The sequence below is a fragment of the Zoogloea dura genome (genome assembly GCF_012927165.1).
Lineage (GTDB): Bacteria > Pseudomonadota > Gammaproteobacteria > Burkholderiales > Rhodocyclaceae > Zoogloea > Zoogloea dura.
Map to the genome: position 1 here is coordinate 172,585 of NZ_JABBGA010000003.1, position 57,671 is coordinate 230,255.

Sequence of the window (57,671 nt, forward strand, 5' to 3'; positions counted from 1 at the left end):
CGAGCTACGCGGCAAGATCCTGCTGGTCGGCGCCACCGCCACCGGCATGGGCGACGCGGTGCCCACGCCTACTTCCGGCCTGTCTCGCCCGATGCCGGGCATAGAGGTCCAGGCGAACGTATTTGACGCCCTGCGCCACAATGCCGGCGTCCATCCTCTGTCGCCGTGGATCGCCGCCGCCGTGGCCTCCACGCTGGTAGTGGTGCTGATGCTCACCCTGCTCTACGCAGAGGCGCGCACCGGACTGGTGGCGACCTTCGTGCTCGCCAGCACGGCCCTGGTCGTGGCCGCCATCGGCCTGCTGTGGGGCAGTGTCTGGTTCGGTCCGGCCCCCGCCGTGCTCGGCTGCATGCTGGCTTACCCACTATGGAGCTGGCGCCGTCTCGAATCCGCCCAGCGCTATCTCGATGCGGAGCTGCTTGCCCTGGGCCGCGAGGGCACCCCCCTGGGCCTGCCGATCGACGAATTCGGGCGACGCACTGCCGACCCCCTGGAGCAGCGCATCCGCATCGTGCGTCAGGCTGCCCAGCACCAGCGCGACGTCCGCCGCTTCATTTCCGACACCCTTGAACACCTGCCCATCGGCGTGGTGGTGATCGACCAGCTCGACCGGGTGATCCTGCACAACGAACGTGCCCGACACCTTCTTCGCGCCTTCCGCAGCGACGCACTTCTGGCCGCCCTGCGCGGCCTGCCCTGGCCCAGCTACCTGCCGATGCGCGACGGCCTGCCGGACCTGAGCGGGTTCTCCGGCACCCGCCAGTTCGAGCTGTCGCCGGACAAGAAGCGCTATCTGCTGGTGTCGGTGGCCGACCTCTTCTCGGAGTCCAGCGGCAAGCCGGGCCGCGTCATCGGCCTTGCCGACGTGACCGCCATGCACGAAGCCCAGCGCAGCCGTGAGGACACCATGCACTTCCTGTCCCACGACCTGCGCGCTCCGCTGGCCTCCATCCTCACCCTGATCGATGGCTACCGGGACGAACCGGCCCTGCAGGCTGAGCAGATCCCGCGGATAGCCCGCTATGCCCGTTCGGCCCTCGATCTCGCCGACGGCCTGTTCCGCCTGGTGCGCGCCGAAGGCTCCGACCCGAAGGACTTCGTCGAGCTCGACCTGGCCGGCCTGGTGGATTCGGCCGCCGACGAAGTCTGGCCACAGGCTCACGCCCGGGGCATCCGCATCTCCGTCGATACCCACGACGCGGAGCGGGAGGAAGCGATCGTCAGGGGTGACTTCTCGCTGCTGCGCCGGGCGGTGATCAACCTGATGACCAATGCCATCAAGTATGGCGATGCCAACAGCAATGTCGGCGTCAGCCTGGCGGCCGAAGGGCCCGACTGGGTCATCCGGGTCCGTGACCAGGGCGCCGGCATACCCGCCGATGCCCTGCCGCGGCTGTTCCGGCGCTTCAGCCGGATCGTCGGTGAGGGGCGTGACCGCCCCAGCGGAGTCGGCCTCGGCCTGGTGATCGTCAAGACCGTGGCCGAACGCCATGGCGGCAATGTCGTCGTCAACAGCGAACCCGGCGTCGGCAGCACCTTTGAATTGCGCCTGCCCCTGCGCAACCACCTGAGCCCCCCGACCGTCGCCTGACGCCACTGCGGTAAAATCCGCCCATCGGTCTCGGGTTTGCCAGACATGCGCCTCAACTACCTCCGGATCCTCGCCTTTGCCCTGGGCGGGCTGAGCACGGTGATCGCCGCCGGAGCCCTGTACCTTTACGCCACCTTCGACGGCCTGCGCCTGGCCACGGAGCTGTCCCAGTTCGTCCGTCAGCGCTACCAGCGGGTACTGCGCATCGACGGCCCGGTCGAGCTCTCCATGTTCCCGTGGCCGGCCTTGCGTCTGCCGGCCACCTCGCTGTCCTCCCGCAATTCGACCGGCGAGTTCATGGCGGTCGAACAGGCATCGGTCGGCGTCCGCCTCCTCCCCCTGCTCGCCCGCCGGGTCGTGGTGGACCAGCTCGAGCTGGATGGCCTTCGGCTGGCCCTGCTGCGCGACAAGAACGGGCGCCTGAACGCCGACGACCTGCTCGCCGCAACGGACAAGGACGCCGAGCCCATCACCAGCCCGCTGGAGATGGACCTCGGCGCACTGCACATCCACCACAGCGCCCTGACCTGGACCGACGAGGCCGCCGGCCGCCAGCTGGCCCTGTCCGATCTGTCCCTGGAAAGCGGCCAGCTCGGTCGCAACGCCGAAGGCCGGCTTGCACTCACCGCGCGCCTGACCCGCGCGGCACCGACCACCGACCTGCAACTCGAGATCCAGACCGCCTACCGTCTCGACGAACACACCTGGCCCCAGCGCCTGCGGCAGCTCCATGCCACCGCCCGGGGCGACGTGGACGGCCGGCAGGGCCTGGTCGGAGAGATCGCCGCCACCGAGATCCTGAGCACCGAAGACCAGCCCATGCAAGTGCAGGGCGGCAGCCTGCAGGCCCGCCTCAAGACCTCTGCCGGCACCCTGGAGCTCAAGGGCAGCAGCCCGCGCCTCCAACTCGACCCCCACGGCCCCCAGGCGGAGCAGCTGGATGGGTCGCTGAACCTTGCAGGCAGCCCGCACAGCGGCAAGCTGCAGCTGCGCCTCAGCGGCCTGACAGCCAGCGCGAAGGGGCTCGAGGCGCAGCAGCTCGAAGCGGACATCGAGCTGCGCACACCCGCGCTGCAGCTCACCGGCACGCTGGCAGGGCCGCTGCGCTGGCCCACCGGCAGCCCGGGGCCGGAGCTGCCCACGCTGCTTGGCCGCCTCGATCTCACCCCGGCCGGCCCGGAAGCCCGCCCCCGCCACATCGACACCGAAGCCAGCCTGCAGCTTGATCCGGCCCGCGGCAGTGCCACCGGCGGACTCTCCCTGCGCATGGACGGCAGCCACCTCCGCGGCAAGTGGTCCGTGGCGTCGAGCGCGTCTCCCACCCTCGGTTTCGATCTGGACGTGGATCACCTCGACCTCGCAACGCTTAGCAGCCAGAAGCCGGCCGCCAAGCCGCGCAGCAACACCGCCGAAGCCGCCGGATCACCCCTCGACCTGACTTCGCTGCTGGGGCTCGACCTCGAAGGCACCTTGCGTGTCGACCAGTTGAAAGCCGCCGGCCTGCACCTGGAAAAGCTGCGCCTGCCGCTGCGTGTCCGTGACGGCAGACTCGTCTCCACGGGACACAGCATGTCGCTCTACGGCGGCAGCCTGGAGGGCAGCCTGAGCATCGACGCAGCCAGCCGGCAGATGGCCTACCGGAGCTACCTCCAGGGTGCCAGCCTGGGGCCGCTGCTGCGCGACCTGAACGGCACCGAGACACTCACCGGCACCACCAACTTCTTTATGGATGTGAGCAGCGCTGGAAGCACACGGGATGCGCTCCTCGATGCGCTGCACGGTGTGGCCCGCCTGCGTATCCGCAACAGCACGGTGCCGGGCATAGACCTCAGCCAGGCCTTCAGGGAATGGCGCAACCAGATCGGCACCCGCCAGGGCGCCCGGCGCGGCTTTCATGACAAGGAGTCCACGGCCATCGGCGAACTCACCGCGAGCTTCCAGGTGGACAAGGGGATTGCCACCAGCACGGACCTGCTGGCCAAGGGCGGCACGCTCAAGGTGACCGGCGAGGGGCAGGTCGATCTGGCCCGGCAGTCCATCGACTATCTGTCGCATGTCACCCTGCTTGCCGTGCCGGCAGGCATCGACACCAGCCTCCGGGGCACCACCGTGCCGATCCGCATCAAGGGGCCGGCAGGGCGCCCCGACTGGCACCTGGAAGCAGGCACAGGCCTGCCTGCCGCAGCCGCCGCGGCCAGTCGCAAGGTGGTCCGGCAAAGTTCCCGGATCACTCCGGCCAAGGCCGTCGACAAACCCGGGAACAAGGCTCAGCCTGTACCGGCTCCCGCGGCCGGCAACACCGAATAGTCCGCCGGCTGTCTCCCTGCAGGCATGCTAGATTCGCCCTGCAGCACCTACAACAATATCCACGGAGACAGCATCCATGACCCTTCCCGTCGCCTTTCGCGGCTGCATGCGGCTACCCGCCATCGCCGCCCCCATGTTCCTCGTGTCCGGCCCAGAGCTTGTATCCGAGACCTGCAAGGCCGGCGTTGCCGGCAGCTTCCCGGCGCTCAATGCGCGCACCAGCGAAGAGCTGGAGGCCTGGCTGACCGACATCGACAGCGCGCTGGAGGCCGCACGCACGGCGGCCCCCACCAGCCCGGTCGCCCCCTACGGGATCAACCTGATCCTGCACGCCTCCAACCCCCGGGTGGCGCCCGACCTGGACCTGATCTGCAAGCACCGGGTGCCCTTCGTCATCACCAGCCTGGGCCACCCGGGCGAGGTGGTCGAGCGGGTGCACGCCTACGGCGGCCTGGTCTTCTCGGACGTGATCCACACCTATCACGCCCGCAAGGCCGCCGCCGCCGGGGTGGACGGCATCATCGCCGTGGCCTCCGGCGCGGGAGGCCATGCGGGCACCCAGAATGCCTTCAGCCTGGTGCGCGAGATCCGTGAATTCTGGAACGGCACCCTGATCCTCGGCGGCGCCATCTCCGACGGCTTCGCCGTGCGCGCCGCCGAAGTGCTGGGTGCCGACCTGGCCTACATGGGCACCCGCTTCATCGCCACCCGTGAGTCCCGCGCCCAGGAGGCCTACAAGCAGATGCTGGTGGAGGCCGGAGCCGAAGACATTGTCTATACCGATGCCATTTCCGGCACCAACGCCAACTTCCTGTGGCCCAGCCTGGAAAAGCTCGGCCACAAGCGCGAAGAGCTGGTGCAAGGGGTCGGCAAGGGCAAGCTCAAGGCCTTGTCGGACGAGGCCAAGGCATGGCGTGACGTGTGGAGTGCCGGCCATGGCGTGGCCACCATCCACGATGCACCCGCGGTACAGGTGCTGTGCGAGCGGCTGGCCGAGGAATACCAGGCCGCCTGCGCCCTGCCGCCCAGCCCGGCCCTGGGCTGATCGGCAGACGATCCGCACCCTCTGCAGGGGAGGGTGCTCAGACCGGCTCGGAGCTGGAGCCGGAGTCCGCGCAACGGGTGCGCTTGGCGCAGTACATGGCCTTGTCGGCGTGATTCAGCAGGCTGGCCGGATCGGTGCCGTGGTCCGGGAACACCGCCAACCCGACCGAGCAGGCGACGCGCACATGGCAGTGCCCCAGGTTGATCGGCATGGCCACCGCCTGGTTGATCTTGCCGATGATGGTGTCGATATTGTGCGGATCACCCGCCCCGGCAATCAGGACGGCAAATTCGTCGCCGCCATAGCGGGCCACCAAGTCCTCGCTGCGCAGGACGCGTCGGACCCGCCCGGCCACCGCCTTGAGCACCGTATCGCCAGCGTTGTGGCCATGGTTGTCGTTGATGCCCTTGAAGTCGTCCAGATCGATGAAGAGCAGGGCCAGCCGGTCCGAAACCTCCCGGGCACCACTGATCGCCGCCCGCAGATGGCGTTCGAAGCGGTCGCGGTTGAGCAGGGAGGTCAGGCCGTCATGGTTGGCGCGGAATTCGTTGCGGGTCGCCCGCTCATGCAGGTCGGTCACGTCCAGCATGGTGCCAATGAAGCCGCCGATGCGGCCGCTCTCGTCGCGCAGCGGGCCGGCCTCGGCGCGCATCCACAAGTAGGAGCCATCCGGGCGGGTGAAGCGGAACTCCTCGGAAAAACGGGTGGCGGATTCAACCGCCTGGCACCAGCTCTTGCGCACGCGGGTCTGCTCGCTGAAGGGCAACAGGTTGATCCACGGCGTGCCGGCCACGGCCACCAGCTCCTGGCCGAGCAACTGCTCGCAGCGCTCGTTGAGAAAGGTGCAGCAGGCCTGAGCGTCGGCCTCGAAAAGGCCCGCCGGGGCCTGCCGGGCCAGCTCGCGAAAGCGCATTTCGCTGCGCTGCAGCTCCGTCTGGGCACGGGTCAGGCGGTGAAGATCGGCGCGCAGCTGTCGCGCCTGCTGCTTGAGCAGGGCCTCCCGGCGCACCGTCTCGGTCACGTCACGCACCTGCACCAGGCACTGGTTGGTTCCGCCCAGAGGCAGCGAAGTCACATCAATGGATTGCTTCATCCGCTCGGCCCGCCCACCGCCGGGGGGAAACAGTGGCAGAGGCATCGGATGGAGCGCGTGGGACAGGCGGGCCGACCAGCCGAAATCGAGCGCCTCACGGATCACCAGTGCCACCCGCGGATCGACGTGGGGGCCGAAGGCCTCGGACAGGGTCAGACCGAGGGCCTGCTCCGACGACAGGCCGGCACGCTCCTCGATCCAGCGGTTCCAGACCAGGATGCGTCCATCCTGGCCGACCAGGATCAGCCCGATATCGACGCAGTCAGGGAGCAGCTGGCAGCAGTCCATCAGGGAGACAGGCCGTCGTCCTGCTCCGGCAAGCGGAACAGGCGGCCCACCTGGGCCATGAAATTCTCGATGGAGGGTACGTCCATGATGAACAGGACATAGCCGGAAAGGTTGTGGGCCGCCATCGTCATGCCGATGCGGGCCACCAGGATCACATCGCTGTCCGATTTGTCGTCAAGCAGGGTCCGCGCCGTGCGGGACTGCACGCGGGGCAGGGAGCCGCGCATCTCGGTGCCGAACAGGTTGGCCAGGCTGCTCATGCAGCTGTTGATGATGATGTTGCCAATCTCCGCCAGGGCGTCCTGCTCCAGCTCGGTGATCTGCTGCACCGGCGTGTCGTCGCCGAGCATGCGCCGCACGATCTCCAGGCTGCCATGCTCCGGAAAGAGGAGCAGGGCGTCGGTCTGGAAGCCGCTGGCCGCATCGAACTTCTGGTTGATGCGGCACAGGCGGTCCCCCGCGGCGCTCGGCTGGACGCTTTCCAGGCGCTGGGTCAGCTCGTCGCGGGAGAGGATCTCGATGGTGGGCACCGACAGTTCGATCTCCTCCCGGACGATCACCGAGAAGGTGGCCGCCGCCTCGCCCAGGGAGAGATTGAAGGCCTCGGTCAGAGCGTCCATCTCGAGTTCGGAGAAGCGCCTCATGGCCCTAGCCCAGCAAGGCCAGAATGTCACCGATCACCGCCTCGCTGATCGGCTTGCGGAAGAAATGCACGCCCTGGGCGGCGGCCCGGCGCTGGATCGCATCCTGGGAATTGGCCGTCAGCAGGGCCAGCTTCATCATCGGATGGCCAAGGTGCAGCTTTTCGGCCAGCTCCAGCCCGGACATACCGGGCATGTTCATGTCGAGGATGGCAAGACCGGCCTGTTCGCCGGCCATCAGCGCCAGTGCCGCGTCACCGTCCCCGGCCTCCAGGATCCGCAGATCGGGGTTCAGACTGCGCAGAACGGTAGCGCAGAGCATGCGGGAGGCACGGCTGTCATCAACGAGGAGAATCGTGGCGGGGACTGACATTGCGGCTTTCCTTTGGTGTCGTGGCCCTGTTACGACGCTGCAGAGTGCAAACTTTAGTTAAATTATGCACAGCGCGTGGGTGTGCAAGACCACTTGCCGCGGCCCGCCCGATTGGCCTCGGAAAGGCCGGCACGGGTCCCGCGCCCGCTCCGGGATTCCACCCATCGGGAGTTTCCCTGATCTTCCGACACGCCGGCGTCGCGGCCCGGTAAGCTCCGGACTCGCCCTGATGCTCCGTCGCCCCATGCCCGCCCCCTCCGCCCCTGGTAAGGCCTATCTCGTCAGCCGTATCTTCCTGCCCTTCGCTTTGGGCTACTACTTGTCCTACCTGCTGCGCACGGTCAACGCGGTGATCTCGCCCGATCTGACCCGCGAGCTGGGCCTGAGCGCGGCCGACCTGGGGCTGCTGACCAGCACCTATTTCTTCGCCTTCGGGCTGGCCCAGATTCCCGTGGGCATCGCCCTTGACCGTTACGGGCCGCGCCGGGTTGAAGCTGCGCTGCTGCTGGTCACCGCCTTCGGCGGCGTGCTCTTTGCCAGCGGCGACAGCCTGCCGACGCTGGCCAGCGCCCGCGGGCTGATCGGCTTCGGCGTGGCCGCCTGCCTGATGGGTGGCCTGAAGGGCTTCACCCAGTGGTTTCCCCGGGAGAAGCTGGCCTCCATGACCGGCTACATCATGGCCAGCGGTGCCCTCGGCGCCGTCACCGCCTCGGCGCCGCTGGAGGCGGCCCTGCCTTTCCTGGGCTGGCGGGGCGCCTTCTGGATGGTGGCGGCCCTGGCCACAGCGGTGGCCGCCTTGATCTTCTTCGCCATGCCGGAAAAGGACGAAGCCCACTCCTCGGGCGACCTCCAGCATGCCCTGAGGGGGGTACGCGAGGTGCTGATGGCAGGGCGGTTCTGGAACTTCGCTGGGCAATCCGCCTTCTTCACGGGCGGCTTCATGGCCTTGCAGGGGCTATGGGCGGTCCCCTGGCTGATGCAGGTCAATGGCTATTCCCGCGCCCTGGCGGCAGACCACCTGTTCTGGCTCAACATCGGCATGCTGACCGGCCAGCTCTCCATCGGGGCCTGGGCCTTCAGGCTCGAGGCCAGGGGCTTTCCGCCCCTGCGCCTGATGCAGATCGGGCTGTTCCTGACCATGGTCGTGGAGGCGCTCATCATCGCCCAGCAAGGTCCGACCCTGCTGCTGTGGTGCATGCTGGGCGTAGTGTCGGCCACGGGGGCTCAGATGTATGGCGTGGTGGCCGGCCTGTTTCCCCTGCACCTGAGCGGCCGGGTAACCACCAGCATCAACCTGATGGCCTTTGTCGGCGCCTTTGTGGTGCAGTGGGGCCTCGGCGGCCTGCTCGACACACTCCGCGCGGGCGGCATGGCCGCGGCGGACTCGCTGCGGGTCGCCTTCCTGATCCTCCTGGCAGCCCAGCTGGCCAGCTTCGTGCCGCTGGCCAGGGCAGGGCGCTTCAAGCCACACGGAATGCAGTAGCTCAGGCCTCGCCGGGGCCGGCCAGGCTGAACTCACCCCGGCTCAAGCGTTCCATCGCCGCCGCGAAGCCCGACACGCCGCCACCCCGGTAGAACAGGCAGGGCTTGCCAACCCGCTTGCACTGGGATTTCACGTGGTAATAGGCGTTGTGGCTGATCCTGTCGGTCGGGCACACCACCGCATCCGCACCGCGGATCAGGTCCGGCAGGCGCGACAGGGATTCCTCCAGCCCGCCATCGTGATGGATCAGGGTGATCCCCAGGCGCTCCGCCAGCTGCCGGTACTGAGCCAGCAGCGAAGCCCGCCCACCCACGTAGAGCACGCAGCGCGCAGACAGGGCATCGGGGCAGCCGGCACACGCGTCACCACCGGGCTCGGCGCAGGGCACCGGCTGGGCCAGCTCCAGCACCCGCAGCAGGGCGTCGCGTTCGGCGATCACCTCGTCCCTCTCGGCGATCGCACGACGCGCCTCCTCGCGCGCATCCTTCATGCACCGTTCCGCCTCCTGGAGCAGACGCGCGTTGTCCAGCAGGCGCTCGTGGGACCCCTGCAGGGCGAGCAGGCGCTGTCCCATCTCGACCATGACCTCACCGGACTCGAAGCGCGCCAGCCTCTTGCGCAGCAGCGCGGCCTCGCTGCACACGGCATCCTTGTCGGCGAGGCCGGCCTCCGCCGCGCTGAGCTGTCTGCGCAGCGCGGCCAGCTCACGGCGCAGACCCTCCTTCAGCTCGGCATTCTCCTTTTCCAGGAAGGCCAGACGCCGCGTATCGGCCGCCTGACCCGCCCCCACCTGGTGAGACAGCATGTGGAGGTCGGCATACACCTGCTGGCAGGTTTCCGCCGAGGCGGACCGGTGCGTGCAGATCGCCCACAGGGGGCCTGCCACCTCGCCCCGGGCACAACATGCCCGCCATTCCCGGCGAATCTCCAGGTCGGTCTTGAGCTTGGCGAAGCGGGTCACCGAGAGCCGGTATTTCTTCTCAAGGTGGCGTTGCACCGCCTCGGACAAGGGATTGCGATTGCGCGCCAGCCCCACCACCTCGACGTGGAGCGTGAAGTCGTCGACACCGGGCTGGCTGATCTGGAAGCGCCGGGCAAAGCCGTGCAGCTCACTCATCGACAGGCAGGTGCCGATGACCGGGCAGTGCAACTTGTCCTCCAGATCCCACAACCTGGCCCGGCGCGCAGGACCCGGCTCACCGGAGGCCGGCAGGTCGAGCGTCACCAGCGCACTGGCGTACTCGGCACGGATCAGGTTTTGCAGCGAATCCCCCTTCGCTTCAGGCGCGAGGCACATGGTGCAGCTCCCCGGCGGACGGTTCAAGACGGGAGCAGGCCCTCTCGCAGAGGTCGCGCAATTCTCGGTCGACGGCCGGGCATTCAGCCAGGCGGTTCAACAGATCCGCGGCACGGTGCGCCGAATGTGGACAACCCGTTTCCCCGTAGCTCAAGAGCTGGCTGAGGGCGCCCGCCCACAAACTGGCGGGAACAGGCAAGGGCAGGGAAGCAGGCAGGTTTTCCATCAGCAGCATCCATTCAGATGAGAATGGTTCGCAATATAAGCCGACAAGCACAACTTGTAAACGAGAATTATTCTCGTATATGTAAGAGGTCTTTTCCCTGGTCGGATCGGGAGATCACGCCATGTCCGCACCAGGCTTCCCTTCCCCCGATACGGTTGCCTCCTCCCGCGCAATCTTCACCAACCAACGCCGGATCACCTGCTCCTCGTCGGACGGCAGGCCTTCCAGCAGGCCCTTTTCGATGGTCCGGACGCGTTCCTTGCAGCGCTCCAGCAGGGCCCGGCCCGCCGCACTGACCTCGATCACCCGGACCCGTCCATGGGTGGGGTGCGGATGCCGCACGATCGCCTCACTGCGCTCCAGGTTGGCCACGATCAGGCTGACGGTCTGCGGAGTGAGCAGGGACAGACGGGCAAGATCGGCCCCCGACAGGCCGGGGTAGGCCACCAGCATGGTCAGCACCGAGAACTGGGGCGGCGTCACGCCCAGGTCTGCAAGGGCTCTTTCCATGCGCAGACGATAGGCCGCTGCGGCCTGGCGCAACAGGTAACCGACGTGGCCCTCCACACCGCGCTTGCCTTCACCCGGCCCAGGAATCAGCGGGGAGACAGGGGCGGGCGTGATGGAGACCGATGACTTGCGCATGATATCAGGGCTCGAATACTATATCAGGGCTCTTATATTAATCCCGGAGGACGGACCATGACAGCTTTTGAATTCAGCGATTTCCAGCAGACCGCGGGCAAGGTCGTCGATGCCCTGCTGGCGATGGGCAAGGCCGTGGATGCCTCCGGCCTGGAAAAGCCCCTGACCGAACTGGTGAAACTGCGGGTATCGCAGATCAACGCCTGCACCTTCTGCCTGCAATATCACCTCAACCTCGCCCGCCAGGCCGGCATTCCCGCGGCCAAGCTCGATCTGCTGGCGGCCTGGCGCGACGCACCGATATTCGATCAGCGGGAAAGGGCGGCCCTGGGCTGGGCCGAAGCACTCACCGGAATGGCCGGCCAGCCCATCCAGGAGAGCACACGTCAGCACGCAGCTGCCGCGTTTTCTCCCACCGAGCTGGCTTTCCTGACCGCCGCGATCGCCAGCATCAACGCCTGGAATCGGATCGGCGGCGGGCTCGGCTTCGCGCCGCCCCCCGCGGCAGGCTGAGCTGAAGGGCATGCATCTGCCCAGGTGCGCGGCGGAGGCGCGCTCTGACGTTCGGCTGCATGCGGCAGGGCAGTTCCGAGCGCATTCACGCCTCGCTAAGGAGCGCCCACAATGCAAAAGGGGCGTGTTCCGGAATTCCGGAACACGCCCCGTTCGGACTGGCGGTGCTTACTTGGCGGCAGGCGCTGCAGCGGCCGGCGTGGCAGGAGTCTCGGGCGTGGCAGGGGTGGCGGCGGCCTTCTTGTGCACCACTTTCTTGTGCGCCTTCGGTGCTTCGGCCTTGGCCGGTGCGGCGGCCTCGGCCTTCACGGCGGGAGCGGCGGCAGGGGCCTCGGCAAAGGAAGCAGTAGCGAAACCGGTAGCAACGGCCAGAGCGATGATCTTGTTCAGCATGGTGGTTCTCCTTGAGAGGCGGGTTATTCGTTCCGGGTCGGCGTCATTGTCGGCCCTTGCAGCGAATAACGTGATGCCCTCTGCCGGGTTGTCAGCGCAAATGTAAGCCCGCGTTAACATGTAACAGCGGTGCGGCGCCCTCCACCTGCTCAAACCTCGGCCGGATCCACATCCAGGTGCCAGCGCAGGTCGCGGGGAGGCCGGATGCTCCACAGCAAACGGCTCCACGCCCCCAGGAAACCCTGCAGGGCCGGCCGGCCGGGGGCTTCGACCAGCAGCTGGGCCCGCTCCCGACGGGCCAGGCGGAGCATGCGCATCGGCACCGCATCAAAGACCTGCACACCGAAAGCCTGGGCAAGGGGCAGGGCGGCCGCCCGCGCCTCGGCCAGCCAGGCCAGGGCGCCGGCAACTTCCGGTGCGGTAGCGCACAGCAGGGCGTTGGCCGCAAAGGGCGGGAAGCGGGCCTGCTTGCGCTCCTCGAGCTGCAAGGCGGCGTAACGCACGAAGTCATGGGCCTCGAGGCACTTGTAGAGCGGGTGGTCGGGGTACTGGGTCTGCACCATGACCTCGCCGGGCAACTCGCCCCGGCCTGCCCGCCCCCCAACCTGCATCAACTGCTGGAAGAGCCTCTCCGGCGCCCGGAAGTCGGCTGCGAACAGGGATGAATCCGCGTTGAGCACCCCCACGAAGGTGAGCCGCGGAAAATCATGCCCCTTCGCCATCATCTGGGTACCGACCAGGATGTCGGCCTCGCCGCGCCCTATCTGGTCGAGCAGGGCCTCCCACTGCGCCCGGGTGCGCGCCGCGTCACGGTCGATCCGCAGCACGCGGGCCTGCGGGAAGCGGGCGGCCAGAGTCTCCTCCAGGCGCTGGGTGCCACGGCCAAAGGGCTGGATGTCCTGATCGCCACAGTCGGGGCAGGCCAGGGGAATCGTCGCCTCGTGGCTGCAGTGATGACAGCGCAGACGCCTGTCGGTCAGGTGGAGCACCATGTTGGCCGTGCAGTGGGGGCAGCGGCTGACCCAGCCGCAGGAGGGGCAGGACAGCACCGGCGCGTAACCACGGCGGTTGAGGAAGACCAGGCTCTGTTCCCCCCTTTCAAGGCAGCGGCCGATGGCCCGCAACAGGTGCTCCGACACGCCGTGCTGCAGCTTCTCCCGACGGATATCCACCGGCCGGACCCGGGGCAGGGTGGCGGCCACCGCCCGGCTGGCCAGCTCCACCCGGCGGTAGCGCCCGGTCTCGGCGGCATGCCAGCTTTCCAGCGACGGGGTGGCCGAACCCAGCACGATGGGCACCGCGCACTGGCGGGCGCGCCAGATGGCCAGGTCACGGGCGTTGTAGCGGACGCCTTCGTGCTGCTTGTAGCTGGCGTCGTGCTCCTCGTCGACCACGATCAGGCCGAGGCGGGGCAGGGGCGTGAACACCGACAGGCGGGTGCCAAGCACGATGTCCGCACGCCCCTCCATGGCCTGCACGAAGCCCTGGGAGCGCGCCCCTTCGGCCAGGCCGGAGTGCAGGCTGACCACCCGGGCCGATGGAAAGCGGCCCGCCACACGCCCCTCCAGCTGCGGCGTCAGGGCGATCTCGGGAACCAGGATCAAGGCCTGCCGGCCCTGGGCAATCGCCTGCTGGACCAGGCGCAGATAGACCTCCGTCTTGCCGCTGCCGGTCACACCGGCCAGCAGGAAGGGCCGGAAGCAGCCAAAGCCCTCCGACAACACCTCCAGAGCGGCCTGCTGCTCGGCCGTCAGTTCCGGGGCGCCGTCCATCAGCGCGGCATCCGCAGCGGCACCGGGGGCGACCCAGCCTCGCTTCAGGGCATCGGCAACCGCCGGCGCCCCTTCCTCCTCGCGCAACAGGGAACGCCGCCGCGGCCCCTGCTCGGCGAGACGTCGCAGGATGGCCAGCGCACGGCTGTCACGGCGGGCCTCGTGCAGAGCCTCACGCCCCTCCGGCGTGGCCTCGAGCAGGGGGTCGGCCTCAGTGCCGGCCACGGCATCGGCCTTGCGCAGTCGGGGTGGCAGGGCCATTGCCACCACCTCGCCCAGGGGGTGCTGGTAATAGCGGGCAGTGAACTCGACCATGGCCAGCCAGTCGGCCGGCAGGGCAGGGGCCTCGCGCTGGATGGCGATCACCGGCTTGAGACGCTCCACGGGCAGATCGGCGTCTTCCGGCAATGCAACGATCAAGCCGGTCTTCTCGCCCCGCCCGAAGGGTACCCGGACGCACCGACCCAGATCCCCAGGCGTGATGTTTTCCGCAGTGTAATCAAACACTTGAGGAATCGGCACCGGCAAGGCGACGCGAACGACGAGGGCACTCATGGGCGGCAGCAATTCTTCAGTTTTTAAAAATTATAAATATCAGTAACTTACATTGTTTTTATGAAGCTCTGCCTGTGAAACAAAGCTGAAGCCTTTGGGTGAAAATGGGTATTTATCTTGTCCACAAAACCTGTGGATAACTTTGTGGAAGAACTCATTGAAAGGACGCTAAACCCGCTTTCCATAAGCGTTTTTCCTACTCTGCCCAAAACAGAAGCACAAAATAATTCATTTAAATACAAAGGCTTATACAATCATGGCATATTTGGCGAGGAGCACTGTAATAAAACGGACAAAAACCTTGGTGCTGTGCACAAGTCAAGCCCCGAAAGCCAAATTTAGTGCTTGACGGGGGAGCTTTCAGCAGCCCGGCGGAAACAAAAGGGCCGGCCACCAGGCCGGCCCAGCAGATACACCGGAACTACGCTTCAGCGACTGCCGGCGCGCAGGCTGCGGCTGTATTCATGCACCGTATTGACCAGCACGCTGACGTTCTCGGGCGGGGTGAACTGGGAAATCCCATGGCCGAGGTTGAACACATGGCCGGGATTCGGGCCGAACGCATCCAGCACCTTGCGCGTCTCGGCAGCCACCGCTTCCGGGCTACCGAACAGGACGGCCGGATCGAGATTGCCCTGCAGCGCCACCTTGTCGCCCACCAGGCGGCGGGCCGCACCGATGTCCACGGTCCAGTCGAGGCCCACCGCGTCGGCACCGCTGTCGGCGATGTCGGCCAGCCACAGGCCGCCACCCTTGGTGAAGACGATGCAGGGGATCTTCTCGCCATCCTTCTCGCGGGTCAGGCCGGCAATGATCTGGCGGATGTAGGAGAGCGAGAATTCACGGTAGGCCTCGTGGGCCAGCACGCCACCCCAGGAGTCGAAGATCATCACGGCCTGGGCGCCGGCCTCGATCTGCGCATTGAGGTAGGCCGTGACGGCCTTCGCGGTGATATCCAGGATGTGGTGCATCAGGTCCGGACGGCTGTACAGCAGGGCCTTTACCTTGCGGTAGTCGTCAGAGCCGCCACCTTCGACCATGTAGCAGGCCAGGGTCCAGGGGCTGCCAGAAAAGCCGATCAGCGGCACCGAGTTGTCGAGCGCACGGCGGATCTCGGCGACCGCATCCATCACGTAACCGAGTTCCTGGTTGGGATCAGGCACGGCCAGATTGCGGATCTCCCACTCTTCCTTGAGTGGACGCTCGAACTTGGGGCCTTCGCCTTCGGCGAAGTACAGGCCCAGGCCCATGGCATCGGGGACGGTGAGGATGTCGGAGAACAGGATGGCCGCATCCAGGTTGTAGCGGGCCAGCGGCTGCAGGGTGACTTCGCAGGCCAGGCCGGGGTTCTTGCACAGATCGAGGAAGCTGCCGGCACGCTTGCGGGTCTCGCGGTACTCGGGCAGGTAGCGGCCAGCCTGGCGCATCAGCCAGAGCGGGGTGTAGTCGGTGGGCTGGCGCAGCAGGGCGCGCAGGAAGGTGTCGTTCTTCGGACGGCTCACTTGAAATCCTCGGCAGCAGTACCGCGCGTTGCGGCAAAGGCGGGATTATCCGCCATTTGCCGGCAGGGCGTGGATACGTCAGATCAAGGAAGCGCTATTTGCGCCAGAACTGGGGCGTGAAGACCACCGCGAGAGACAATACCTCCAGGCGGCCGAGCAGCATCGTGAAGCTGCACACCCAGGTCTGGAAGTCAGTGAGCACCGCATAATTGGTCGCCGGCCCGACCTGGTTGAGACCGGGCCCCGCATTGTTGATGCTGGCCACCACAGCGCCCAGCGAGGTCATGAAATCGAGCCCCGACAAGATCATCACGAAGGTGAGCATGACCACGCTGATGAAGTACAGGAAGATGAAACCCAGGACCGCGATGACGACGCCGTTAGGGATCGGGCTTCCGCCGATCTTGACCGGATTGACCACCGCGGGGTGAATCAGCCGGGTGAGCTCGCGGTTGGCCTGCTTGGCCAGGATCAGGGTCCGGATCATCTTGATGCCGCCCCCCGTTGAACCGGAACTTGCGGTGATGCAGGACAGGAAGAGCATCCACAGGGGTGCGAAGACCGGCCATTTGTCGAAGTCCTGGCTGGCGAAGCCACAGTCTGTAGCCATGGAAACCAGGTTGAAGCTGACGTGGCGCAGGGCCGTGGGGTAATCCTCGTAGGTCCCTTCCAGCCACACATATAGGGCCACGCCAAAGCACGATGCGACGATGAGGCCGACGGTTCCGCGGGCTTCGACGTCTTGCCAATAGACCCGTATGTCGCGCCCCCGCAATGCCACGAAATGGGTCGCAAAGTTGAGGGCGGCAATCACCATGAAGACGATCAGGATGAACTCGACCCCGGGGTTGTCGAAGGCCCCGACGCTCGCATCACGGGTCGAGAAGCCGCCCAGGCCCATCGCAGCAAAAGCATGGCAGATCGCGTCGAGCCACGACAGGCCTGCCCAGTTGAGCAACAGGATGCACACTGCCGTAATGCCGAAGTACACCAGCCACAGCGCCTTGGCCGTGTCGGCGATACGCGCGGTGAGCTTGGAGTCCTTCATGGGCCCCGGCGTCTCGGCCTTGTAGAGCTGCATGCCGCCCACGCCCAGCAGCGGAAGCACGGCCACCGCCAGCACGATGATACCCATACCCCCAAGCCAGTTGAGCTCGTGGCGCCACAGGTTGATGGCCGGCGGTGCGTGATCCAGGTTGGTCATCACCGTGGAGCCGGTGGTGGTGAGGCCCGACATGGTCTCGAAGAAGGCATCCGTGAAGCTCATGGTGTCGTACACCAGGAGCAGGGGAATGGTGGCGATGGCGGCCATCAGGGCCCACACGGTGGACACCAGCAGGAAGCCATCCCGCGGCTTGAGCTCCCGGTAGTGGGAACGGGTCACGCCGTAAAGGATCAGGCCGCTCCCGAGGGAGATGACCATCGCCGCCACAAAGTCGGCCGTTGTACCGTCGTCGTAGATCAAGGACGCCAAGATCGGCATCAGATAGGCAAAGCTGAAGATCGACAGCAGCCGGCCCAGCACGTTGGCAACAGGGAGGAGGGCGTCCATCAGAAGAATCCCCAGCCAACCTGGAACAGCTTCTCCACCTGTGCCACCAGCCTCTTGCTGGTGCAGAAGACGATCACGTGGTCCTCGGCCCGGATCACGGTATCGTGATGGGCCATGATGACCTCGTGGATGGGCACCTCGTAGGGCACCAGTTCCTTGTACTCCGTACGCGTCTGGCCCGTCTTGCGGACGATCGCGGCAATGGTGGCACCTTCGGGAAGGTCGAGCTCCTCGACCTTGCGACCAATCACCTTGCAGTGCTTGGCATCCCCATGGGCCACCAGCTCGAGGGTCTCCGCGGCGCCCCGGCGCAGGCTGTGCACCGCAGCCACGTCGCCCCGCCGGACCCGTGCCAGGAGCTGGCCGATGGAGGTCTGGGCCGGCGAGATGGCGATGTCGATGCGCCCCCCTTGAACCAGGTCCACATAGGAGCGCCGGTTGATCAGGGCGAGGGTGCGCCGGGCCCCCATCTGCTTGGCCAGCGAGGCCGACATGATGTTGTCTTCCTCGTCGTTGGTGAGGGCGAGGAACATGTCGGTCTCCTCGATGCTCTCGGCGTCCAGCAAGGCTTCGTCGGTACCGTCGCCGCGCAGCACCAGGGCACGCTCGAGTTGGGCGGCCAGGGTCTCGGCGCGCCGCCGGTCGCGCTCGATGAGCTTGACACTGACGCTGCGCTCGATGGCCTTGGCCAGACGAAAGCCGATGTTGCCGCCACCGGCGATGATGACCCGACGGATCGGCTTGTCCATGCGTCGCAACTCGGTCATCACCTTGCGGATATGCGAGGTGGCCGCCACGATGAAGACCTCGTCGCCGCTCTCGATCACCGTGTCACCGCTGGGCACCAGCGGCTGGTCGCTGCGGAAGATGGCCGCCACCCGGGCGTCGATATTGGGCAGGCGCTGGGGGATGGTCTTGAGGGACTTGCCGACCAGCATGCCGCCATCGAAAGCCCTCACCGCGATCATGGTCACCATGCCTTCGGCAAACTCGAGCACCTGCAAGGCCTCGGGAAATTCGATGAGCTTGCGGATGTAGTCGGTGATGATCTGCTCGGGGCAGATGGAGTGATCCACCGCAAAATTTGCGTCATCCAGCAGCTCGGGATGATCTGCGTAGTCGGCAGAGCGCAGGCGCGCTATGCGGGTGGGAATGTTGAACAGCGTCTTGGCCACCCGGCAGGCGCACAGGTTGGTCTGATCGGACTGGGTCACGGCGATCAGCAGATCGGCATCGTCCGCGCCGGCGGCCTCGAGGATGGAGGGTGAGGCGCCATTGCCGCTGACGACCCGCAGGTCCAGGCGCTCCTGCAGGGAAGTGAGATGTTCGACGTTGTTGTCCACGACGGTGATGTCGTTGGCCTCGGACACCAGGCTCTCGGCCACGGACGTGCCTACCTGACCCGCCCCCAGGATGATGATCTTCATGCTGTCTCCTGCCGGTGAGCGATCGGGCGCTCACCCTCTTGTGGTGGTGATGCAGGGGGACGACTCAGGCGCTCCCCTCTTCATTGCGGCGGCCTACGCTGATCCCCAGTTGCTTGAGCTTGCGATAGAGATGGGTGCGCTCGAGGCCGGTCTTTTCGGCGAGCCGGGTCATGTTGCCGCCATCGATCTGCAGGTGATGCTCGAAGTACAGGCGCTCGAAGATCTCCCGCGCCTCCCGTAGCGGCAGATCGAGCGGCAACCCGAGCGCCGCGGTCGGGGTCTTGACCAGCAGGTGGGCGACCTCGTCCATGCCGATCTCTTCCTCCAGGGTCCCCAGGGCGAGGGACTTGATGGCAGCCTTCAGCTCACCATAGCCGCCACCCCACGGCTGGTTGCGCAGGGCATTGAGGGCCGCGGAGGAGAGCCGGCGGGGCGGCACTTCACCCGCCTCGACGTAGTGCAGCAGGATCTGGCTGGCGATCTCGGGGATCTCGTCGCGGATCTCGGCCAGGGCGGGAGGGGCCAGGGAGACTTCGAACAGACGGGCCAGGACGCGCTCTTCCCAGCCATGCTCGACCAGCTCTTCTGGGCGATGCTCGGTGGCCACCACAAGGGTCTGGGCATGCCGCTCCAGGCGGTCCATGGCGAACACCAGATTCTTCTGCTGGGGGCGCGACAGATAGATCAGCTCTGGCACATACAGCACGCCGTTACGGGCGCCTTCAAGCACATTGAGCTCGATCGGCAGGGTCGTCAGGGAGAGGTCCAGCCACGGGGTACCCACCCGCTGCAGGCTGCGCCCACAAAGCTCCGCAAGGCTGCCGGGGCCCACCCGCAGCAGGATGATGCGGGACTTGTCGGCCATCTGCTCGAGACGCTTGCGCAGATCCCGCAGCGGAACAGAGCGGGAGAAGGCCGCCAGGCCCAGGGGGCTGGGTGCATGAGCCGGTTTGATGCGGGCCAGGCCGCGCTTGACCGCCGCCAGCAGCTTCTGCAGGGCGATGGGCTTCTCGAGAAACTCCATGGCGCCAATGCGGGTGGCCTCCACCGCCGTATCGATGGTGCCGTGGCCGGACATCATCACCACCGGCATGGTGAGCTGGCCGTTGGCGGACCACTCCTTGAGCAGGCTGACGCCGTCGGTATCAGGCATCCAGATGTCGAGCAGCACCAAGTCGGGCCGCGCGGCATTGCGGGCGGCCCGGGCAGCAGCAGCGTTCTCGGCGAGGATGATGTCGTGCCCCTCGTCCCGCAGGATTTCGGAGAGGAGTTCACGGATGCCGACTTCGTCGTCAACGATGAGGATCTTGGCCATGGCTGATGGACTCGGATTGAGGAGCGACACGTAGGCGGATGCGGATTTCCGCCCCACCTGCTTCGCGGTTGGCAAGACGGATCTCACCCTCGTGTTCGTCGATGATCTTCTTGACGATGGCCAGCCCCAGGCCGGTGCCGCGGGCCTTGGTCGTCACATAGGGCTCGAAGGCGCGGGACAGGATCTCGGGCGGAAAGCCCGGCCCGTTGTCGCGCAGGACCAAGTCTACCCGGCGGGCGTCCGCTCGGGTCAACAGGTGGATCTCTGCCTCCTCCACTTCGGCCAGCGCATCTTCCGAATTTTGCAAAAGGTTGTGGATGACCTGGCGGACCTGGGTAGCATCGCCCAGCACACGGGGCAGATCGCCACCCAGCTCGGCCTGGATCCGGACCCGGGAGCCCTCGTAAAGCACCAGGACCTCCCGCACCAGGGAGTTCAGATCCAGGGCCGCCATCACCGGGCTGGGCAACCGTGCGTAGTCGCGGAAGGCATTGACGAGGTTCTTCATGGCCTCCACCTGGTTGACGATGGTGGTGGTCGAACGCTCCAGCATCTCGCGGCCTTCCTGATCGAGGCGGTCGGCCAGCTTGAACTGCAATCTCTCCGCCGACAGCTGGATCGGGGTCAGCGGGTTCTTGATCTCGTGAGCCAGGCGCCGGGCCACTTCGGCCCACGCTGCGGTTCGCTGGGCGGCGATGAGATGGGTGATGTCGTCGAAGACCACCACCCAGCCGCCACCCGTATCGTCGGGCAGGCGGGTGCCGTGCAGCAGCAGGGTCTGGGTACTGCCGTCCGGATTGGAGAATTCGATCTGCCGGTTCCAGTCGGCATCGCTGCCCAGGAAGCCTTCCCGCAGCGCCTCACGAAAGTCCTGGTGGGCGTTCCAGTCTTCCAAACGCACCCGCTCGTAGCCGCTCAGGGGGTCGTTCAGGATGGTCATTGCACCATGGTTGGCCGCCCGCAGGTGGCCATCCGGCGAGAAGGCCAGCACCCCGGCAGAGAGATTGGCCAGCACCCCTTCCAGGTAGGCCCGGTTGCGCTCGACCGCAGCCCGGTTCTTCTCGGCCTGGGCCCGGGCATCCTCGAGCTGGCGGGTCATCTGGTTGAAGGACTGGGTCAGCACGCCCAACTCGTCCCGAGCGGGCAGGGCCTGGCGCGGGCTGAAGTCACCGGCGGCCACCGCCTGGGTGCCCTCCGCCAGGATGAAGAGCGGCGCAGCGAGCCTGCGGGTAAGCACGAATGCCACCGCCACCGCCGCAAACAGGGCCAGCAGCAGCGTGAGGGTGAGGGTGAGGGTGTAGATGCGCTTGAGCCCGTTGCGTGCCAGGGACAGCTCCTGGTAGTCCCGATGCACCGTCTCGACGCTCTCGGCGTGCATGGCGAAGGCCCGGGGTACGCTCTGGGTCAGCTGCAGGAGCAGGGGCTCCGCCAGGTTGCGCGACGGGATGGGGACGATCACCCGCAGGACCAACCCCTCCTGGGCATGCCCCTCGACCGCCCGGAAGCCCTTGCTCTGGCGGGCCTGGCGCAGTTGGGTGGCGTTGGGGCGCTCGGGCATCAGGCGATCGAGCTCGGCATCCGCCGTGACGATGATGCGGCCACTGGGTGAGAACACCGTTGCGGTCTCGACGTTGGCACGCTCCCGCAGGTGATTGAGCAGGGTGGGGCGGACCTGGGGCGCCAGCTCCAGCTCCAGAACGATGCGATCGGCCTTGTCGGCGAGCTGGTCGAGAAGCATCTCCAGCGAGCTGCGGCCGAGCTGCAGGCCGCTCTCCAGGGCTGCGTCGACCCGCACATTGAACCAGGACTCGATGCTCTTCACCGCGAACTGCAGGGACACGGCATAGACGAGCACACCGGGCACCACGGCCATCGCTGCGAAGATCGCCATCAGGCGGAGCTTCAGGCGGGAGCCGAAACGCCGGGCCCGATACTCCCGCCACAGGCTCCGCAACTGCACGAAAACCAGGCTGGCGAGCCCCAGGGCGATGGCCCCGTTGAGGGCCAGTAGCAGGGTGTAGTTGCGGGCGAAAAGAGGCGTGTTTGCACTCGCTGTCGCCAGCAGGAAGAGCAGGATGCCCGAGATGGCGGCGGCAACGACAAGGGCGGTGGGTCTCATTTGCTGTCCCGTCCGGCAACGTAGGTCCAGCGGTACCAGTCGGACCCGAGGTTCCAGTCCTTGCGTCCGAAGGCGCTGACCTGGAGCGGCTTGGGTAATTCGCCCACGTCGAGGCGGAAGCGCAGGGCAGCGTTGTAGGTCCGCCCCGTCTTCAGCGCAGCACGATCGGCAACGCCCCAGCTACGGATGCGCAGCATGGTCCGCAGTGCCTCCTCGGCGCTGGAGAAGTTCTGGTGAAGGGCTCCGGTGGTGAGCCGGTACTGGCGGGTCAGGGACTGGTAGGACAGGCGATAGGTCAGCGTCTTGCTGACCACCTCCTCGTCGAGCCAGTACCAGCGGGGGGCGCTGAGCTCGAACTCGGTCACGAAATACAGGGACACACCGCGTGCCACCACGTCGGAGAGCAAGGGAGTCAGCTCGGCGACGATGTCGGCATTGACGACATACTGGTCGTCCACCGGGAGCAGGGTCGCCGAACGGATCTCGGCTTCGGCGGCCAACCCGCGTGCGGGAGCCCCGGCCATGCAGGCCCCCAGCACCAAAAGGGCAGATACCCGGCCCAGGAAACGGCGGCGCTCAGGCAGCTTTCTCGAGCAGGGCGTAGAAGAATCCGTCATGTTCAGCGCAAGGCAGGTACTGGCAGTCGGGTTGTCCCCCGATGGGCAGTTGGCGACAGTCGGCATGACGGCCCGCAAATCCGGCAATCTGCTCCTGGTTTTCCTCGGCAAATACCGAGCATGTGGCATACAGCATTCTGCCACCCGGCGCGAGGACCTGCCACAGCGCCTCAAGGATCTCGGCCTGCTGGGCGGCAAAGCGGGCGATGTCGTCGGAGCGGCGCAGCCATTTGATGTCCGGATTGCGACGCACCACCCCCGAAGCGGAGCAGGGCACATCAGCCAGAATCCGGTCGAACGGCCGACCGTCCCACCAGCGCCCGGAATCGCGGCAATCGGCCGTCCGCACCTCCGCCTCGAGGCCCAGGCGGGTCAGGTTGTCCGTCACCCGAGCAGCCCGCTGCGGGTCGCTGTCCAGGGCCAGCAGGGACACATCTGCGCGCTCCAGGATGTGGGCGGCCTTGCCCCCCGGCGCGGCACAGGCATCCAGCACCCGCTGCCCGTCAGCCAGATCCAGCAGGCGTGCAGCGTGCTGGGCACCCGCGTCCTGAACGCTCAACAGCCCCTCGGCGAAGCCCGGAATCCGTGTAACCGGGACGGGGCGCTCCAGCAGCAAGGCGCCATTGGCGAGCTCCCGCACAGGCAGGTCGGCGGCTGCAAAGGCCTCGAGCGTGGCACGCAGCCCAGTGCGCCTCCGGTTGAGGCGGAGCGCCATCGGCGGATGGGTATTGCCTGCCGCCAAAATCGATCGCCAGGATTCGGGATACTGGCTGCGCAGGCGACGGATCCACCAGGGCGGATGGCGAAACTCGGCCACCATGTCGGCATCGGCGGCACGCTCCAGATCTGCCGACTGCCTCAGGGCATTGCGCAGGACCCCATTCACCACCCCCTTGAACTTGCCGGCGAGCACGGTCGCCGCGGCTTCCACTGCCTGGTCGACCACCGTATGCGCGGTGTCGGCGCGCACCCCGAGCCGGTGGAGCGCCACCCTCAGCAGGGACTGCAGCGGCTCCGGCAGGGGCTTCTGCAGCAACTTGGCGAGGATGAAATCCTGGCGGCCGTAGTCCCGCAGGCAGCCGTAAGTCAGGTCGAGGATGGCGCCTCGCGTCCCAGCAGGAGTATCGGGGCGGCTCTTCCATAGGATGGCAAGCGCTTCGGTCAGGGTTTTTCCGGCAGTCACATCGGCGATGAGACGTGCCGACGTAAGCAGGGCATAGGCAAGGCTGTCTTCGGGGAGGCGAGGCACGGGAGCAGATTGACGGGACATGAATCTCAGGCGAGCAGGTCGTGGATGTAAGTGGGCAGGGCTCGGCTGGCCGCATGGACGGCCGGGTTGTAATAGCGCAGATCGCGGATGTCGCGCTCCACCATGCGGGCCATCAGGCAGGCTTCGGCGGGGTCATCCCCGGCGCCGATAGATGCAACGAGCCAGGGTCCGCCATAAAGGGGAGCATGGAGCAGGGCCAGCCGGAGCTCGGAAAACAGGCTTGCAAGCCGGCCATGCAGCATTCGAACCTTGCTGGCCTGAAAGGCCGGAGAGCCGAGCTGGACCTGGATTATCCCATGGGGCGCCAGGCTTTCCGCGCAGAGTTTCAGGAAATCGGGGCCATGCAAATGCGCGCAGGCCGGATCATCCGGCTCGGTCAGATCAAAGAGGATCAGGTCAAAGCGCTCGCCCGCCTGGTAGGCAGCACGCAAGCTTCGCGCAGCATCGCCGATCCGCAGATCGACGCGGGGGTCTTCGAAGGCGCCATGGGGGAGGGCGGGGATGAACCTGCGCACGGCGCTCACCACGGCCGGATCGAGCTCGGCCACCACGACCTGCCGTATCCCCGGATGCTTGAGCAATTCCCGGGCGCTGGCACCGTCACCCCCGCCGAGTACCAGCGCCCGGACGGGCGCAGGGTGGGCCAGGGCCACCATATGCACCAGGCTTTCGTGGACCACGTACTCTTCCCTGTCGCAGGCCATGGCGGCGCCATCCAGGGTATACAGCTGCCCGAACGCGGGCGTACCCACAGTGGAGATGCGCTGGTAGGCACTTGGCAGCCGCCTGACCAGCCCCCGGGTTTTGGCGATCAATCCGACGCCATCACCCAGAGGGAGGCGGAGATCGGAACGATGTTTCACGTGAAACACTCCCGCATGAACGCCACAGCAAGACTCCCGCAAAGCGCCTCTCGCCCCGGACATGTTTCACGTGGAACACATCCGGGAGCGACTCAACGCTGGGCGACGATGAACACCCGACGAAAAGGAAACAGGGTTACACCGTCAGCCCCCATCGGATAGGCCACCTCCAGGCGTTCGCCCAACTCAAGCAGGAAGGCATCGCGCACCGGCTCATCCAAGGGCGACAGATAAGGCACCAGGGTGGTCCCCCGCAGCCATTCCAGCACCGGGGATGGCCCGCGCAGCGTCTGCCAATAAGTGGTCTCCCACAAGCCCAGACGGGTACACAGGGGCGCAAGGATGCGGTGGTAATCAGCCATCGCCAGAATTCCCCCCATGCGCCCGGAACCCAGGCGACCGGCCCACTCCGGCGACTCTGCCATCTCGCGGATCAAGCGATGGGATGGCGCTTCGAAATTGCCCGGCATCTGCACCGCCAGCACTCCGCCGGGAAACAGGGCATTGACCAGCCTCGGCAGCAAGGCTTCGTGCTCACCCACCCAATGCAGGGCAGCGTTGGAGAACAACAGGTCGAGCGCCTCCTCGGCTTCCCAATGCTCCACACCGGCCTGCTCGAACTGTGCATTCGGCAACGCAGATCGAGCGCGCTCGAGCATCTCCGGCGAGCTGTCCAGGCCGGTGATATCGGCATCCGGCCAACGCTCTGCCAGCAGACGCGTCACGTTTCCCGCGCCACATCCCAGATCGACGATGTGCCGGGGATGACTCAGTGGAATTCGCGCCAGCAGATCCACTGCCGGACGCAGACGATCATCGGCATACCGCAGATAACGATCTGGCTCCCAAGTCATGATGTCCTCCGTTTCAGTGAACGGATTGTCGCCGAAGGCTGCCGGAAAAGGGCAAAGAAAAACCCGGCCGAAGCCGGGCTGGAGATCACCATTGCGCCGAAAGATCAGATCGCCGGCGCAACCCCGTCCGCCTTGAACATCGCCTTGATGCCGCGGATGGCCTGACGGATGCGGGCCTCATTCTCGATCAATGCAAAGCGCACGTGATCGTCGCCATGATCCCCGAAGCCTATGCCTGGCGAGACACAAACCTTGGCCTTGTCCAGCATCAGGCGGGCAAACTCGATGGAGCCCAGCGCCTTGTACTGATCGGGGATCCTGGCCCAGATGTACATCGACGCCTTGGGACACTCGACCATCCAGCCCGCCTCATGCAAACCTTTGACGAGCACATCGCGACGGCTCTGGTACTTGGCGGCAATCTCCTTCACGCACTGCTGGTCTCCCTCCAGCGCCGCGATCGCAGCAACCTGCAGGGGCGTGAAGGTGCCGTAGTCGTGATAGCTCTTGATGCGCGCCAGGGCTGCCACCAGCTCCGGATTGCCAACCATGAAGCCGATGCGCCAGCCTGCCATGTTGTAACTCTTGCTGAGGGTGAAGAACTCCACCGCAATATCCTTCGCGCCGGGCACCTGCATGATGGAAGGCGCTTTCCAGCCATCGAAGACGATATCGGCATAGGCCAGATCATGCACAACAAAAATATCGTGCTTCCGGGCCAGGGCGATCACCCGCTCGAAGAAATCGAGCTCGACGCACTGCGCAGTCGGATTGGACGGAAAGCCCAGGATCATCATCTTGGGCTTGGGATAGCTGCCGCGGATCGCCCGCTCCAGCTCGGCAAAAAAATCCACACCCGGCACCAGAGGTACCGAGCGGATGTCGGCACCGGCAATCACCGCACCATAGATATGGATCGGATAACTGGGATCGGGCACCAGCACCGTATCACCGCGATCCAGCGTGGCCAGCATCAGATGGGCGAGGCCTTCCTTGGAGCCGATGGTGACGATCGCCTCCTTGTCCGGATCGACATCGACGTCGTAACGTGCCTTGTACCAATGGGAGATCGCCCGACGCAGCCGGGGAATCCCCTTCGACGCCGAATACCCGTGGGTATCGGGGCGTCGTGCCACTTCGGTGAGCTTGGCGACGATGTGCTCCGGCGTGGCCCCATCGGGGTTGCCCATGCTCATGTCGATGATATCTTCCCCGCGGCGGCGGGCAGCCAGCTTCAGCTCGGCCGTGATGTTGAAGACGTAGGGGGGAAGACGATCGATGCGCGCAAAGCGGCGCTTGCCTGCAGACGAGGACATGGTGTTTCTTTCACGTAAGCGCCCGGAACCGTCCGAGCGACGCGGCCACACCAGAGTGTGCAGCCCGGACTGATTCTATCCGAAGCCGGCTAGCTGCCAAGACCCATTTTCGGCCGACGTGACGCCACGCCCCAATCCGGCAAAGCCCGAAAAATGAAAAACCCGCTGCAACGCGGGTTTTCTGGTTGTTCCCGAGACTCTCTGGAAGTCTCGCTATTTTCCGATGCAGAAGCGCGAGAAGATGACGCCCAGCAGATCATCCGGGGTGAACTCCCCGGTAATCTCGTTCACCGCCTCCTGTGCCAGGCGCAGTTCTTCGGCCATCAACTCGAGTGCATGCCGGGCCTCGAGGGCTGCCTCGACACGCGCCAGCGCCTCACGCAGGGCGATCAGGTGGCGCTCGCGGGCGAGGATCACATCCTCCCCATGGCGATGCCAGCCCGCCACCCGCAGCAGTTCCGCGCGGAGCTGCTCGACACCCATGCCGGCCTTGGCCGACAGGTAAAGGCGCACACCTTCTTCGCCGTCCTCCCGCCCAGGCTCACGGGCCACCAGGTCCACCTTGTTGAACACGGTGATCCGCTCCACCCCCGCCGGCAGACGGGCATCGATGGCCGCATCGGCTTCGGTCAGGCCGGCGCGCACATCCACGAGGCGCACCACCACGTCGGCCCGTGCGATCTCGGCCCAGGTGCGGGCGATGCCGATCTTCTCGACCTCGTCGGTCGTTTCCCGCAAACCGGCCGTGTCGGTAATGTGCAGCGGAATGCCTTCGATCTGGATGGTCTCGCGCAGGGCATCACGAGTAGTCCCGGCAATGTCGGTGACGATGGCCCGTTCTTCTCCGGCCAAGCGGTTGAGCAGGCTGGATTTGCCAACGTTCGGCTGCCCGACCAGCACCACATGGAGGCCATTGCGCAGGAGGCTGCCCTGGCGGGCCCGATCGAGAATGGCGCGCAACTCGGACGCCACCACCTCGATCCGCTCGAAGGCCTTCGCCTCAATCAGGAAGTCCACGTCCTCGTCCGGAAAATCCAGGGTCGCCTCGACCAGCATGCGCAGATCGATCAGGCGCTCGCACAGACCCTGGACTTCCTTCGAGAAGCTGCCCGCAAGAGAGCGCACCGCAGAGCGGGCCGCAGCAGCCGTGGAAGCCTCGATGAGATCGGCGACGCTTTCAGCCTGGGCCAGATCAAGCTTGCCGTTGAGAAAGGCACGACGGGTGAACTCGCCGGGCTCGGCCAGGCGGGCACCGAGTTCCAGGCAGCGAGCCAGCAGCATCTGCATGACCACCGGGCCGCCGTGGCCCTGCAACTCGATGATGTCTTCGCCGGTGAAGGAATGAGGCGCCGGGAACCAGAGGAGCAGGCCCTCGTCGATGAGTGCGCCAGCAGCGTCGCGGAAGCGGGCAAACTGGGCCAGACGGGCCTGCGGCTCGCGGCCGGAGAATACCGCCGCGAGCGAGGAGAGATTCGGTCCGGAGATCCGGACCACGCCGATGCCACCACGCCCCGGCGCAGTGGCAATCGCCGCTATGACGTCACTCGGCGGGCTTGCCACCGGCCGCGATCATCCGGTTGATCTGCCATTGCTGAGCGATCGACAGGGTGTTATTGACCACCCAGTAGAGCACCAGGCCAGCCGGGAACCACAGGAACATGAAGGTGAAGAGGATGGGCATCATCATCATCACCTTGGCCTGGATGGGATCGGGCGGAGCCGGGTTCAGCTTGGTCTGAATGAAGCTGGTGGCACCCATGATCAGAGGCAGGATGTAATACGGATCCTTGATGGACAAATCCTGGATCCAGCCCAGCCAGGGCGCACCGCGCATCTCGACCACGCCCAGCAGCACCCAGTACAGGGCTATGAACACCGGGATCTGGATCAGGATGGGCAGACAACCACCAAGCGGATTGACCTTTTCGCGCTTGTAGAGGTCCATCATCGCCTGCTGCATTTTCATGCGGTCATCGCCGTACTGCTCCTTGAGGCGCTGCAGGCGGGGGGCCAGGGTTTTCATCTTGGCCATGGACTTGTAGCTGGCCGCCGACAAGGGGAAGAACAGCGCCTTCAGGGCGATGGTCACCAGGATGATGGCCCAGCCCCAGTTGCCGGTCAGCTTGTGGAACCACTCCAGCACCCAGAACAGGGGCGCCGCGATGATGGTCAGCCAGCCGTAGTCCACCACCAGGTCGAAGCCCTTGGCGAAAGTCTCGAGACGGCTCTGTTCCTGCGGACCGGCATACAGCGGCACCGACAGCTTGCCGCTCTGACCCGGGGCGATCGCCGCCACCGGCACGATCACGCCTGCGGAGTACAGATCGGAGCTAACCTGGTTCGCGAAGTACTCCCTCTCACCCGCAGCAGGCGCCCAGCCCGCCACGAAGTAATGCTGAACCATCGCAGACCAGCCATCAGCCGCCTTGGCGACGAACTTGGCCTTCTTGGCGGCCACATCCTCGAAGGACACCTTCTGGTACTTGTCCGCCTCGGTATAGAAGGCGGGGCCGGTGAAGGTCTGCACGCCGAAGCCGCCAGGCTGCTCGGCCGGCTTGCCGTCACGGGTGAACTGGAAGTAGGCATGCGGCGCCAGCGGAGCAGCGCTGCCGTTGGTGATCTCGTAGCTCACCTCGGCCTGGTAGCTGTTGCGATGGAAGGTGATCAGCTTGCTCACCTTCACGCCATCGGCGGTCGGCGGCGCATCCATGCGCAGCGTGACTGCGTCCTGGCCATCCTTCAGCTCTACACTCTGGGTTGCCAGAGAGAACAGCGTCTTGTGATTGGGCAGACCGCTGCCGATCAGGCCGGTCTGGGCCGCATAGTTGTGCTTCTCACCATTGTCGAAGAGCACATAGTTGCGGCTGGTGTCCTCGGTGGCCTTATGGTGAGTCAGTTCGAGCCGGACGATGTCGCCGCCCTGGGCCGACACTTCCGCGACCAGCACATCGGTGCGGATAATCGCCTTGGGGGCTTTCACTGCTGCAGCGGCCTCGGCTGACGCAGCCTGCGGAGCCGCACCTGGAGCAGCCGAGCCCGCGGTCGGGGTCGGTACACCTGCATTGGGTCCGGCCTGGGACGCAACCTGCGCGGGCGGCTGTTTTTGCTTCTGCCAGCCGTCCCACAGCATGACCAGCGAGAACGAAAAGACGAGAAGGAGGATGAGGCGACGGTTGTCCATCGGAGTCAGTGTCAGGAAGGGTTGAAGCGGAAGGGTTGAACTGCGTGCTCGTGCCCGGACGGATCAGGGCACCGGATCGTAGCCACCCCCGCTGAAGGGGTGGCATCGACACACCCTGCGGGCCGCCAGCCAGGAGCCCTTGAAGGCTCCATGCCGTTCAACGGCCTCGAGGGCATATTCCGAACACGACGGTACAAAGCGGCAGTTGCGTCCCAGCATCGGGCTGACGGCGTAACGATAGACACGCAGCAGGGCCATGACCAAGGCTTTCACAGCTATCCCCTTGTGTCACCGGCCTGCCTGGGCAGGCGCTCGAACAGGCTGTGCATGTCCTCGCGCATCGTCAGTTTCGTGACGTCGGCAACCTTGGCTGATAATCGTAACACCAGATCATAGGCCGGCAGGCTTGCACAGGCATGACGAAACACATCACGGCCGATGCGCTTGACCAGATTGCGCTGCACGGCGCGCTTGGCGAGCTTCTTCGCCACCACCAGCCCGAGCCGGGGCTTGCCCGCCTCGTTGGGGCAGTAGTGAAGCGCGAAGTAACGCCCGCGAACGACACGCCGAAAAGCAAAAACGGATGAAAATTCATCCGTTTTGTGCAGCCTTAGAGACGCGTCGAAGCCGAAGTCCGCCAAGTTTACCTTGACGCCGGCATTCCGAGCAGGGCAATCAATACCACCAGCTGCGGAAGCGGCAACGGGGCCGGCCTCGTTACGGGCCTCAGACGGCGAGACGATGACGGCCCTTGGCGCGGCGAGCGGCGATGACCTTGCGACCGCCACGGGTGGCCATGCGAACCAGGAAGCCGTGGGTGCGCTTGCGACGGACGACGGACGGTTGGTAAGTACGTTTCATTTTTCGTGCCCGAAAAGTTGAGTCAAACGCGCAATTTGATACGTTAACCCTCTGTTTGTCAAGCACCTTTCAACAAGCAACAAGCAACACCCCCACAGCCCGGGCGCAGCGGACCTGTGGATAAGTCCCTGCCGCGCAGGTACAATGGCGGTCTTGCCGGACTCCCAGCGCGCGCCCGGCAGCCCTTCTTGATGGGGCAAAGCATCGCAACGCGGCGCGCGCTCCGCCGTCGAACCACACCCGCCCTGAATCGTGCCCGAAGCCTCATCGTCGCCCCAATGCGCTGCATTCTGGTCGCATTGCCTGAATTGCCTGGAACAGGAATTGCCCGCCCAGCAGTTCAAGACCTGGATCCTCCCCCTGCGCGCCGAAGAACTCCCCGGCGACGAGGGCGTCGGCCTGCGTCTCGTGGCGCCTTCCAACTTCCATCGCCAATGGCTGCGTGACCGCTACCTGCGGCGCATTGAGGAGCTGGGGGAAGAGTTCTTTGGCGGCCTGCCCACGATCGAGGTCGGACTCGCGCCCGCCGGCGGCCTGCGCCGGCCCTCTCCGCCTCCACCGGCCAGTGCCCCCGCGCCTGCCGCTGCACCCGCGGCCCCGGCAGCTTCGGCCCCGACGTCCGCCGCCCCTGCAGCACCCGCCGTGCTGCGTGGCAGCGCCGCCGAAGCCCCGGTGTCGGTGGAGTCCGCCAATTACGACAAGTCCCGCCTCAACCCGGACTTCACCTTCGACACCCTGGTCACCGGCCGCGCCAACGACCTGGCCCGCGCCGCCGCCATCCAGGTGGCCCAGAACCCCGGGGTGTCCTACAACCCGCTGTTCATCTATGGCGGCGTCGGCCTCGGCAAGACCCACCTGATCCACGCCCTCGGCAACACCGTCTTCAAGACCGACCCGCGCAAGATCATCCGCTACGTGCATGCCGAGGACTACTACGCCGACGTGGTGCGCGCCTACCAGCAGAAGTCCTTCGACGTCTTCAAGCGCTACTACCGCTCGCTCGACGTGCTGATCATCGATGACATCCAGTTCTTCAACAACAAGAACCGGACCCAGGAAGAGTTCTTCCACGCCTTCAACGCCCTCACCGAGGCCAAGAAGCAGATCATCATCACCAGCGACACCTACCCCAAGGACGTGCAGGGCCTCGAAGACCGCCTGATCTCCCGCTTCGACTGGGGCCTTACGGTGCAGATCGAGCCGCCGGAGCTCGAGATGCGGGTCGCCATCCTCAAGAAGAAGGCCGAGGTCGAGCGCATCGAGCTCAACGAGGACGTCGCCTTCCTGATCGCCAAGAATCTCCGCTCCAACGTGCGCGAGCTCGAGGGCGCCCTCAAGAAGGTGCTGGCCTTCGCCCGCTTTCACGGCCGCGAAGTGACCCTCGAGGTGGCCAAGGAGGCTCTCAAGGACCTCCTCAATGCCCACAACCGGCAGCTCACTGCCGAGTTCATACAAAAGACAGTCGCCGACTACTACAAGATCAAGGTCGCCGACATGCACTCCAAGAAGCGCACCCGGGTCATCGCCCGGCCGCGCCAGGTCGCCATGTTCCTCGCCAAGGACCTCACCCCCATGAGCCTCCCCGCCATCGGCGAGGCCTTTGGCGGACGCGACCACACCACCGTGCTGCACGCCTGCCGAACCATCGCCGAGTTGCGCCTGTCGGACACCCAGCTCAACCACGACCTGCACGTGCTCACCCAGGTGCTGCGCGGATGAAACCTTTCGCACCGAGAATCGCCGGGCAAGCCCCCGCACCGGGCCTGCCCCTTTAAGAAACGATACGGAGACCTGACTCAATGCTGCTTTTCACTGCGCCCCGCGACGCCCTTCTCGCACCGCTGCAATCGGTGTCCGGCATCGTCGAAAAACGCCACACCCTGCCGATCCTCTCCAATGTCCTGATCGAAAAGAAGGGCGACGCGCTCACCCTGCTCGCCACCGACATCGAGATCCAGATCCGCAACAGCACCACCGGCGACCTGGCCAGTGAAGACTTCGCCATCACCGTCGGCGCCCGCAAGCTGCAGGACATCCTGCGCGCCCTGCCCGACACCTCCGACGTCAGCCTGACCCTCGACGACAAGCGCATCACCCTCAAGGCCGGCAAGAGCCGCTTCCAGCTGCAGACCCTGCCTGCCGCCGACTACCCGCGCCTGGCCCCGCCCGAAGGCGAAGGCCTCAACTTCCGCACCACCCAGAAGGCCTTCAAGAAGCAGCTCGCCCTGGTGCAGTACGCCATGGCCCAGCAGGACATCCGCTACTACCTCAACGGCCTGCTGCTGGTCGTTGCCGGTGACGCCCTGCGCATGGTGGCCACCGATGGTCACCGCCTCGCCTACGCCGCCTCCCCGCTGGTGGGCGACTACCCGCGCACCGACGTCATCCTGCCGCGCAAGACCGTGGTCGAACTCGCCCGCCAGCTCGCCGACTCCGACGAGCCCCTCGAAGTCACCCTGGTCGGCAACCAGATCGTCTTCCGCTTCGGCAGCATCGAACTGATCTCCAAGCTCATCGACGGCAAGTTCCCCGACTACGAGCGCGTCATTCCCCAGGGCCACCCCAAGCTGGTCAAGGCCAGCCGCCTGGCCCTGCTGCAATCCCTGCAACGCGCGGCCATTCTCACCAACGAGAAATTCCGCGGCGTGCGCCTGATGCTCTCCGAAGGCAGCCTCAAGCTCGTCTCCACCAACGCCGAGCAGGAAGAAGCCCTCGAAGAACTCGAGGTCAACTACAGCGGCGACAGCCTGGACATCGGCTTCAACGTCACCTACCTGCTCGACGTCCTCACCAACCTGTCCGCCAACGAGATCGAGATCCGCTTCAACGACGGCAACGCCAGCGCCCTCTTCGGCCTGGCGGAAAATGCAGATTTCAAATACGTAGTCATGCCCATGCGCATTTGAGTCCGCGGATAAAGCTACTGCGCGGCCCGATCTCGCAGCTCCGGTGCTCGCTGTACTCAAGTACAGCTCCGCTCCTCCCTGCGACCTCGGGCCTGCTCGCTACGCTTTCTCCACGAACTCTCGAGCGGGTCGCTTAAAGATCAATGACCCGCTGGGCCTACGGCCCAAGCAGAACAACCAAGCAGAACCGAGAACGCCATGTCCGATACGCCGCAACAACCCGCACCCGCCGACAACTACGACGAATCCAGCATCCAGCAGCTCGAGGGGCTGGAGGCCGTGCGCAAGCGGCCGGGCATGTACATCGGCGACACCTCCGACGGCACCGGCCTGCACCACATGGTCTTCGAAGTCGTCGACAACGCCATCGACGAAGCCCTGGCCGGCCACTGCGACGACATCGTCATCACCATCCACGCCGACAACTCCATCTCCGTCACCGACAACGGCCGCGGCATCCCGGTCGGCGTCAAGATGGACGACAAGCACGAGCCCAAGCGCTCCGCCGCCGAGATCGTCATGTGCGTGCTGCACGCCGGCGGCAAGTTCAACCAGAACAGCTACAAGGTCTCCGGCGGCCTGCACGGCGTCGGCGTCTCCTGCGTCAACGCCCTCTCCAAGTGGCTGCGCCTCACCGTGCGCCGCGACGGCAAGAAGTACGGCATCGAATTCAACCGCGGCCACGCCGTCGACCGCCTGATCGAAGTCGTCGACGGCATCGAGACCAGCCCCCTGCGCGTGCTCGGCGACACCAACCGGCGCGGCACCGAGGTGCACTACCTGGCCGACGAAGAGATCTTCGGCACCGTCGAATACCACTACGAAATCCTCGCCAAGCGCCTGCGCGAACTCTCCTTCCTCAACAACGGCGTCAAGATCCGCCTGATCGACCGCCGCACCGGCAAGGAAGAAGACTTCGCCTTCGCAGGCGGCGTGGCCGGCTTCGTCGAATACGTCAACCGCGCCAAGTCCGTGCTCCACCCCACGGTCTTCCACGCCAGCGGCGAATCCATCCAGAACGGCGTGCCCATCACCGTCGAAGTCGCCATGCAGTGGAACGACAGCTATGCCGAACAGGTGCTGTGCTTCACCAACAACATCCCCCAGGCCGACGGCGGCACCCACCTCACCGGCCTGCGCGCGGCGATGACCCGCGTCATCAACAAGTACATCGAAGAGAACGAGATCGCCAAGAAGGCCAAGGTCGACATCTCCGGCGACGACATGCGCGAAGGCCTCGCCTGCGTGCTGTCGGTCAAGATGCCCGACCCCAAGTTCGCCTCCCAGACCAAGATGAAGCTGGTCTCCGGCGAAGCCCGCCCGGCGGTCGAAGAAGTCGTCGCCCAGAAGCTCGCCGACTTCCTGCTCGAGCGCCCGATCGACGCCAAGACCATCTGCGGCAAGATCGTCGAAGCCTCCCGTGCCCGTGAAGCTGCCCGCAAGGCCCGCGAAATGACCCGCCGCAAGGGCGTGCTCGACGGCGTCGGCCTGCCCGGCAAGCTCGCCGACTGCCAGGAAAAAGACCCCGCCCTGTGCGAGATCTACATCGTCGAGGGCGACTCCGCCGGCGGCTCCGCCAAGCAGGGCCGCGACCGTAAGTTCCAGGCCATCCTGCCGCTGCGCGGCAAGGTCCTCAACGTCGAGCGCGCCCGCTTCGACAAGCTCATCAGCTCCGAGCAGATCGCCACCCTCATCACCGCCCTGGGCACCAGCATCGGCACCGAAGACTTCAAGCCCGAGAAGCTGCGCTACCACCGCATCATCCTGATGACCGACGCGGACGTGGACGGCGCACACATCCGCACCCTGCTGCTCACCTTCTTCTACCGCCAGATGCGCGAACTCGTCGAGCGCGGCCACATCTACATCGCCCAGCCGCCGCTCTACAAGATCAAGCACGGCAAGAACGAGATGTACATCAAGGACGACAACGAGCTCAACGCCCACCTGCTCAAGCTCGGCCTCGACGGCGCCACCCTCATCCCCGGCGAAGGCGCCGAGGCCATCCAGGGCGACGCCCTCGGCGGCCTCGCCCGTACCTACCTGCTCGCCGAAGGCGTCATCCGCCGCCTCGCCGACTGGATCGACTCCGACGTCCTGCACGCCCTGCTCGCCAACGACCTGCCCCTCTCCGTCGAAGACGAAGCCGCCGCCCGCGACTCCGCCCAACGCCTGCAGGCCGCCGTCGGCACCAGCGTCAGCATCGAAGCCCACCGCGACGAAGGCGGCGAAAGCTGGGTCCTCGACATCGCCCGCATGCACCACGGCAACCGCAAGCTCACCCAGATCGACGGCGACTTCCTGCGCTCCGGCGACTGGCGCATCATCCGCCAGGCCACCGAATCCATCTCCGGCCTCATCCAGGCCGGCGCCCTCATGCGCCGCGGCGAAAAGCAGCAAGGCGTCAGCAGCTTCGCCGACGCCATCCGCTGGATGCTCGCCGACGTCGAACGCGGCCTCAGCAAGCAGCGCTACAAGGGTCTCGGCGAAATGAACCCCGAGCAGCTCTGGGAAACCACCATGGACCCGGCCGTGCGCCGCCTGCTCCGCGTGCAGATCGACGACGCCATTGCAGCAGACGAGATCTTCACCACCCTGATGGGCGACAACGTGGAACCGCGCCGGGCCTTCATCGAGGAGAACGCGCTGTATGCGCGGAACCTGGATGTGTGAGAACTGTTGAATGACATAAAAGGTGATCTGTGCGAGGTGAGTGAAGAATCACTGCCACGGATACTGAAATAAACGGGACCTTCTGGTCCCGTTTTTCTTTCAGGTCATAAAATCCATTCCTCATCCGCAGAAGTGCCGGCTTCCATGAACCCAGTGCAATCCCCTCCACACCAGAATCCCTCCTGCTTCATCTGGAATCTCGCCAACAAGCTGCGCGGCCCCTATCGTCCGCCGCAGTACCGTCGCGTCATACTCCATCTCGTAGTACTGCGCCGATTTGAGCTCGTACTGGCCGATCACAAGCAGAAGATGCGGCAAGCATTCGACGCCAGGAGGGCCGGTGCATGAGCGATCAGCCCGTCGGTGAGTTCCTGCTCTATGAGAGCGAAGACGGCAAGACCCGCATCGAATGCCGTTTTACCGAGGAAACCCTGTGGTTGAGCCAGGCCCTGATGGCCGAGCTGTTCCAGACCACGCCGCAGAACATCACTTTGCATTTGAAGGCGTTATACAAGGAAGGGGAAATTGATCCTGCCGCAACCTGTAAGCCGTACTTACAAGTTCGTACCGAGGGCGGCAGGCAGGTCAAACGCGAGCTGAGTTTCTACAACCTCGACGCCATCCTTGCCGTGGGCTACCGAGTGCGTTCGGTACGCGGCACGCAGTTCCGCCGCTGGGCGACGGAGCGGCTGCGGGAGTATCTCGTCAAGGGCTTCACCATGGATGACGAGCGACTGAAGAACCCGCCCGTAGGGCAACTGTCAGCGCCGGACCACTTCGACGAGCTGCTCGGCCGCATCCGTGACATCCGCGCCAGCGAACGGCGGATGTACCTCCGGGTGCGCGAGATCTTCGCGATGGCCGCGGACTATTCGCCCAGCCTGGCCGAAACGACTCAGTTCTTCCAGACCATCCAGAACAAGCTGCATTTCGCGGTGACGGGCAAGACAGCAGCCGAGCTGATCATTCAGCGGGCGGATGCCTCGGCACCCAACATGGGGCTGACGACCTGGAAGTCGGATCGTGTGAACAAGACCGATGCCCGCGTGGCGAAGAACTACCTGCGTGAAGGCGAGATCGACGAGTTGAACCGCATCGTGACGATGTGGCTGGATTTTGCCGAGGATCAGGCCAAACGCCGCAAGGAGGTCTTCCTCAAGGATTGGGAAGCGAAGCTGAACGACTTTCTGAAGTTCAACGAACGCGAGGTACTGCCAGGTGCGGGCAGCCGCTCGCACAAACAGGCCATCGCACATGCCGAGGCGGAGTACGAACGCTTTGCTGCCCAGCGCCGTGCTCTGCTGGAAGCCGAAGGCGAAGCGAGCAACATGCAGATACTGGAAGCCGCAGCCAAGGAATTGCCAAAACCCACCAGCAAAACCCGCATGCGAGGCCCCAAGTGAGCGACATCAAACTCTTCCGCTACACCCACGACAGCGCCAGCGAGCTGGCCGGCAAAACGGCAGCCATCGAGCGCAGCTTGCAGCGCCTGATCGAATCGCAGATGGAGACCTTTCTCGGCGTCCGTTTCCTTGCCACCGAGTACAGCACCGGCCCCAAGCATCGCGGACGCATCGATTCGCTGGGACTGGATGAAAACGGCTGCCCGGTGATCATCGAGTACAAGCGCCACAGCAACGAGAACGTCATCAACCAGGGCCTGTTCTATCTGGACTGGCTGCTCGATCACAAAGCAGAGTTTCAGCTGCTGGTGATGAAACGACTGGGCAAGGACAACGCGGACAAGATCGAGTGGAACGGCACCCGTCTGCTGTGTATTGCGGCGGACTTCACCCGCTATGACGAACACGCAGTCTCGCAAATCAACCGCAATATCGAGCTGATCCGCTACAAATTGTTCGACGAGGAGCTGCTGCTGCTCGAACTGGTGAACGGAGCGAGCGCAGCCAGTACGCAATTTGTTGCCGAAGTAATTGAATCGGCTATCGACAAGCCGGCCAAGGTGCCAGCAGCCTCCACCCTGGCGATGAAGACGCACGCCGACCAGATCGCCACCGCCTCACCCGAGTTGTTGGCGCTGTTCGAGCAGACGCGCAGCTTCATTCTCGTACAGGGGGACGACATCATCGAGAAGCCGCTGAAGCTCTATGTGGCTTTCCGCCGCTTGAAGAACTTCGTATGCATGTCGCTGATCTCGAAAGTCGATCCGCATGTCTTCCTGATCATCAAGCTCGACCCGGCAACAGTGCAACTTGAAGAGGGCTTCACACGTGACGTGGGCAATATTGGTCACTGGGGAACCGGTGATCTGGAGCTGACCTTGCGCACGCCTGCCGACTTCGAGAAGGCCAAGGGTCTGATCGAGCGGGCGTACCAGGAAAACTGAGTGCGCCTACATTTCCACACCGCCCGCTGCCTTGATCGCATTGACGAGTAAATGCCTCGCGCTTGGGTTGAACTACCTTGAGCTTCAGACAGCACAAATGGCTGACTTGAATTCACGAGTGCGGGGGGAGTGAGGCAGATCTACTGTCTGAAATTGATGAGACCGCACTCCAAGCGGTATGTGATCTGTTTGCAGGGCGTCGCGGGTGGCATATCCGGTTTTTTCAGTTTTCGAGACAATCAATGAGCACTTCGATGGCAGAAAAATAAAAAGGCTCCGACTGGAGCCTTTTTATTTTCAGTTCATCTGATCGAGCCTTGCCTGCATCTCCTGCCACTGCAACCGGATATCGAGTCGAGCCCAAAAAATACTAGGAACTGCCCAGATTGTGCCCGGGCAGTTCCTAGGCTCACTCAACGCGTGAGGCCGCCGTGTTTGTAGTCATCTTTTGTCACTGGCTGACCCCGCGCAACTCCTCCGTAACGGCCGGAACTATAAGAGTATTTTGTACAAAAATCCACGAAATTTAACTTATGGCAAGCCCCCATCCCGGGCTGCCGGGGGCCCGCCGGGCCAAAAAAAAAGCCCGGGCCTGTAAGGGCTCGGGCTTAATCCACACCAAAGGAGGAGGGTGGAGGAGACAAGCCAATTCTAGGCGTCCTGCGCGCGCTCTGCGTGCAAAGTTTTCTATTTATCCATAAGTAAATTGATTGGCCTCCCGGGGCGGGGGAGGCGGCATCGGGGCTGCCATCGCCGCCTCAATCCCGCCTCACCGCCTCACGGCCTCGTCATTCAAGCGTCATTCCCCGCCGCCCAGCCCCACCCGCGTCGGCAGATCCCAGGCGCCGCCGGGGGCGATGAGGCGGCACATGCCGGTGGTGGTCGAATGGGTCAGCACGAAGCCCTTGCCGTCCCACAGCCATTCGTCCGACGACCAGCAGTCGCCCAGGCCGCGGCCCTTGTGGGTCGCGGTGAGGGTGCCGGCCTGGTACTCCGAGCCGCTGGTGGTGACCAGCACCGGCTGGTAGGGCGGGGCCTGGTTGACGATCCAGTGGCCATAGCCGACGTTGTAGGCGCCGCTCCAGCAGCGGGTGGCGACGAGCAGGCGGGTGTCGCTGAGGCGGGTGGCGGTGGGGGCTTCCTGGAAGGACGGATCGGGCTCGGTGAGGTCGGGGCAGTAGTCGGTGTCCTCGTTCCTGAGGGTGGCGCGCAGGGCCTTGAGGAGGGCCGGGCCTTGCTGCTTGACCCAGCCCTTGTCGCCGGCCCTGGCGGGGGCGAGGGGGCCGGGCTTGACGCTGAGGCCGGGCAGCATGGGGAGCACGCCGCTCTCCGGCTGCTTGCCGCGCCGGATGATCGCGCCGGGGGTGCCGAGGCGGCCCTGGAATTCGTCCATCTTGAGCAGGACGGCGGCGGCGCCGCTGTCGGACAGGGCCCAGGTGCTGCCGTTGCGCACGAATTCGAGGCTGCTCTTGCGGCTCAGCGCCGCCAGCAGGGCATTGACCTGGGCCGTGTCGAGGCGGCCCTGCAGGCTGTCACTGTCGAAGGCCACCGTGCCCTGGGCCTTGCCGTTGATCTGCAGGTTCAGGCGGAAGCGCTTGGGGAGCGCGTCCACCACCGGGTTGTCGCCGTAGCGGCCGATCTTCACCTCGGCGCTGACCGGCTGGTCCGGCCCGGCCTGGCGGGTGAGCAGCACGGAGACGCTGAGCTCGGCGCCGTCGGCGCTGTAGCCGGCGGCGCGGCAGGTGCGCGTGTTGTCGCAGGCCAGCTCCCAGTCGCCATGGGAGAAGCGGGCCTGGGGCAGGTCGGCGGCCCGCAGGGCCGGCGTGGCGAGGAGCAGGGGGGCGGACAGGAGCAGGGCGGGGAGGCGCATGGGGTGGGCAGATCGTTCGGCGGGTGAGGGGGTGGGTGGCCGCCATTATGCAGACTGCCCGCCGCGCCGCAGCCTGCGCCGACACCCTTTTTTCCACATATACCTTTGACATGTCCGCCGCCCGGCTTCCACAATCCCTGGCGCACCGGATGGTGCCAATGTCATTAACAAATGCCATTTACAAGGAGCGAGACAATGTCCCAGAACGTGGTTTCCCTGTCGCTTTCCAGCGACCAGATCGAGCAGGTGCAGGGCGCCCTGGCGGTGCTGGAAAGGAATCTGTCGGGCCTGGTGTCCCTGTCGGTGGAGGAGCGCCGGGAGTTGAACAAGATGGGTCCAAAATCCGAGATGTTCGCGCGCAAGGCGCACGATGTGATCGCCCAGTCACCCGACATGATGCCGGGCAGCTTCAACCTGAAGGAGTTTGCCGCAGATCTCGCGGCCCTGGACCAGCTGCGGCCCGTGGTCGCCCGGCTTGTTGCGCTGGCCCAGCGCGGGGAGGACACCGAGATGGCCCTCGGCAGCGACATCTACAGCGCCGCCCTGGAGGGCTACCGCTTCGCCAAGCTGGCCGGCAAGGGCGCAGCACTGGATGAGCTGCGCAACCAGGCATCGGTGCGCTTCGCGGGGCAAGGCCGGCGCCGGGCGGCTGCGGCCGGCGAACCCACCTGACCCACCGGCCCCCGCGGCACTCGGGTTGGGCTCAGAGGGAAGCGGGTTTCCCTCTGAGCCCAACGTGTTTCCCTCCAGGCTGAACCCGTTCTCCTCAGACACTCGCTGACTGGGCTCCGGGCTGAACTCACCGGGCTCGGAGATGAACAAGTTCAGCGCTGAACCCAGCTCATCCTCCTTCCGAGCCCAACTTGTTTCCTTCCGAGCCCAGTGAGTTCAGCGCAGAGCGAAACCCACTGGCCTCGGAGCCCAACCGGCCTCCCACCGAAGGCAACAAGTTGGGCTCCGAGGCTAACCGGCCCGCTGACGGGCAGGCCCCGCCGCCCACTCCGGCCGGGCAAACCACTCCACCAGAAAATCCACCAGCGCCCGCAGCACCGGCGGCATCTGGCGGTGGGACTGGAACACCGCGTGGATGCCCAGCGCCTTGACTTCATAGCCGGGCAGCAAAGCCACCAGGCGGCCGGCCTCGATGAGCGCCCTGGCCGCATACAGGGGCTGCATCGAGATGCCTGCGCCGTGCTCCGCCGCCGCCAGCAGCGCCTGGGCCTCGTTGGCGCTCAGGTTGCCGCCCACCGGCACGCTGATGCGCTCGCCGGCGCCATCGGCAAACTCCCACAGGCTGCGCCCGAAGTAGGAGTAGGTGAGGCAGTTGTGGCCTGCCAGGGCCTCGGGCCGCGCCGGGCTGCCGTGCTCGGCCAGGTAGGCCGGCGCGGCGCACACCACCGAGATGCAGTCGCCCAGGCGGCGGGCGATCAGGTTGGGGTCCAGGTCATTGGTGATGCGGATGGCCAGGTCGATGCGCTCCTCCACCAGGTTCACCGCCCGCGAATCGACACGCAGATCCACCGCCGCCAGGGGGTGGCGGCGCAGGAAGGCGGTCATCGCCGGGGCCAGCACCTCCTGGGCCATGGACTGGGCGCAGGCCACCCGCAACAGGCCGCGCACGGCCGAGGCATCGTCGGCCGGCAGGGTCGGCATCTCGGCGGCGAAAGCCAGCATGCCCCGGCAGCGCGCCAGCACCTGCTCGCCGGCCGCCGTCAGGCTCAGGCGGCGGGTCGTGCGGTGCAGGAGGCGTGCCCCGGCCCACTGCTCCATCTGCGCCAGGTAGCGCGTCACCATGGCCCGCGACATCTCCAGCGCATCGGCGGCGGCGGCCATGCTGCCCCGTTCGGCGATCTCTACAAACACTTCGGCGGCAGTTACACGGTCCATATTCAATCGATCAGTGCAACAAACATTTGTCGATTATGCGGTTTTTCCACCGGAACAAGAAACATACGATGGCGGACATCAACCTTCAGGAGCCATCCCATCATGTCCCGCCAGCCCTCCCGCCGCCCCTTCCTCCGCACGCTGGCCGCCAGCGCCCTCGGCCTGGCCTTCGCCGCCGGCGCCCTCGCTGCCCAGCCCACCGAGCCGCTCATCACCGAGCCACTCACCCTCGAGGTGTACAACCCGGGCGACCAGGCCATCTTCCCCGTCTCCTCGGCGATCGTCGCCGGCAAGACCGAAGTGCTGCTGATCGACGCCCAGTTCCAGCGCAACGACGCCGAAGCCCTGGTGGCGCGCATCCAGGCCACCGGCAAGAAGCTCACCACGGTCTATATCAGCCACGGCGACCCGGACTACTACTTCGGGCTGGACGTGATCCGCCGCGCCTTCCCCGACGCGCGCATCGTCGCCACCCCGCAGACCGTGGCCCACATCCGGGCCAGCAAGGACGGCAAGCTCGCCTACTGGGGCCCCATCCTCAAGGACAAGGCCCCGCAGGAAGTCATCGTCCCCGACACCCTGGACGGCACCAGCCTCACTGTGGACGGCCAGCGCCTGGACATCACCGGCCCCGAGCAGGCCCGCCGCTTCGTGTGGATCCCGTCCCTGCGCACCGTGGTGGGCGGGATTCCCGTGGCCGCCAACATCCATGTCTGGATGGCCGACACCCAGACCCCCGCATCCCGCCAGCAGTGGCAGAAGACGCTCAAGGCCATCACCGCCCTCCAGCCCCGCGCCGTGGTGCCCGGCCACTACCTGCCCAACCCCGATGGCTCGGCCCCCACCACCCTGGCCGCGGTGAAGTTCACCCAGGCCTACCTGCAGACCTTCGAGCAGGCCGCCGCCCGCGCCGGGGACGCCACCCAGCTCGTCGCCGCCATGAAGCAGCACTACCCGCAGCTGCGCGAGTCCGCCTCCCTCGAGCTCGGCGCCAAAGTCATCAAGGGCGAGCTCAAGTGGCCCCAGTGAGCCCGTCCATCCCACCCGATCAGTAGCCCCCTAGCCCCCATAGCCCCCATAACCCCCGTTCAATCAAGGAGAACCCCATGACCCACATCGCCATCCTCGGCATCACCGGCCGCGCCGGCTCCCGCATTGCCACCGAACTGCTGCAACGCGGCCACAGCGTCACCGGCATCGCCCGCGACATCTCCAAGGCCGCGCCGCAGCCCGGCCTCAGCCTGAAGGCCGCCGACGCCACCGACGCCGGCACCCTCACCCCGCTGCTGCAAGGCCACGACGTGGTGGTCAGCAGCACCCGCTTCGTCGGCGGCATCGACGCGGCCACCCTCATCGCCGCAGCCAAGCAGGCCGGCGTCAAGCGGATCGTCGTGGTCGGCGGCGCCGGCAGCCTCGAAGTGGCGCCGGGCAAGGCCCTCATCGACACACCCGAGTTCCCCGAGATCTACAAGGCCGAAGCCAGCAGCGGCCGCAGCTTCCTGCAGGCCCTGCGCGCCGAGAGTGAGCTCGACTGGACCTTCATCTCCCCCTCGGCCCTGTTCGAACCCGGCCCGCGCACCGGCCACTTCCGCCTGGGCGGCGACCAGTTGCTGGTGGACGCCGACGGCCAGAGCCACATCTCCATGGAGGACTACGCCATCGCCCTGGCCGACGAGATCGAAGCACCGCGGCATTCGCGCGCGCGCTTCACCGTCGGCTATTGAAACCGGCGTACCGCAAGCCGGCCGCAGCATGAAGAAAGGCTCCTTGCGGAGCCTTTCTTCGTACTACAGCGGCTCGAAACGGCCGCGTTTTCTCCCTCACCTCAAATACGGCAACACAAAAGGTACGGCGACGATCACGGCCACCACCGCGGTACTCCACCAGGATGACCGGAAGCCGCGCCCACCCACCACCCCGACCCTCAGGAAATACAGGAAGGCCAGGACGGGCGCGATGAAATAAAGGGCCGGGCTGTCGTCCAGAAAGAGCGGCCTGGCGTCGTCCTGCCACAGGAGTGAGGCCAGGCCGGTCAACCAGCAGACCGGGATGGAGAGCAGGACGATCACCCCCTGCGGGGTGTCGAGCCAATGGCCATGGCGGTACCAGGCGCGGAGCGGATTGGAATGTTCCATGATGCGGGCACTGCACGTGATCCAGGCCAGGTGTGGAGCCGGCGCTGGCGCAGAGGGTGGGCTTCTGCTGCGAGGTTTATGTGCGCCCATCCTGCCCCTATGCTCACGGGGCGCCTATGGACTGGTTCACTCCTTTTGTTTGCCGTAGTGGAGCGGGGCCAGGGCACCGCGCCCCGGCCTGCAGGCAAATCAGTGCCCGAAGCTGTCTGCGTCCAGCATCGTCGGGTCGGGGCGGTCCAGGGTGTCGAGGCGCGCCATCTCGGCCTCGCTCAGGCTGAAGCCGAAGATGTCCAGGTTCTCGGCCAGGCGCACGGGATTGGCCGACTTGGGGGTGGCGACGATGCCTTGCTGGACGATCCAGCGCAGCACCACCTGGGCCGGAGTCCGCCCGTGGGCCTCGGCGATGCGGGTGATCAGCGGGTCGGCCAGCATCGCGTTGCCGCAGCCCAGCGGGCGCCAGGCGCCGGTGGCGATGCCACGCTGGTGGTGGATGGCCAGCAGATCGTCGCGGCGGTGGTAGGGGTCGAGCTGGATCTGGTTGAGCTGGGGCAGCAGGCCCAGGTCGAAGAGCCGCTGCAGGTGGGCCGGCTTGAAGTTGGAGGTGCCGATGGCACGCACCTGGCCGGCCTCGCGCAGCTTGACCAGCCCCTCGAAGGCCTCCACAAAGCGGTCCTGGTCCGGGTTGGGCCAATGCACCAGCAGCAGGTCGATGTAATCCACCCCAAGCCTGGCCAGGCTGGCCTCGCAGGCCTGGCGGGCACCCTCCACGCTGTGCCACTGGCGGTTGAACTTGGTGGTGATGAAGACCTCCTCCCGGGCCAGCCCCGAGCGGCGCAGGCCTTCGCCCACCCCACGCTCGTTGGCGTAGTTCTCGGCGGTATCCACATGCCGGTAGCCGATGCGCAAGGCCTCGGCCACCGCCACGGCGGCCTCGTCGTCATTCATCGGCCAGGTACCGAGGCCGAGGAGGGGGATGTCCACGCCCGGGGCGAGGGGCAGGGTCGGGGCAAGGGAAATAGCGGAAGTCATGGGCAGGGTCGGGTCGGGGTATGAAAGAAAAGGGAGGTACGGATGCGTGCGTCAGGCTTAGGACAGGGGTCACCCGGCTCCGGTTCAGGCCGCAAGCCCTGTCCGGTGACCACCTGATTAATCGTGCCTCTCTGACGCGGATCAATAATGTTAAACACTGACATAAAATAGAGTGCAGCCTGGGGGAGAGGCATTGCGCTCCTGAACTCGTCGCCCGACACTCTTTGCACGCCAGCCATCATGAAATCGAGGGTCACACTCTCCGCGGCTCTCATCATTGCGGTGGTCCTCCTGCTCGGCGCGCTGCTGACCATCGAGCTGCAACGCAGCCGCCAGCGGGAAATCGAGGGCGCCTACGCGGTCACCGCCTCGGTGGCCCGCCTGATCGAACGGGAGCTGCTCGCCTCCGTCGGCCGGATCGATCTCATCACGCGGGAAGCCCGCTTCCATTACGCGGCCTACCTCAGGGGCGACGAGGCCCGCGACAGCCTCAACCCCACGCTGAAGCGACTGCTCGAGGAAGTGCCGGGTGTCCTCAGCCTGCGCCTGATCAATGAGCACGGCGACTACGTGTTCGACGCCAGCGGTCAGCCGTCAACGGCCAGGATCGCCGACAGGGCGTATTTCCGCATCCACCAGGATGGCAAGAGCACCGGGCTGTTCGGCGAAGGCCCCCTGTTTTCCCGGGTCGCCAACATCTGGACCTTCACCTTCAGCCGCGGCATCACCGACCAGAACGGCAAGTTTGCGGGCATCGTCCAGAGCTCCATTCCCAGCCAGTGGCTGAGCAGCGCCTTTTCCGGTGTCTCTCTCGGCGGCAGTGATGTGGTGACCCTGGTCAATACCGACCTGACCCTGATCGCCCGCGCCCCCGCTGCGGACAGCGTGGTCGGCACGCAGATCGGCAGCGAGACGCTGCGGAAAGCCATCGTCCGCGATCCGGAGCAGGGCAGTTACCTGGCCCCGGGCAGCGTGGACGGTATCGAGCGGATCTTCAGCTACCGCAAGGTGGCAGGGCTCCCGATCTATGTGATCTCCGGCATCGGCACTGCGCACGTGCTGAGCGGCTGGCGGCGTACCGCCATCATCTACAGCGTGGCCCTGGCCCTGCTGCTGGGCACCGGCATCGCCATGGTCATCAACTTCTACCGCAAGGTGCGCGACACGGAGCAGATCGAGGAATTCCGCTACAAGGAACTGCTCAAGACCTCGACCGACGGCATCCACATCATCGATACGTCCGGCCGCCTCCTGGAGGCCAGCGACGCCTTCTACCACACCCTCGGCTACGATCCGCAGTCCCCACCGCCCCTGAACGTCCGGGATTGGGACAGCCAATACGGGGAAGCCGACCTGAAGGACATGATCCGTCATTGCGTGGAAACGGAGAGCAGCTTCCAGACCCGCCATCGCCGGCGGGACGGCACCTACTCCGACGTGGAGATCCGGGCCCACGGGATCACCCTGCGGGGCGAAAGGCTGCTCTACTGCTCGGCCCGCGACATCACCGACCGGGTCAAGGCCCAGACCGACCTGGAGCACTACAAGGACCACCTCGAGGAACTGGTCCTCCAGCGCACCGAGGAGCTCAGCCAGGCCAAACTGGCCGCCGAGGCCGCCAACAAGGCCAAGTCGACCTTCCTGGCCAACATGAGCCACGAGATCCGCACCCCCATGAACGCGATCATCGGGCTCACCTACGTCATCCGGCGCCAGGCCACCGATCCGGACCTGATCGCCCGGCTCGACAAGATCAACCAGGCCGCCCAGCACCTGCTGGAGATCATCACCGACATTCTCGACCTGTCGAAGATCGAAGCCGACAAGCTGACCCTCGAATCCATCGACATGGATGTCCGCCTGATCGGCGCCCATATCTACTCGATGCTGGCCGAGACCGCCCGCAACAAGGGCATCTCCCTGCAGGTCAGCTGCGACGAGCTGCCCGGCAACTTGATCGGCGACCCCACCCGCATCACCCAGGCCTTGCTGAACCTGGCCAACAACGCGGTCAAGTTCACCAGCGCCGGCACCATCGAGATCCGCACCATCAAGCAGGAAGAAAGCGACAGCGAAGTGCTCCTGCGCTTCGAGGTGAAGGATACGGGCAACGGCGTGACGCCCGAAGTCCGCGAGAAGCTCTTCCTGCCCTTCCAGCAGGGCGACGACTCCATCAACAGGCTGTTTGGCGGCACCGGGCTCGGCCTGGTCATCACCCGCCGCCTCGCCGAGCTGATGGATGGCAACGCCGGACTCGACAGCATCCCCGGCCTGGGCAGCACCTTCTGGTTCACCGCCCGCTTGCGCAAGGCTGGGCAAAACCAGCCCGCCCCGGTGCAGCCCACTCCCGATGACACCGGTGAGATGCTCAAGCAACGACACGCCAATGCCCGGATCCTCCTGGTAGAGGACGACCCCATCAACCAGGAAGTCGCCACCGAACTGCTGGAAGACGCGGGACTGGTGGTGGATGTAGCCGAGGACGGCCTGGCCGCGGTCGAGGCGGTGCGCCTGAAGCCGGCCTACGAGCTGATCCTCATGGACATGCAGATGCCCCGCATGGACGGCCTGAGCGCCACCCGGGAGATCCGCAGACTGACCCCGGGCGCCCGCATCCCCATCGTGGCCATGACGGCCAATGCCTTTGCGGACGATCGGGAACACTGCCTGGAAGCCGGCATGAACGACTTCATCGCCAAGCCCGTCGATCCCGAAACGCTGTACCTCGTCATCACCCGGTGGCTGGACAGCCCACCGCCCGACACCCGGCCGCCAGCGGCCCCCCCCTCTTCCCCGCCATGAACTTCCTCGCCCACGCCTGGCTCGCCGGCCCGCTGCCCACCGACCGCATCGGCGGGGTGGCGGGAGATTTCGTGAAGGGCATCATCGCACCCCCGCCACCCGAACTGGACCCGGCGCTGGCAGCAGGGGTGATGCTGCACCGGCGCATCGACAGCTTCGCCGACGGTCACCCGGCCTTCCTGCGCAGCCGGGCACGGGTCAGCGAAGCACGACGGCGGGTCGGCGGCATCATGATCGACATGTTCTACGACCACTTCCTGGCCCGGCATTGGGTCCGCTTCGGCCCGCAACCGCTGGCGGCTTTCACCGCCGAGACCTACACCATGATCGAGGCCCGCCTGGGCGACCTGCCAGCCAGCTTCACCCCGGTGTTCGAGCGGATGGTCGAACACGACTGGCTGTCCAGCTACCGGGAGGCGGACTCGGTGGCCGTGGCCCTGGACCGGATGGCGGAATTCCGCCTGCGCCGGCCCAATCCCCTGGCCGGCTCAGGAGAGGAGCTGCGGCGTGACTACGCCGGCTTCGAGGCCGACTTCCTGGCCTTCATGCCCGACGCAGCAGCCTTCGCCGCAGCCCACCGGAAGCAGCGGAACATCAACGGCAACTAGCCCGCCACCGCCTCGCGCCCCCGGTCGGGAATCAGGCCGAGGGCGATCAGCAGCACCACCCCCAGCCCCATCACTGCCGCCGCCAGGTAGAGCCCGCTGGCATAGCCTCCCCCCTGGGCCGCCAGCCGGCCGGTGAGGGCCGGCGCCAGCACCTGGGCGATGCCGTAGGCGGCGGTCATCTTGCTCATCATCTTGGCCGGGCGGGTCGGGTAGTAGCGGCCCGACATCGACATCACCAAACTCACCATGCCGGCAAAGGTGCCGCCGAAGAGGGCCGCGCCCGCCATCGCCGGGAGCAGGCCGTCGCCCAGCACCGGCAGCAGGATGCCGACGATCTGGGCCAGGCTGGCGAGGATCAGGGCATTCACCTGGCCGGTGCGGCGGGCGATCAGGTCCCACAGGATGCAGGCCGGCGCGGCGGCCAGCCCCAGCACCAGGAAGACCCAGGTGCCCTGGCCCTTCATCGCGGGCTGGGCATTGACGATGGCCACAATGAAGGTGGCGGTCACCACGTAACCCACCCCGGCACAGAAGTAGGCCGCCATCAGCACCCGGCGGAACAGGTTGCCGGGAGGCGAATCGTGCATGTGGGTGGCCGAGGCCGGCAGCGGCGCCATGTCGGGGCGGGGCAGCCAGCGCCAGGCCGGGATCGCCAGCAGGGCGCCGATCAGGCTGAACAGGAACCACTGCTCGCGCCAGTCGAAGCGGTCGCCGATGAAGATCACCACCACGGAGCACAGGGCGATGCCGAGGCCGATGCCCGAGAAATGGATGCCCAGCTCGCTGCGCTGGCGGTGCCGCATCAGCCAGTTGATCACCAGCCCGGCCCCCAGCACCATGCCGGCCGCGGTGCTGAGGCCGGCGATGAAGCGCGACAGGGCCCATACCCATTCATGGGTGGAGAGCCCCATCAGCACGGTGCTGAGCACCGCCACCACCATGGCGCTGCGGTACAGGCGGTCCTTGACGGCGAGGCTGACGATGCGCCCCACCACCACCACGCCGATCAGGTAACCCGCGTAGTTGGCCGCCGCCAGCCAGCCGCCGGCCTCGATGCCGAGGCCGGCCTGGCTGCGCATCAGGGGCAGCAGGGGGGTGTAGGCGAAGCGCGCCACCCCCAGGAACAGCAGGAGTCCCAGGACTCCTGCAAACAGGACTTTCAGGCGCTGGCGGGCCTCGCTCATGGCTGTCTCCTCGGATCGTTTTATGGTTTGCGCCGGCGGTCTGAGGCCGCGGTCGTCGCGGCAGTATCCGGGCCCTACCGGGAGAGCTGCAAGCGCGCAAAACTCATCGCCCCATGCGCCTGGCGCATGCGTCAGGAGGGCGGATGGGCAGGCGGCCCCGCCTCATCCAGCTTGCGGTCAAAGCGGTGGGTGAGGCGGAACACCTTCTCGCCGCAGACATCCACGCAGCGGCCACAGGTGGTGCAATTGGAATCGAGGATGAGCGGCGTCCCCTTGCCCTTGAGCGCCGGGCGGATCACCTGGGGCTCGGGGCAGGCGGTGAAGCAGTCCATGCAGTCGGTGCAGGCCCTGCGCCGCGGCGCACTGACCCGCAGCAGGGCGGTCTTGCCGAGCAGGCCGTAGAAGGCCCCCATCGGGCAGACGTGCCCGCACCAGCCGCGCTGCACCACGAACAGGTCGAACAGGAAGATCGCCCCCACCAGCCCACCGGTCCAGCCCAGCCCGAAAACCAGCCCGCGCATCAGCCCGGTGACCGGATTGACGTACTCCCAGGCCAGGCTGCCGGTCAGCCACGCCGCCAGCAGACAGGCCGGCAACAAGGCCAGGCGGAAGTGGCGGGACGGCATGAAGCCCGACTTGATGCCCAGCCGGCGGCGCAGCCAGCCGGCCAGGTCGGTCACCGGATTGATCGGGCAGGCCCACGCGCAGAACAGGCGCCCACCCACCAGTAGATAGCCCCCCGCCACCAGGGCCGCGCCGAGCATCGCCTGCGGCGCCGGAGAATGCCCGGCAGCAAGGGATTGGATGAAGGTGAAGGGGTCGGCCAGCGGCACCTGGCCGAGCAGCAGGCTGGAGGCGAGATTGCCCTCGAGGATCCACACCCCGCAGCAGGGCCCGGCCAGGAAGCCGGCCAGCACCAGCAGCTGCGACAGGCGTCGCAGGATCAACCAGCGATAGCTCAACCAGCGGCCCTTGCGTTCGAGGGCATCGGCCAGAAAGGGGCGGGCGCTCATCGCGTCTTCGGCCGGGGCGGCGCGCTGACCGCCGGGCGGTCGGCGGGCGGCATGCCCAGGGCGGCCTCGCTGCGCCGCCGGCCGCGCTCGAGTTCGCCGCGCACCTGGGCCACCGGCATCACGCGGATCACCGCCACCTGAGGCACGCAGTCGTGCTCGCACTTGCCGCAGCCGGTGCAGGCGGCATGCACCGAGGGCATGAAGACGGTCATCCCGCCGGGCTTGTGCAGGCGCTCCATGGTGATGGCCTTACCCTTGATGGGGCAGGCCTGGAAGCAGGCGTCGCAGCGCATGCCCTGCAGGCTGAGGCAGCGCTCCGGGTCGGCCAGCACGGCCACCCCCATGCGCGCCTGGGCAATGTCGTCGAGCACGGGGGCCAGGGCGCCGGTGGGGCAGGCCGCCTTGCAGGGAATGTCGGTGCACATCTCGCAGGGCACGCTGCGCGCTTCGAAGTAGGGTGTGCCGACCGGGATGCCACCACCGGCTGGCGCCAGGTTGAGGGTGGTGAAGGGGCAGGCCCGCACGCACAGGCCGCAGCGCACGCAAGCGGCGTCGAAGTCGGCCTCGGGCAGTGCACCGGGCGGCCGCAAGGCCTGGGAGGGCAGGGCGCGGGCACGCTGCACATGGGCCATCAAGCCCAGGCCGGCCACACCCGCGGCGCAGGCACTGCCCGCCCCCTGCAGCAGGAACTTGCGGCGGCCCGCATCCAGAAAGCCGGTGAATGTGCCGCGATCCTTTCCGCCATCGTCCATGCCCGCCTCCACCGGTCCGCCAACACGGCCCCTTGACTGCACCATAGCCACGGCCAGGGGGCAGGTGTTATCCGGAAACGGCAAGGCGCCGCTGCGCCAGGCGCTAGCCGGTGGTGGCGCAGCAGGAATCCAGGAAGGTGTCGCGATCCACCGGGCGGCCGAACAGGTAACCCTGCAGATGCTCGCAGCCCATGCTGCGCAGAGTGTCGGCCTGCAGCTCGTCCTCCACCCCTTCGGCCACGACCTTCAGGTTGAGGCTCTTGGCCATTGCCACGATGGCCTTGGTGAGCTCCAGGCTGGGCAGGTGATCGGGCAGGCGCGACACGAAGGCCCGGTCGATCTTGAGGGTGTCGAAGGGAAAGCGGGTGAGATAGGAGAGCGACGAGTAGCCCGTGCCGAAGTCGTCGAGGGCCAGGCTGATGCCCAGCTGCTTGACCCCGTCGATCCGCTCATTCACCGCCTCGGCATGCGATACGAGCACGCTCTCGGTCATCTCCAGCTCGAGCTCCTCGGGGGTGATGCCGGCACGGCGCAGGGCCCGGTCGACGATGCGGGGGAGGTCGGAATCCTTGAACTGGGCGGCCGACACATTGACCGACACCTTGAGGGAACGACCACTGCGGGCCTTGAACTCGCGAGACAGGTTGCAGGCCTCCTGCAGCACCCAGATGCCGAGGTCGAGGATGCTGCCGTTCTCTTCGGCAATCGCGATGAACTCGTCGGGCCGCACCGCCCCGAGGGACGGATGGGTCCAGCGCAGCAGGGCCTCGGCCTTCACCACCTCGCCGCTGTGAGCATCGACGATGGGCTGGTAGGCCACCCAGATCTCCCGCCGCTCGAGGGCGCCGCGCAGGGCCATGTCGAGCTCCAGGTGGCGCTCGATGCGCAGCCCCGTCTCACGCCCATAGAAGCCGATGCGCTTGCGGCCGCGGGCCTTGGCCTCGTACATGGCGGCGTCGGCGTTCTTGAGGAGCTGTTCCGGGGTGTCTCCGTCGGCGGGAAAGAGGGCCACCCCCACGGTGGCCGACACCACCAGGTGGCGGTCATCCACCAGCACCGGCTGCTCGAAAGCGTCGAGCACCCGCTGGGCGCACTTGACCGCCTCGGAGCGGCCGGAGATGCGGTCCAGGAAGATGACGAACTCGTCGCCGCCAAAACGGGCCGCGGTATCCGAGTGGCGGGCGATCTCCTTGATGCGCTCGCCCACCTTGCGCAGCAGGGCATCCCCGCCGGCGTGACCGAGGGAGTCATTGACCCGCTTGAAGTGGTCCAGATCGATGAACAGCAGGCCGCAGAAGTAGCCGTAGCGTTTGGCCGCCGCCAGCCCGCGGGCCATGCGCTCGGCCAGCAAGGCGCGGTTGGGCAGGCCGGTGACCTCGTCGCAATAGGCCTGGCGCATCAGCGAGGCCTGATAGCGCTCCCGCTCCTCGACGTTGTGGAGCTGCAGCATGATCATGGCGCGCCCCTGCCATTGCAGGCGGGCGGCGCTGGCTTCGGCCGGGAAGACGCTGCCGTCGTAACGCCGGCACTGCTGCTTCTCGGGCGCACCGTCGAGGGCCGGCAGGCGGTCCAGGACGGATTTTTCGGAGTTCAGCGCATTGCTCCAGTGCGCGCTTGCCTCCGGCAGGCACAGCTCGCGCCGGGCGGCCGGATTGGCCCGGATGATGGTGCCGTCCTCGTCGAGGATCAGCCACGGGTCGCGGACGGCGTCGGTGATCGTCTCAAGGCGCCGCTTCTCACGCTGGATCTTGTTCAGCTGCAGATGGATCGTGCGCAACAGGACCAGCACGACGACGATCGCCAGCAGGCTGGTGATGCCTATCCATTGCAGGCGGCCGATCCAGCGCTCGGTGAAATCCTCCTGGCGGGTGGACACGCCAACCAGCACCGGCAGGCTGCCGATCCAGGAAAAGCTCACCAGACGAACGGCGTGATCGACCGGGCTGACCAGTTCGACCACCTCACCCTGCATGCCCCCGATCAGCTGCCCATCCTCTCCGAGCACCGGCCGCGGCTTCGCGAGGGCCCGCGCCAGGCCTGGATCGGCGCTGAGATCCAGGCTCATCGCCTGCTCACTGAAAGGGTGGCGGGCGAGCAGCCGGCCATTGGTCTTGCACACGAGTGCGGCAAAGGGCTTGCCGGACAGCAGGCTGGCCACCAACCCCTCGATCTTCGAGGCAGTGAAGCGTGCGCCGACAATGCCTGCAAAGCGGCCGTCCGCATGGTTGAGCCGGCGGGACACGACGAAACTCACCTCCCCCGATGCCCAGTCCAGGAAGGAGTCGGAGACGAACAGGCCGACATCCTGTGCATCCCGGTGCACCCGGAAGAAATCGGATTCGGCAGACGCCTCACCGATCGGCTTGCGGCCGTCCCGTTTGTCAGCCTGCCTGATGAGCTTGCTGTCGGCCCCTAACAGGAAGATCTCGGCCACCTCAGGCGAACTCTCACTGAGGGCCTTGAAGTCGTCGGACTGAAGCCCGCGGCCGCTATAGCCCAGCCACTGCTCATCTTCAAAAGCCACTGTCACGTGGCGCAGAATCACGTCAGCCTCCTGCACGCTGCGCTGCAGGTTCCTGGCCACCATATCGGAGAAGGTGGTCAGCTCCCGGTCGGTCTCGGCCTTGAGGACGCCGTAGGAAACATAGGCCTCGATCAGCGCGGCAAGCACGATGAGGGTGATCAGGATGTAGCCGGAAAGCAGCGGACTGATCCGGTAGCGCAGCTTTGCCAGCCGCACGCAATACTCGGGAAAGTGCAGGATGCGTTCCATGGCGTCAGGCAGCCCGGCGGCCAAGCTCGTCGTTCATGACCCGGGCGATGGAGAACAGACCCAGCGCACTCGCCGAGGCATTGGCAGCGATGGCGGTGTTCTCGACCACCAGGCGCGCCACTTTGCCACTCTGCTGGATCAGGAGCATCGTATTGCGGCACTGCGCCTCGACCGTTACACCTGTGGCCAGCATGACCGCCCCGCTGCGCCCCACATCCGCCTCGAGATCGCCGAACAGCGCCACGGTCTGTCTGAGCAGCTCATCGGACGGCCCCGGCCGGGCCTGACCGGCGTTCAGCACCAGGCTGTCCAGGGCATCCTTCATCCGGGACAAGGTCCGGGCCGTGCGGGCGACCTGCTCCCGGGCCTCGGCCAGACGATCATGGACACCCGGGATCCCGATCTCCAGATCATCCGCGGTGGCCCTCATCTGCTCGGCCTGGATGCTCTGGCCATCAGCAAGCTCCGAGAGCTTGCGCGATACCAGCAGCAGGTCGGCCGCCGCTGCCGCGACCTGCGTCCCGTGCTCGCGCAGGTCGACCAGCCTGCCCTGGAAACCCTCGGCCATCTCCGCAACCGCATCGCGGATCCGGTAAGCGAAAACCAGCAGTGGAACCGCGGCGAGCAGGCTCAGCAGGACCATGGCTGCCGAACCAAGGCGCGCGCTGTGGCGGGATGCATCCACGGCATCCGCGGCAAGCTGGAAGCTGTAGTCGTGATGCCGGCGAAGGGCCTCGGAAACCTGGCCAAGAGGAAGCTGGGTTTCTGCCAGGGCAGCCCGGACATCCTGCGCTTGAGCTGACACGGCCAGGATCTCGTACTGACGGGCATCGAATGCCTGCACCGCGTCGCGGACCTGCTGGAGCAGCGCCTTCTCCCTCGGGTCAACGACGAAATCCGACTCGTAGTGGGCCAGGTCCCGGTCCAGCCCCTGACGGAAGAACATCAGCTTCCGCGCCTGCTCCATGCGGTCGGCCTCATCCGGAGCCAGCATGTAACGGAGGATCGTCGCCCGGATGGAGGCGAACTTGACCGCCACCCCGTTGATGGTCTCGAGACTCGGAATGACATTCCCGGTCAGGGTCGTCACCTGCGCATTCATATGGAAAGCCAGGATCAGCGACGATACGAGCAGTGCGAGCAGCAGTGAAACCGAGGCGACGACAAGAAGAAGGATCCGTCTTCCAATACGTATGGATTCACTCATGGGTCCAGTTTCCGTGATGCACACTACCGTGGAAAATCAAAGGGCGCCGGAGCTGTGGTCAGGTGGCGTGGTCTCCCAGCCCCCGAAATTCGGCGTGGGCGCATTCTAGGGCGGTGTATATGCCATCAGCAGAGTGGAAATACCCATCGATCCAGGGTGGTTCCCACCTTCAGAAGACAAACTCATCGCGCGAAGATGGCCGGGTCGAAACGCAACGCGCACACTCCCATGCCCCGACACTCCGCTACGCCGCCCCCGGTCACCGCCGGCCGCCCCCCGCGCCACTCGCACCTGAATGTGCTGACGGGATATAACCGTCAGAGGCTGCTCAGGCTCATCGACTCGATGCTGGCCACCGAGCATCCTCCGGCCCGCAGCACCCTGTCGGAAATGATGAGCGAGTTCTTCGAGCACGCGATCGTCCATTTCGAAGCCGAAAGTACCTGGCTCACCGAGATCGGCTACCCGGACGCCGGCCACCACAGCCAGGAACACCAGTCGCTGGTGGAAACCTTCTCCGACGTCTGCTTCCTGATCATGGAATCCCACGAAGCCCCCTGGCATGCCTTCCTCGACCAGATCTGCATCCCCCTCTATCACCACCTCACCGAGGAAGACCACAAGGTCATCACCTTCCTGAAAGCACACCACACGGCCTGAAGCACCGGGCAGGGCCTCGCGCTGCTTGCCAAGATCAGCCCAATCGGTCATCTTTACGCGGCCAACGCCCAAACTGGGCGCGGCCGCGTATCCCGGCATCCTATGCCGTAAGAAATCGATGAGGGCCAATGACACAGTGCAAGCCATGACGAGTGCTGCGAGGGACTCGCGGATCATCTTCATCCCTGCAGTACTGGCCATCACCGTCCTGATGCTGGGTGGCTTGCTGGCGATCGAGGCCATCGAGTCCGAGAACCACGGCAAGGTGCATGACAACCTCAGGACCCAGGTCGAGACCATCACCCGCACCATCCGGCTGATCAACAGCGACGTCACCGAGCGCACCAGCGACATCGCCGCCGACCCCCTGTTCCAGAGGCATGTCCGTCAGCTGCTCGGGAACCCCACCGACCCGGCCCGCCTGGGCGAACTCAAAAGCTGGATCACCCCGGCCTATCGAAGCCGCGGATTCGACGGTTTTTCGCTGATCACCGTCGATCAGGGCATCATCATCGCTTCATCCAGTGAGAACTACGAAGGCAAGCCGGTCGCCCGCCAGGCCACCCGTGACCTGCTCCTGCGCAACCCCTCCGCAGGGAGCCAGCTGAGCGCCCCCTTTCCGGCCCCCCAGTCGTTCCGCAAGAACAACACCACGCTCTCCAGCGGCTCGGCCATCCAGCTGGGCTGCACCCCGGTGCGCGACAGCGGCGAGGTGCTGGCCTTCCT

At 66.0% G+C, this 57,671-nt stretch carries 49 protein-coding genes (2 of these 49 only partly in view); 18 read left to right on the top strand and 31 right to left on the bottom strand.

Annotated elements, in window-relative coordinates:
• The 3 genes from HHL15_RS05330 to HHL15_RS05340 all read left to right on the top strand — a co-directional run.
• Positions 1–1,591, top strand: partial view of a CHASE2 domain-containing protein gene (locus HHL15_RS05330; protein WP_169144797.1) — the 3' portion only. The gene continues 746 nt to the left of window position 1, outside the view; only the last 1,591 of its 2,337 coding nucleotides appear in the window; the start codon falls outside the window, past its left edge; it ends in the stop codon at positions 1,589–1,591.
• Positions 1,592–1,636: 45 nt separating this feature from the next.
• Positions 1,637–3,898 (top strand): AsmA family protein, encoded by a 2,262-nt coding sequence (locus HHL15_RS05335; RefSeq protein WP_169144798.1) that lies wholly within the window; start codon positions 1,637–1,639, stop codon positions 3,896–3,898.
• A gap of 76 nt (positions 3,899–3,974) precedes the next feature.
• Positions 3,975–4,943: an NAD(P)H-dependent flavin oxidoreductase gene (locus tag HHL15_RS05340; protein ID WP_169144799.1), complete on the top strand. Its 969-nt coding sequence runs from the start codon at positions 3,975–3,977 to the stop codon at positions 4,941–4,943.
• A 37-nt stretch (positions 4,944–4,980) separates the two neighbouring features.
• On the opposite strand, the gene HHL15_RS05345 is transcribed toward HHL15_RS05340, so the two are convergent.
• From HHL15_RS05345 to HHL15_RS05355, 3 genes are read right to left on the bottom strand one after another with little or no spacing between them, the layout of a single operon-like run.
• Complete coding sequence (locus HHL15_RS05345) at positions 4,981–6,324, bottom strand: diguanylate cyclase domain-containing protein (protein ID WP_169144800.1); 1,344 nt, start codon at positions 6,322–6,324, stop codon at positions 4,981–4,983.
• Entirely contained in the window at positions 6,324–6,968 is a 645-nt protein-coding gene (locus HHL15_RS05350) for a chemotaxis protein CheC (protein ID WP_169144801.1), read from the bottom strand. Before HHL15_RS05350 ends, HHL15_RS05345 begins: the two co-directional genes overlap by 1 nt.
• A gap of 4 nt (positions 6,969–6,972) precedes the next feature.
• Complete coding sequence (locus HHL15_RS05355; protein ID WP_169144802.1) at positions 6,973–7,338, bottom strand: response regulator; 366 nt, start codon at positions 7,336–7,338, stop codon at positions 6,973–6,975.
• Between the two features lie 229 nt (positions 7,339–7,567).
• Here HHL15_RS05355 and HHL15_RS05360 point away from each other — a divergent pair, with 229 nt between their 5' ends.
• A complete protein-coding gene (locus HHL15_RS05360; RefSeq protein ID WP_235943239.1) occupies positions 7,568–8,821 on the top strand; it encodes an MFS transporter in 1,254 nt (417 codons plus the stop codon).
• A 1-nt stretch (position 8,822) separates the two neighbouring features.
• On the opposite strand, the gene HHL15_RS05365 is transcribed toward HHL15_RS05360, so the two are convergent.
• Together HHL15_RS05365 and HHL15_RS05370 are read right to left on the bottom strand one after the other, a co-directional pair.
• Positions 8,823–10,118 carry a DUF2325 domain-containing protein gene (locus HHL15_RS05365; protein WP_169144803.1) on the bottom strand — a complete coding sequence of 432 codons (1,296 nt, stop codon included), beginning with the start codon at positions 10,116–10,118 and terminating at the stop codon, positions 8,823–8,825.
• Positions 10,119–10,458: 340 nt separating this feature from the next.
• Positions 10,459–10,989 carry a MarR family winged helix-turn-helix transcriptional regulator gene (locus tag HHL15_RS05370; protein WP_169144804.1) on the bottom strand — a complete coding sequence of 177 codons (531 nt, stop codon included), beginning with the start codon at positions 10,987–10,989 and terminating at the stop codon, positions 10,459–10,461.
• Positions 10,990–11,046: 57 nt separating this feature from the next.
• Here HHL15_RS05370 and HHL15_RS05375 point away from each other — a divergent pair, with 57 nt between their 5' ends.
• Positions 11,047–11,502 (top strand): carboxymuconolactone decarboxylase family protein, encoded by a 456-nt coding sequence (locus HHL15_RS05375; protein WP_169144805.1) that lies wholly within the window; start codon positions 11,047–11,049, stop codon positions 11,500–11,502.
• Positions 11,503–11,670: 168 nt separating this feature from the next.
• On the opposite strand, the gene HHL15_RS05380 is transcribed toward HHL15_RS05375, so the two are convergent.
• The 17 genes from HHL15_RS05380 to rpmH form a co-directional block, all read right to left on the bottom strand.
• A complete protein-coding gene (locus HHL15_RS05380) occupies positions 11,671–11,895 on the bottom strand; it encodes a hypothetical protein (RefSeq protein ID WP_206198607.1) in 225 nt (74 codons plus the stop codon).
• Positions 11,896–12,044: 149 nt separating this feature from the next.
• Entirely contained in the window at positions 12,045–14,222 is a 2,178-nt protein-coding gene (locus HHL15_RS05385; protein ID WP_169144806.1) for a primosomal protein N', read from the bottom strand.
• A gap of 428 nt (positions 14,223–14,650) precedes the next feature.
• A complete protein-coding gene (hemE, locus tag HHL15_RS05390) occupies positions 14,651–15,724 on the bottom strand; it encodes a uroporphyrinogen decarboxylase (protein WP_169144807.1) in 1,074 nt (357 codons plus the stop codon).
• Positions 15,725–15,818: 94 nt separating this feature from the next.
• Entirely contained in the window at positions 15,819–17,276 is a 1,458-nt protein-coding gene (locus HHL15_RS05395) for a TrkH family potassium uptake protein (RefSeq protein WP_169144808.1), read from the bottom strand.
• Positions 17,276–18,703, bottom strand: coding sequence for a Trk system potassium transporter TrkA (trkA, locus tag HHL15_RS05400; RefSeq protein WP_169144809.1), 1,428 nt, complete (start codon positions 18,701–18,703; stop codon positions 17,276–17,278). The genes HHL15_RS05395 and trkA overlap by 1 nt, the downstream gene beginning before the upstream one ends.
• 64 nt (positions 18,704–18,767) lie before the next feature.
• A complete protein-coding gene (locus tag HHL15_RS05405; RefSeq protein ID WP_169144810.1) occupies positions 18,768–20,018 on the bottom strand; it encodes a sigma-54-dependent transcriptional regulator in 1,251 nt (416 codons plus the stop codon).
• Positions 19,996–22,137 carry a sensor histidine kinase gene (locus HHL15_RS05410; protein ID WP_169144811.1) on the bottom strand — a complete coding sequence of 714 codons (2,142 nt, stop codon included), beginning with the start codon at positions 22,135–22,137 and terminating at the stop codon, positions 19,996–19,998. The genes HHL15_RS05405 and HHL15_RS05410 overlap by 23 nt, the downstream gene beginning before the upstream one ends.
• Positions 22,134–22,661, bottom strand: coding sequence for a DUF4390 domain-containing protein (locus HHL15_RS05415; protein ID WP_235943240.1), 528 nt, complete (start codon positions 22,659–22,661; stop codon positions 22,134–22,136). The genes HHL15_RS05410 and HHL15_RS05415 overlap by 4 nt, the downstream gene beginning before the upstream one ends.
• A gap of 52 nt (positions 22,662–22,713) precedes the next feature.
• A complete protein-coding gene (gene rsmB / locus HHL15_RS05420; protein ID WP_169144813.1) occupies positions 22,714–24,024 on the bottom strand; it encodes a 16S rRNA (cytosine(967)-C(5))-methyltransferase RsmB in 1,311 nt (436 codons plus the stop codon).
• A 5-nt stretch (positions 24,025–24,029) separates the two neighbouring features.
• Positions 24,030–24,887, bottom strand: coding sequence for a spermine/spermidine synthase domain-containing protein (locus HHL15_RS05425; RefSeq protein ID WP_169144814.1), 858 nt, complete (start codon positions 24,885–24,887; stop codon positions 24,030–24,032).
• Positions 24,888–24,979: 92 nt separating this feature from the next.
• Positions 24,980–25,741: a methyltransferase domain-containing protein gene (locus HHL15_RS05430; protein WP_169144815.1), complete on the bottom strand. Its 762-nt coding sequence runs from the start codon at positions 25,739–25,741 to the stop codon at positions 24,980–24,982.
• A gap of 104 nt (positions 25,742–25,845) precedes the next feature.
• Positions 25,846–27,057 (bottom strand): alanine transaminase, encoded by a 1,212-nt coding sequence (gene alaC / locus HHL15_RS05435; RefSeq protein WP_169144816.1) that lies wholly within the window; start codon positions 27,055–27,057, stop codon positions 25,846–25,848.
• Between the two features lie 213 nt (positions 27,058–27,270).
• On the bottom strand, positions 27,271–28,617 hold the full coding sequence (mnmE, locus tag HHL15_RS05440) for a tRNA uridine-5-carboxymethylaminomethyl(34) synthesis GTPase MnmE (RefSeq protein ID WP_169144817.1): 1,347 nt from the start codon (positions 28,615–28,617) through the stop codon (positions 27,271–27,273).
• Positions 28,598–30,238 carry a membrane protein insertase YidC gene (gene yidC, locus HHL15_RS05445; protein ID WP_169144818.1) on the bottom strand — a complete coding sequence of 547 codons (1,641 nt, stop codon included), beginning with the start codon at positions 30,236–30,238 and terminating at the stop codon, positions 28,598–28,600. The genes mnmE and yidC overlap by 20 nt, the downstream gene beginning before the upstream one ends.
• 63 nt (positions 30,239–30,301) lie before the next feature.
• A complete protein-coding gene (yidD, locus tag HHL15_RS05450) occupies positions 30,302–30,496 on the bottom strand; it encodes a membrane protein insertion efficiency factor YidD (protein ID WP_206198621.1) in 195 nt (64 codons plus the stop codon).
• Positions 30,497–30,513: 17 nt separating this feature from the next.
• Positions 30,514–30,879: a ribonuclease P protein component gene (gene rnpA, locus HHL15_RS05455; protein ID WP_206198608.1), complete on the bottom strand. Its 366-nt coding sequence runs from the start codon at positions 30,877–30,879 to the stop codon at positions 30,514–30,516.
• Positions 30,880–30,964: 85 nt separating this feature from the next.
• Positions 30,965–31,099 (bottom strand): 50S ribosomal protein L34, encoded by a 135-nt coding sequence (gene rpmH, locus HHL15_RS05460; RefSeq protein WP_079434516.1) that lies wholly within the window; start codon positions 31,097–31,099, stop codon positions 30,965–30,967.
• 324 nt (positions 31,100–31,423) lie between these two features.
• On the opposite strand from rpmH, the gene dnaA reads away from it, so the two are divergent.
• From dnaA to HHL15_RS05490, 6 genes are all read left to right on the top strand, one after another.
• Positions 31,424–32,818 (top strand): chromosomal replication initiator protein DnaA, encoded by a 1,395-nt coding sequence (dnaA, locus tag HHL15_RS05465; RefSeq protein WP_235943241.1) that lies wholly within the window; start codon positions 31,424–31,426, stop codon positions 32,816–32,818.
• 80 nt (positions 32,819–32,898) lie between these two features.
• The gene (gene dnaN / locus HHL15_RS05470; RefSeq protein ID WP_169144821.1) at positions 32,899–34,005 is read left to right on the top strand and encodes a DNA polymerase III subunit beta; all 1,107 of its coding nucleotides are present in this window, start codon (positions 32,899–32,901) and stop codon (positions 34,003–34,005) included.
• 198 nt (positions 34,006–34,203) lie between these two features.
• The gene (gene gyrB / locus HHL15_RS05475; protein ID WP_169144822.1) at positions 34,204–36,678 is read left to right on the top strand and encodes a DNA topoisomerase (ATP-hydrolyzing) subunit B; all 2,475 of its coding nucleotides are present in this window, start codon (positions 34,204–34,206) and stop codon (positions 36,676–36,678) included.
• Between the two features lie 144 nt (positions 36,679–36,822).
• Positions 36,823–37,026, top strand: coding sequence for a type I restriction-modification system subunit M N-terminal domain-containing protein (locus tag HHL15_RS05480; RefSeq protein ID WP_169144823.1), 204 nt, complete (start codon positions 36,823–36,825; stop codon positions 37,024–37,026).
• Positions 37,023–38,081 carry a virulence RhuM family protein gene (locus tag HHL15_RS05485; protein ID WP_169144824.1) on the top strand — a complete coding sequence of 353 codons (1,059 nt, stop codon included), beginning with the start codon at positions 37,023–37,025 and terminating at the stop codon, positions 38,079–38,081. Before HHL15_RS05480 ends, HHL15_RS05485 begins: the two co-directional genes overlap by 4 nt.
• Entirely contained in the window at positions 38,078–39,025 is a 948-nt protein-coding gene (locus HHL15_RS05490; RefSeq protein ID WP_169144825.1) for a DUF5655 domain-containing protein, read from the top strand. The genes HHL15_RS05485 and HHL15_RS05490 overlap by 4 nt, the downstream gene beginning before the upstream one ends.
• A 799-nt stretch (positions 39,026–39,824) precedes the next feature.
• On the opposite strand, the gene HHL15_RS05495 is transcribed toward HHL15_RS05490, so the two are convergent.
• A complete protein-coding gene (locus HHL15_RS05495) occupies positions 39,825–40,895 on the bottom strand; it encodes a DUF1176 domain-containing protein (protein ID WP_169144826.1) in 1,071 nt (356 codons plus the stop codon).
• 195 nt (positions 40,896–41,090) lie between these two features.
• Between HHL15_RS05495 and HHL15_RS05500 the strand changes: the two genes are divergently transcribed.
• Positions 41,091–41,567: a hypothetical protein gene (locus HHL15_RS05500; RefSeq protein ID WP_169144827.1), complete on the top strand. Its 477-nt coding sequence runs from the start codon at positions 41,091–41,093 to the stop codon at positions 41,565–41,567.
• Between the two features lie 291 nt (positions 41,568–41,858).
• Here the strand turns inward: HHL15_RS05500 and HHL15_RS05505 are convergent, their stop codons facing one another.
• Complete coding sequence (locus HHL15_RS05505; protein WP_169144828.1) at positions 41,859–42,782, bottom strand: LysR family transcriptional regulator; 924 nt, start codon at positions 42,780–42,782, stop codon at positions 41,859–41,861.
• 102 nt (positions 42,783–42,884) lie between these two features.
• Here HHL15_RS05505 and HHL15_RS05510 point away from each other — a divergent pair, with 102 nt between their 5' ends.
• Together HHL15_RS05510 and HHL15_RS05515 are read left to right on the top strand one after the other, a co-directional pair.
• Positions 42,885–43,811, top strand: a complete 927-nt coding sequence (locus tag HHL15_RS05510) for an MBL fold metallo-hydrolase (protein WP_169144829.1) — start codon at positions 42,885–42,887, stop codon at positions 43,809–43,811.
• 77 nt (positions 43,812–43,888) lie between these two features.
• Positions 43,889–44,506: an NAD(P)-dependent oxidoreductase gene (locus tag HHL15_RS05515; RefSeq protein WP_169144830.1), complete on the top strand. Its 618-nt coding sequence runs from the start codon at positions 43,889–43,891 to the stop codon at positions 44,504–44,506.
• 96 nt (positions 44,507–44,602) lie between these two features.
• Here HHL15_RS05515 and HHL15_RS05520 read toward each other — a convergent pair whose 3' ends face one another.
• Entirely contained in the window at positions 44,603–44,917 is a 315-nt protein-coding gene (locus HHL15_RS05520; RefSeq protein WP_169144831.1) for a hypothetical protein, read from the bottom strand.
• Positions 44,918–45,106: 189 nt separating this feature from the next.
• Positions 45,107–45,946, bottom strand: coding sequence for an aldo/keto reductase (locus HHL15_RS05525; protein WP_169144832.1), 840 nt, complete (start codon positions 45,944–45,946; stop codon positions 45,107–45,109).
• A 240-nt stretch (positions 45,947–46,186) separates the two neighbouring features.
• Between HHL15_RS05525 and HHL15_RS05530 the strand changes: the two genes are divergently transcribed.
• Together HHL15_RS05530 and HHL15_RS05535 are read left to right on the top strand one after the other, a co-directional pair.
• Positions 46,187–48,748, top strand: a complete 2,562-nt coding sequence (locus HHL15_RS05530) for a response regulator (RefSeq protein ID WP_169144833.1) — start codon at positions 46,187–46,189, stop codon at positions 48,746–48,748.
• Positions 48,745–49,356, top strand: a complete 612-nt coding sequence (locus HHL15_RS05535; protein WP_169144834.1) for an acyl carrier protein phosphodiesterase — start codon at positions 48,745–48,747, stop codon at positions 49,354–49,356. The genes HHL15_RS05530 and HHL15_RS05535 overlap by 4 nt, the downstream gene beginning before the upstream one ends.
• Here HHL15_RS05535 and HHL15_RS05540 read toward each other — a convergent pair.
• The 5 genes from HHL15_RS05540 to HHL15_RS05560 form a co-directional block, all read right to left on the bottom strand.
• Positions 49,353–50,540 carry a YbfB/YjiJ family MFS transporter gene (locus HHL15_RS05540; RefSeq protein ID WP_169144835.1) on the bottom strand — a complete coding sequence of 396 codons (1,188 nt, stop codon included), beginning with the start codon at positions 50,538–50,540 and terminating at the stop codon, positions 49,353–49,355. The two genes, HHL15_RS05535 and HHL15_RS05540, sit on opposite strands and share 4 nt — an antisense overlap.
• A gap of 131 nt (positions 50,541–50,671) precedes the next feature.
• Positions 50,672–51,553, bottom strand: a complete 882-nt coding sequence (gene napH, locus HHL15_RS05545; RefSeq protein ID WP_169144836.1) for a quinol dehydrogenase ferredoxin subunit NapH — start codon at positions 51,551–51,553, stop codon at positions 50,672–50,674.
• On the bottom strand, positions 51,550–52,305 hold the full coding sequence (locus HHL15_RS05550) for a MauM/NapG family ferredoxin-type protein (protein ID WP_169144837.1): 756 nt from the start codon (positions 52,303–52,305) through the stop codon (positions 51,550–51,552). Before HHL15_RS05550 ends, napH begins: the two co-directional genes overlap by 4 nt.
• 103 nt (positions 52,306–52,408) lie before the next feature.
• On the bottom strand, positions 52,409–55,078 hold the full coding sequence (locus HHL15_RS05555; protein ID WP_169144838.1) for a bifunctional diguanylate cyclase/phosphodiesterase: 2,670 nt from the start codon (positions 55,076–55,078) through the stop codon (positions 52,409–52,411).
• 4 nt (positions 55,079–55,082) lie between these two features.
• Positions 55,083–56,285 (bottom strand): MCP four helix bundle domain-containing protein, encoded by a 1,203-nt coding sequence (locus tag HHL15_RS05560; protein ID WP_169144839.1) that lies wholly within the window; start codon positions 56,283–56,285, stop codon positions 55,083–55,085.
• A gap of 228 nt (positions 56,286–56,513) precedes the next feature.
• On the opposite strand from HHL15_RS05560, the gene HHL15_RS05565 reads away from it, so the two are divergent.
• Together HHL15_RS05565 and HHL15_RS05570 are read left to right on the top strand one after the other, a co-directional pair.
• Entirely contained in the window at positions 56,514–56,945 is a 432-nt protein-coding gene (locus HHL15_RS05565) for a hemerythrin family protein (protein ID WP_169144840.1), read from the top strand.
• A gap of 145 nt (positions 56,946–57,090) precedes the next feature.
• Positions 57,091–57,671, top strand: the beginning of a protein-coding gene (locus tag HHL15_RS05570) for a response regulator (protein ID WP_169144841.1). Its footprint extends 2,950 nt past the window's final position; 581 of the gene's 3,531 nt are visible here — the first part of the coding sequence; it begins with the start codon at positions 57,091–57,093; its stop codon lies beyond the right edge, outside the window.

Bases quoted from the DNA above. Each gene is read 5' to 3' on its own strand.
- HHL15_RS05335 (WP_169144798.1), top strand. From the start codon at position 1,637: ATGCGCCTCAACTACCTCCGGATCCTCGCCTTTGCCCTGGGCGGGCTG.
- HHL15_RS05340 (WP_169144799.1), top strand. From the start codon at position 3,975: ATGACCCTTCCCGTCGCCTTTCGCGGCTGCATGCGGCTACCCGCCATC.
- HHL15_RS05345 (WP_169144800.1), bottom strand. From the start codon at position 6,324: ATGGACTGCTGCCAGCTGCTCCCTGACTGCGTCGATATCGGGCTGATC.
- HHL15_RS05350 (WP_169144801.1), bottom strand. From the start codon at position 6,968: ATGAGGCGCTTCTCCGAACTCGAGATGGACGCTCTGACCGAGGCCTTC.
- HHL15_RS05355 (WP_169144802.1), bottom strand. From the start codon at position 7,338: ATGTCAGTCCCCGCCACGATTCTCCTCGTTGATGACAGCCGTGCCTCC.
- HHL15_RS05360 (WP_235943239.1), top strand. From the start codon at position 7,568: ATGCTCCGTCGCCCCATGCCCGCCCCCTCCGCCCCTGGTAAGGCCTAT.
- HHL15_RS05365 (WP_169144803.1), bottom strand. From the start codon at position 10,118: ATGTGCCTCGCGCCTGAAGCGAAGGGGGATTCGCTGCAAAACCTGATC.
- HHL15_RS05370 (WP_169144804.1), bottom strand. From the start codon at position 10,989: ATGCGCAAGTCATCGGTCTCCATCACGCCCGCCCCTGTCTCCCCGCTG.
- HHL15_RS05375 (WP_169144805.1), top strand. From the start codon at position 11,047: ATGACAGCTTTTGAATTCAGCGATTTCCAGCAGACCGCGGGCAAGGTC.
- HHL15_RS05380 (WP_206198607.1), bottom strand. From the start codon at position 11,895: ATGCTGAACAAGATCATCGCTCTGGCCGTTGCTACCGGTTTCGCTACT.
- HHL15_RS05385 (WP_169144806.1), bottom strand. From the start codon at position 14,222: ATGAGTGCCCTCGTCGTTCGCGTCGCCTTGCCGGTGCCGATTCCTCAA.
- HHL15_RS05395 (WP_169144808.1), bottom strand. From the start codon at position 17,276: ATGGACGCCCTCCTCCCTGTTGCCAACGTGCTGGGCCGGCTGCTGTCG.
- trkA (WP_169144809.1), bottom strand. From the start codon at position 18,703: ATGAAGATCATCATCCTGGGGGCGGGTCAGGTAGGCACGTCCGTGGCC.
- HHL15_RS05405 (WP_169144810.1), bottom strand. From the start codon at position 20,018: ATGGCCAAGATCCTCATCGTTGACGACGAAGTCGGCATCCGTGAACTC.
- HHL15_RS05410 (WP_169144811.1), bottom strand. From the start codon at position 22,137: ATGAGACCCACCGCCCTTGTCGTTGCCGCCGCCATCTCGGGCATCCTG.
- HHL15_RS05415 (WP_235943240.1), bottom strand. From the start codon at position 22,661: ATGGCCGGGGCTCCCGCACGCGGGTTGGCCGCCGAAGCCGAGATCCGT.
- rsmB (WP_169144813.1), bottom strand. From the start codon at position 24,024: ATGTCCCGTCAATCTGCTCCCGTGCCTCGCCTCCCCGAAGACAGCCTT.
- HHL15_RS05430 (WP_169144815.1), bottom strand. From the start codon at position 25,741: ATGACTTGGGAGCCAGATCGTTATCTGCGGTATGCCGATGATCGTCTG.
- alaC (WP_169144816.1), bottom strand. From the start codon at position 27,057: ATGTCCTCGTCTGCAGGCAAGCGCCGCTTTGCGCGCATCGATCGTCTT.
- yidC (WP_169144818.1), bottom strand. From the start codon at position 30,238: ATGGACAACCGTCGCCTCATCCTCCTTCTCGTCTTTTCGTTCTCGCTG.
- yidD (WP_206198621.1), bottom strand. From the start codon at position 30,496: ATGGCCCTGCTGCGTGTCTATCGTTACGCCGTCAGCCCGATGCTGGGA.
- rpmH (WP_079434516.1), bottom strand. From the start codon at position 31,099: ATGAAACGTACTTACCAACCGTCCGTCGTCCGTCGCAAGCGCACCCAC.
- dnaN (WP_169144821.1), top strand. From the start codon at position 32,899: ATGCTGCTTTTCACTGCGCCCCGCGACGCCCTTCTCGCACCGCTGCAA.
- gyrB (WP_169144822.1), top strand. From the start codon at position 34,204: ATGTCCGATACGCCGCAACAACCCGCACCCGCCGACAACTACGACGAA.
- HHL15_RS05480 (WP_169144823.1), top strand. From the start codon at position 36,823: ATGAACCCAGTGCAATCCCCTCCACACCAGAATCCCTCCTGCTTCATC.
- HHL15_RS05485 (WP_169144824.1), top strand. From the start codon at position 37,023: ATGAGCGATCAGCCCGTCGGTGAGTTCCTGCTCTATGAGAGCGAAGAC.
- HHL15_RS05495 (WP_169144826.1), bottom strand. From the start codon at position 40,895: ATGCGCCTCCCCGCCCTGCTCCTGTCCGCCCCCCTGCTCCTCGCCACG.
- HHL15_RS05500 (WP_169144827.1), top strand. From the start codon at position 41,091: ATGTCCCAGAACGTGGTTTCCCTGTCGCTTTCCAGCGACCAGATCGAG.
- HHL15_RS05505 (WP_169144828.1), bottom strand. From the start codon at position 42,782: ATGGACCGTGTAACTGCCGCCGAAGTGTTTGTAGAGATCGCCGAACGG.
- HHL15_RS05510 (WP_169144829.1), top strand. From the start codon at position 42,885: ATGTCCCGCCAGCCCTCCCGCCGCCCCTTCCTCCGCACGCTGGCCGCC.
- HHL15_RS05515 (WP_169144830.1), top strand. From the start codon at position 43,889: ATGACCCACATCGCCATCCTCGGCATCACCGGCCGCGCCGGCTCCCGC.
- HHL15_RS05520 (WP_169144831.1), bottom strand. From the start codon at position 44,917: ATGGAACATTCCAATCCGCTCCGCGCCTGGTACCGCCATGGCCATTGG.
- HHL15_RS05525 (WP_169144832.1), bottom strand. From the start codon at position 45,946: ATGACTTCCGCTATTTCCCTTGCCCCGACCCTGCCCCTCGCCCCGGGC.
- HHL15_RS05530 (WP_169144833.1), top strand. From the start codon at position 46,187: ATGAAATCGAGGGTCACACTCTCCGCGGCTCTCATCATTGCGGTGGTC.
- HHL15_RS05535 (WP_169144834.1), top strand. From the start codon at position 48,745: ATGAACTTCCTCGCCCACGCCTGGCTCGCCGGCCCGCTGCCCACCGAC.
- HHL15_RS05540 (WP_169144835.1), bottom strand. From the start codon at position 50,540: ATGAGCGAGGCCCGCCAGCGCCTGAAAGTCCTGTTTGCAGGAGTCCTG.
- napH (WP_169144836.1), bottom strand. From the start codon at position 51,553: ATGAGCGCCCGCCCCTTTCTGGCCGATGCCCTCGAACGCAAGGGCCGC.
- HHL15_RS05550 (WP_169144837.1), bottom strand. From the start codon at position 52,305: ATGGACGATGGCGGAAAGGATCGCGGCACATTCACCGGCTTTCTGGAT.
- HHL15_RS05555 (WP_169144838.1), bottom strand. From the start codon at position 55,078: ATGGAACGCATCCTGCACTTTCCCGAGTATTGCGTGCGGCTGGCAAAG.
- HHL15_RS05560 (WP_169144839.1), bottom strand. From the start codon at position 56,285: ATGAGTGAATCCATACGTATTGGAAGACGGATCCTTCTTCTTGTCGTC.
- HHL15_RS05565 (WP_169144840.1), top strand. From the start codon at position 56,514: ATGCCCCGACACTCCGCTACGCCGCCCCCGGTCACCGCCGGCCGCCCC.